Genomic DNA, 56,001 nt, shown 5'->3' with positions numbered 1-56,001 from the left:
CAACATGGTCTTGATCAAGTTCATCAATGCTTCGCACGTCCGTCCAGCTCTCGATCATCGGCTCTTCTATCGGTCGTCCCTTCAGAACCTGCCTTGCTTCGGCTAGAAGATACATCGCATCTTGCCAATCCCGAGCGGTGATACCGAAGCCACCGGGAACATCTCTTAGCTGCAGCCAGAGTACTCTCATCCGAGCGCCTTCAACTGGTCCGGCAGCGCATACGCCCATTGCGTGATGTTGCCGGCACCAAGACACACGACGAGATCGCCCGACTTCGCCAGGCCCTTGACGATACCTGCAAGCTCCGGCGCTGCCGGCAGCGGGATCACCTCGCGGTGGCCATGGGCGCGCAGGCCGGCTACGAAATGATCGCGGTCGATGCCGTCGATCGGCGCCTCGCCGGCGGCATAGACATCGGCGACAACAACCGCATCCGCATCGTTGAAGCAGGTGCAGAATTCCTCGAAAAGCGATTGCAGGCGGGTGTAGCGATGCGGCTGCACCACGGCGACGATCTTGCCGTTGGTGGATTCCCGCGCCGCCTTCAGCACTGCCGCGATCTCGACGGGGTGATGACCGTAATCGTCGATCACCGTGACACCGTTCCACTCGCCGGTCTTGGTGAAGCGGCGCTTGACGCCGCCGAAGCCTGCGATCGCCTTGCGAATCGCCTCGTCCGACACGCCGAGTTCGCGCGCGACCGCAATCGCGGCCGTCGCGTTCGAGGCGTTGTGGCGTCCCGGCATCGGCAACATGAGATCGGCGATCTCGTGCACGGCGCCGGTCTTGCGATCACGAAACGCGACCTTGAACTTGGAGCCACCGCCCATCGGGGTGAGATCGACGAGCCGCACATCGGCCTGCGGATTCTCGCCATAGGTGATGATGCGGCGATCCTCGATCTTGCCGACGAGGCTCTGCACGACGGGATGGTCGATGCACATCACCGCGAAGCCGTAGAACGGCAGGTTCTCGACGAAATGCCGGAACGCGTCCTGCACCGCCTCGAAGGTCTTGAAGTGATCGAGATGCTCAGGGTCGACATTGGTGACGATCGCGACATCGGTCGGCAGCTTCAGGAACGTGCCATCGCTCTCGTCCGCTTCGACCACCATCCAGTCGCCGGCACCGAGGCGCGCATTCGAGCCATAGGCATTGATGATGCCGCCATTGATCACGGTGGGATCGAGGCCGCCGGCATCGAGCAGCGTTGAGACCATCGTGGTCGTGGTGGTCTTGCCATGGGTGCCGGCGATGGCGACGCAGCTCTTCAGCCGCATCAGCTCGGCCAGCATCTCGGCGCGGCGCACCACGGGAATGCGGCGTTCGCGCGCCGCCATCAGTTCCGGATTGTCGCGCTTGATCGCGGTGGAGACGACGACGACCGCAGCGCCGTCGACATTCTCGGCCTTGTGGCCGACCGAGACCTTTGCACCTGCCTTGCGCAGACGGTCGAGATTGTAATTGTCGGAGGCGTCCGAGCCCTGCACGACATAGCCGAGATTGACCAGCACCTCGGCGATGCCGCTCATGCCGATCCCGCCGATCCCGACGAAGTGGATGGGTCCGATCTCGCGCGGCAGTCTCATGCTCTGTTCCCTGACCTTGCCGCCGGAAAGGCGGCATCTGGCGAAGGTCACGGCCAAATCAGCCGCGCCGTTGTTACTGGATGCCCCGCTTTGGAAGGCCAAGACAAGGGCTTTTTCGCGTCAGATTCCCGCGACTTTGACCACCAGATCGGCCAACCGTTCGGCCGCATCGAGCCGCCCCGCCCCCTTCGCGGCTGCGGCCATGGAGGCAAGACGCGCGGGCTCGGCGGCGAAGGCGGAGATCTCGGCGGCGAGCCGGTCGGAGGTGAACTCGGTCTGCGGGATACGGATCGCGCCGTCGACCTTGGCCAGCACGCCGGCATTGGCGAACTGGTCCTGGTCGATCGAGCCGGGCAGCGGCACCAGGATCGAGGGCCGTCCGATCGCGGCGAGTTCGGCGACCGTGCCGGCGCCGGAGCGCGACACCACCAGATGGTTGGAGGCGAGCCGCGCCGGCAGATCGGTGAAGAACGGCGCGAGCCCGGCATTGATCTTGAGCTTGTCGTAGACCGCGCGCACGCGCGCCATGTCCTCGTCGCGCACCTGCTGGGTGAGGACGAGCCGGCTCCACAGCGCAGGCTCAAGGCGCTCGATCGCACCCGGGACGATGTCGGCCATGATGCGCGCGCCCTGGCTGCCGCCGACGACGAGCAGGCGCAGCGGTCCGTTCGCTTCAGGCGCGACATAGGGCACGGCGGCTGCGGCGAGGATCGCCGGACGCATCGGCGTGCCCACGGTTGTGGTCTTGCCTGCCAGCGCCGGATCGCGGTCGAGCACGCCGGGCAAGGACGTCGCGATGGCGCGGACGCGGCTCGACAGGAACCGGTTGGCGCGGCCGAGCACCGCATTGGCGTCGTGGATGATGCTAGGCACGCCCGCAAATTTCGCGGCGACCAGCGGCGGCAGCGTCGGATAGCCGCCGAAGCCGACGACGGCGACGGGCTTCAATCGCCTGATCAGGCCGTAGGCGGACAGCGTGCCTGCGGCGAGCGTGAGGCCGGCATAGGCGAGCTGCAATGGATTGCGGCCACGCGCGGTCTCGCTCGAGACGACGTCGATCATGTCCTTGCTGAACAGCCCGCTATAGCGCAGGGCCCGCTCGTCTGTGACGAGGCGGACGCGAAAGCCGCGCCGGATCAGCTCGACACCGAGCGCCTCGGCCGGAAACAAATGGCCGCCAGTGCCGCCCGCGGCGAGAAGAATCAGGGGGGAAGTGTCCATGGTAGCGGTATTTACAGGGAAAAAGCGCCTATTGCGAGCCGTGCTCGTGCCCCGGGCGCAGCGCAGCGCGCCGCACTTCGCGGCGTGGTGCGCTGCTGAACCGGGGCCCATGGGTGCGGCATTCTGGGTCCCGGCTCTGCGCTCCGCTTCGCTACGCTTGTCCGGGACACGAGAGGGTCACGCGTAACTGCGCATCGCCTCGGCGTGGCCGCTCGCCTCAACTTCAGTCCGCGGGCGCAGCCGCGTCAGCGCCAGCATCATGCCGACACCATAGGCCAGCGACACGATCGAGGAGCCACCATAGGAGATGAAGGGCAGCGTCATGCCCTTGGCGGGGATGAGCTGGAGGTTGACCGACATGTTGATCGCGGCCTGCACGCCGAACAGGATCGCAAGGCCGGACGCCGCAAAGCGCGAGAACATGTCCTCATTGGCGTAGGCGCGCGACAGCGTGCGGATCACGACGAAAGCGAACAGCGCCAGCATCGCGAGGCACAGGATGATGCCGAATTCCTCGGCGGCAACCGCGAACACGAAGTCGGTATGACTGTCCGGCAGGCTGCGCTTGGCGATGCCCTCGCCCGGCCCGAGCCCGAACCATCCGCCGTTGTAGAAAGCTTCCATGGCGGTATCGACCTGGAAGGTGTCGCCGGAAGCCGGATTCATGAAACGCTTGATGCGGCCGGCGACGTGCGGGACGAACAGATAAGCGCTGAACAGACCGGCAGCGGCGGCGCCCGCCAGGCCGAACACCCAGATCATGCGCATGCCCGCGATGAAGAACAGCGAGCCCCACACCATCAGGATCAGCATGGTCTGACCGAAATCGGGCTCCATCACCAGCAGCGAGACCAGCATCAAGAGCAGCACCAGCGCCATCGAGGTCGCCGGCATCTCCGGCCGCCTGGTCGATTCCGCGAACAGCCAGGCGGCGATGACGACGAACGACGGCTTTGCAACTTCGGAGGCCTGGATGTTGACGCCGAGCAGCGTGATCCAGCGCCGCGATCCCTTCACTTCGGGGCCGATCGCGAGCGTCAGCACGATCAGGATGATGCTGGCCGCGAAGATGATCAGGGCCGAGCGGCGGATCGCGCGCGGCGTCAGGAAGGACACCCCGAGCAGCACCAGGCAGGACGGCGCCAGGAACATCACGTGCCGGCTGAAGAAGTGGAACGGATCGAGCCCGATGCGGGTCGCGACCGGCGGGCTCGCCGCCAGCGACAGGATCACGCCGGTGAGCATCAGCGCCAGGATGGCGCCCATCAGCGGCTTGTCGACGGTCCACCACCACTCGGAAAAGGGGGTGCGTTCTTCACGGGAGAGCATGGGCGGCCGCTTTCGGACAGAGGTCGGTCCATTGGTCGCCGAGGTTGGTTACCGGGGGGTTAAGGAAACGCGGATGTTTGGAGATAGGAGCGAGCGCCGACCTCACATGCTCGTCATGCCCCGGCTTGACCGGGGCATCCAGTACGCCGTGGCCTCCCGGCTCAAGCACCGCCTCTGGGATACTGGGTCGCCCGGTCAAGCCGGGCGACGACAGCGGAGCAAGGAGTAGCCGCGCCCTACACCACCGGCTTCACACCCGGCAGCGCCTGTACCAGCTCGCGGAACTTGGTGCCGCGGATCTCGAAATTGCGGTACTGGTCGAAGGACGCGCAGGCGGGTGACAGCAGCACCACTGCATCCGCGAGGCCCGAGGCTTCGGCATCGCGCGCGGCGTGCTCGACGGCGATGTCCAGCGTCTGGCTGATCTCGTGCGCCACCTGCGTGCCCAGCGTTCCCGAAAACTCCTGCGCGGCCTCGCCGATCAGATAGGCCTTGCGGATGCGTGGGAAGAAGCCGGTCAGGCCAGTGATGCCACCCGCCTTGGGCTTGCCGCCGGCGATCCAGAAGATTTCCGAAAAGGACGACAGCGCATGCGCCGTGGCATCCGCATTGGTGCCCTTGGAGTCGTTGACGAACAGCACGTTGCCGCGGCGGCCGACCTGCTCCATGCGATGCGCGAGGCCGGGAAAGCTGCGCAGGCCGTTCTGCAGCACATCGAGGCTGATGCCCATCGCGAGCGCGGCGGCGGCGGCGCAGGCCGCGTTCTGCGCGTTGTGCTGGCCGCGCAGCGAGCCGATGCCGCCGAGCTTTGCGACCTCGCTCCGCGCGCCGCCCGCGGTGCGCACGATGGTGCCGTGCTCGACATGGATGCCGGAGGCCAGCGGGTTCTTGACGGAGATCCGCACCACGTTCTTGCCGGCACGGTCGAGCCGGTCGGCGATGTCGCGGCAGAAGCCATCGTCGACGCCGACGATCGAGGTGCCACCCGCCTGCACGCCGGCGACGAGACGCTCCTTCACCGCAGCGTAATGCGCGAGGGTGCCGTGACGGTCGATGTGGTCCTCGCTGACATTGAGCAGGATGCCGACGGAGGGATCGAGCGAGGGCGTGAGGTCGATCTGGTAGGACGACATCTCGATGACATGGACGCGGCCCGTGCGCGGCGGCTCCAGCGACAGGATCGCGGTGCCGATATTGCCGCCCATCTGGGTGTCGTAGCCGGCGACCTTTGTGAGATGCGCAATCAGCGCCGTCGTGGTCGACTTGCCGTTGGTGCCGGTGATCGCGACGAATGGCGCGTTCGGCGCGTGCCGCCGCCGCTCGCGGCAGAACAGCTCGATATCGCCGATCACCTCGCAGCCGGCCTCGCGCGCCTTCAGCACGCTCCAGTGCGGCACCGGATGCGTCAGCGGCACGCCGGGCGCGAGCACGAGGGCTGCGAAATTCGCCCAGGAGACGTTGCGCAAATCGGCGGTGACGAAACCCGCTTGCGCGGCCTTGGCGACGTTCTCGGCACTGTCGTCGGCGGCAATCACCTCAGCGCCGCCCGCTTTCAACGCGTGACAGGACGCAAGCCCCGAGCCGCCGAGGCCGAACACCGCGACCGTCTTGCCGGCGAAGGATGTGACCGGGATCATCGATCGATCACCGCAGCTTCAGCGTCGACAAGCCGGCGAGCGCCAGCATCACCGAGATGATCCAGAACCGGATCACGATCTGCGGTTCGGTCCAGCCGAGCTGCTCGAAATGGTGATGGATCGGCGCCATCCGGAAGATGCGTTTGCCGGTGAGCTTGAACGACACCACCTGCACGATGACGGAAACCGCTTCCAGCACGAACAGGCCGCCGATCACCGCGAGCACGATCTCGTGCTTCACCGCGACCGCGATTGCGCCGAGCATGCCGCCGAGCGCGAGCGAGCCGGTGTCGCCCATGAAGATCGAGGCCGGCGGCGCGTTGAACCAGAGGAACCCGAGACCGGCGCCCAGCAGCGCGCCGCAGAGCACCGCGAGTTCGCCGGTTCCCGCGACATATTTGATCTGGAGATAGTCGGCGAACACCGCGTTGCCGGCGAGATAGGCGATCATCGCAAAGCTCGCGGTCGCGATCATCACGGGAACGATGGCAAGACCGTCGAGACCGTCGGTGAGGTTCACCGCGTTGCCGGCGCCGACGATGACGAAGGCGCCGAACACGACGAAGAACCAGCCGAAATGCAGCACGGTGTCCTTGAGGAAGGGAATCGTCAGCGCGGTCGACGCGGGATCGCGGTTCAACCGCACCAGCGCATAGCAGGCGACCAGCGCGATGGCTGCCTCGATCAGCAGGCGCAGCTTGCTGCCGAAGCCCGTCGTGGTCTGCTTGGTCACCTTGAGGTAATCGTCATAGAAACCGACGAAGCCGAAGCCGAGCGTCACCGCCAGCACGATCCAGACATAGGGGTTGAGCGGATTGGCCCACAGCACGGTGCCGACCGTGAGGCCGGACAGGATCATCAGCCCGCCCATGGTGGGCGTGCCTTTCTTGGCGAGATGCGATTGCGGGCCGTCGGTCCGGATCGGCTGGCCCTTGCCCTGACGGATGCGCAGATGGTCGATGATCCAGGGCCCGAACAGGAACACGAACAGCGCGCCGGTGACGACGGCGCCGCCGGTGCGGAAGGTGATGTAGCGGAAGACGTTCAGGAAGGTGCGAACGGCACCGAAGCCGGGAAATGTGTTGGAGAGCTCGATCAGCCAGTAAAACATTCAGACGGTCCTATGGCGCCTTTGCACGCGGCCTTGGTGTTGGCCTTGACTTGCCTCACGCGCATTCGCGGGTCTTCTTCATGGGTCGGGCGACCTCTGGGAAAACGGACGGCTTCGCGCCGCAAAGGGTGGGATTCGGGAACAGCGCCTTCCAAGCAGTTTACGCCTTTGCCTGCAAGGCGGCCACTAGGCCCGGCACAAACTTGTTGACCCAGAACATCTTCTTGCTGCCCTTGACAACCACGACATCGCCTGCCCTCAGCAGATTTGCGACCTCGCCCGGCTTCAGCGTGACGGGGTCGTCGTGCCAGCCCAGGCCCTTGCCCGCCGGCAACACCTCGTAGAGATGGCGCATCAAGGGACCTACGCAGTAAACGCCGTCGATGCCGTCGAGATGCTTGGCGAGGGCCGTATGGTAGCTTGGTGCGTCATCGCCCAGTTCCAGCATGTCGCCGAGCACCGCAATGCGACGGCCGCCGGTCACGTTGCGCGCCTGGAGGCTTTGCAGTGCAGCAGCCACGCTGGCCGGATTGCCGTTGAAACTGTCGTCGATCACGGTGACGCCGCCAATCGCCTGCTCGACGCCGCGGCCGGTCATGATGCCGACCCGGTCGAGCTTGATCGCGAGCGTCGCCGCATCGAGGTTCGCGGCGCGGATCGAAGCGAGCGCCGCAAGCGCATTCTGCACGCGGTGCGGTGCGCCCGGCGTCAGGCTGAAGGCGATCTCCTTCTTGCCGAGCGCGGCCACGACCTGCCAGCTCTCGCCATGCGGCGCGTGCGCGACCTCGTGCACCTCGGTTTTCTCGCCGAACCGTACGACCTTGCCCTTCCAGTCCGGCGCCTTGATCCCGGCAGGCAGCACCAGCACGCCATCCTCGGGCAGGCCGAGCGCGATCGACACCTTCTCGCGCCTGATGGCTTCGAGCGAGCCGAGCTTTTCCAGATGCACCGGCTGAACGTTGACGACGAGCGCGACGGTCGGCCGCGTCAGCTCGCTGAGCCGCGCGATCTCGCCGGTCTGGTTCATGCCCATCTCGACGACCCAGAGGCTGGCGTCAGGCCTCGCATTGCACAGCGTCAGCGGCACGCCCCAGAAATTGTTGAAGCTCGATGGGCTGGCATAGGCGCCGGGGTAGGCTGCAAGGAATTCCTTGGTGCTGGTCTTGCCCGCGCTGCCGGTGAGTCCGATCACCGGTCCGTTGAAACGGGCGCGTGCGGCGCGTGCGAGGCCCCAGAGACCATCGATCAGCGTGTCCTTGACGACGATCTGGGGAATGCGGATGCCGGCGATCTCATGCGGCACGATCATCGCGACCGCGCCCGATGCTTCCGCCTTGTCGGCGAACTCCCAGCCGTCGCGCGCGCTGGCGAAGGCCGAGATAAAGCCGCCGCTCGGCGTACCGCTGAGCGCGACGAACAGGCAGCCCGGCTTCACCAGGCGGCTGTCCTGGGTGACGAAGTCGATCGGCGTGTCCGGAAATGATCCCGCAGCGCCCAGCGCACGCGCCACTTCGGCAACCGTCCATATTGGCGCGCTCATGCATCCCTCGACGCTAATGCGGCGGCGACCGCCTCGTGATCACTGAAGGGCAGCACCTCGCCGCCGACGATCTGTCCGGTCTCGTGGCCCTTGCCGGCGACGAGCAGCGCATCGCCGTCTTCCAACTCCTCGATCGCGGTGCGGATCGCCGCGGCACGGTCGCCGATTTCGCGGGCACCTTTTGCAGTCGCGAGGATTTCGGCGCGAATGGCTTCCGGCTTCTCGCTGCGCGGATTGTCGTCGGTGATGATGACGCGGTCGGCGTTCTCGGCCGCGATCTCGCCCATGATCGGGCGCTTGCCGGCATCGCGATCGCCGCCCGCGCCGAACACGACGACCAGCCGGCGTTTTGCGTAAGGCCGCAAAGCCTGCAACGCCTTCTCCAACGCGTCGGGCTTGTGGGCGTAGTCGACGAAGATCGGCGCACCGTTGCGCTCGCCGACGCGCTCGAGCCGACCCTTGGCGCCTTCGAGATGTTCGAGGCTCGCAAACACGTTGGCCGGATCGCTGCCGGTGCCGATCGCCAGACCGGCCGACACCAGTGCGTTCTCGATCTGGAATTCGCCGGCCAGCGGCAGCCGGACCGCATAACGCTTGCCGCGATGTTCGACGGCAAGGACTTGCGAAAAACCTTCGACCTCGGCCGCGGCGAGACGAATGCCCGCGCCTGCCCCGTCGCCGTTGCGGCCGACCGCCATCACGCGCAGGCCGTGCGACCTGGCAGCATTGATTGCTTCCGCCGAGCAATCATGGTCGGCGGAGATCACCGCCGCGCCATCCGCCGGGACCAGTTCGCGGAACAGGCGGAGTTTTGCTGCGAGATAATGCGCGACGGTTGGATGGTAATCCATGTGGTCGCGCGAGAGATTGGTGAAGCCGCCGGCGGAGACACGCACGCCGTCGAGGCGGTACTGGTCGAGCCCGTGCGAGGACGCCTCGAAGGCGAGATGCGTCACGCCTTCGCGCGCGATCTCATCGAGCTGCCGGTGCAGCGCGATCGGATCCGGCGTCGTCAGCGAACCGTAGACGGTGCGCCTGGGCGAGACGAGACCGATGGTGCCGATGCTGGCGGAGGCATGCCCCAGCCGTTCCCAGATCTGGCGCGTGAACGCGGCGACCGAGGTCTTGCCGCTGGTGCCGGTCACCGCCGCGATGGTCGCCGGCTGTGCGGGGAAGAATTTGGCCGCGGCCAGCGCCAGCGCGCGGCGCGGATTGGCCACCGTGACGAACGGCACCTTGCTGCCATCAGGTGCATGGTCGCCGACGATCGCCACCGCGCCTGCTGCAATCGCGGCATCGACGAAGCGCGCGCCGTCGGTCTTGCTGCCCGCGAGCGCGAAGAAGAGATCACCTGACTTGACCATACGGCTGTCGAGCGCAACGCCGGTCACATCGAGCGCCGCGACAGCGGGCTCGATTGCGGCATCATTGCCTGGAACGTCCTGACCTAGGAGGTCGCGCAGCTTCATGGTCTTCCAGTCGACATGCCGTCCGGAAAGCCGGATCTTCGGAAAAGCCCCGACTCAGCAGCGGCGACGGCCCACCCCCGTTGATTACTGGGTTGTCCTGGATGCTGCAAGAATAAGGCGGTCGGACGGCGGTAGGTCAAACCGTGGCTCGATGCCCAGAAGCGGCGCGATCCGCTCGATCACCTTGCCGCCGGTCGGCACCGCGTTCCAGCCCGAGGTGATGAAACCATGCGTTTCGGGCAGCGCCTGCGGCTCGTCCAGCATGATCAGGATCTGATACTTTGGATTGTCGGAGGGCATGATCGCCGTGAAGGAGTTGAGCACCCGCTTCTTGGCGTAGCGGCCATTGATGACTTTCTCGGACGTACCGGTCTTGCCGCCGACATAATAGCCCTTGACGTCTGCCTGTCTCGCCGACCCGACCTCCGCATTGAGCCGCATCAGATACCGCATCTTGTCGCTGGTCTCTTGCTTGATCACGCGCTTGGCCATCGCCGCCGCTTCAGCTTCGCTTCGCTTCATGAAGGTCGGCGGAATCAAATAGCCACCGTTCATCAGCGCGTTGATGCCCATCACCGCCTGGAGCGGCGCCACCGACAGACCCTGGCCGAACGCGATGGTGACCGTGTTCAGCTCACTCCAGCGGCGCGGCACCAGCGGAGCCGCGCTCTCGGGCAGCTCGGTGCGCAGCCGCGTCAACTGGCCCATCTTGGCAAGGAACGCCTTGTGCGCCTCGACGCCCTGGCCGAGCGCGATCCGCGCAGCGCCGATGTTGGAGGAGTAATAGAACACTTCCTTGGTGTTGATGAAACGTCCGAGCGAATGACTGTCGTGGATGGTGAACTTGCCGTAGTGCAGGTTTCCGCGTGCATCCCACGACGAGTTCAAATTGATCTTTCCGGAATCGAGCGCCATTGCCAGCGTGAACGCCTTGAAGGTCGAGCCCATCTCGTAGACGCCCGTGGTCAGGCGGTTGATGCGGTCGGGGTCGTGCGCTTCCTTCGGATTGTTGGGATCGAAATCCGGAAGCGAGACCATCGCCACGATCTCGCCAGTCTTGACATTCGAGACGATGCCGGAGGCGGCCTTGGTGTGGTACTTCTCCTTGGCCTTCAAGAGCTCGTCGCGCAGCGCGTGCTCGACGCGCAGATCGACCGACAGCTCGATCGGCTTTTGCAGCCGGTCGGTAGCAAAGCCTGCGCGGTGGAGATCGGCGAGCCCTTGATTGTCGAGCCACTTCTCCATGCCGGCGATGCCCTGGTTGTCGATGTTGACGAGACCGATGAGGTGGGCGACCTCGTTGCCGGTCGGATAGACGCGCTTGTTCTCGCGCAGGAAGCCGATGCCGGGAATGCCGAGCTTGTGGATGTCCTGCTGCTGCTTCGGCGTGATCTCGCGCTTGAGCCAGACAAAACCCTTTCGCGCCGACAAGCGCTCGCGCACCTCGGCCTCGTCGAGGTCGGGCACGGTGGCGGTGAGAAGCTCGATCGCCTCGTCCTTGTCGATGATGCGGCGCGGCTCGCCGAACAGGCTCGCGGCCTTGACGTCGGTCGCGAGGATCGCGCCGTTGCGGTCGACGATGTCGGGCCGCGCGGTCGCGACCACCTCTTGCGCGGCAGCACGGCGCGCGCTGTGGGCGTCGGCACCGATCGCGAACATCACGAGCCGGCCGCCGATCAGGACGTAGACCGAGGTAAAGGCGATCATCGCGAGGCCAACGCGCGCGCGCGCCTTCGCGGCGCGGTCAACGTTGCGCCCGTAGAGCAGGCTGCGGATCAGCCGCTGCCGCCAGGGCTCGGGCGGCTTTTGAGTTGGCTTGGCCGGGGTCACAGCGCTCATTGCTTGTCCTCGGGTTGAGGCACGGAGCCCGTCACCGTATCCGGATCGCTCGCGGCTTCGATGGTGTTGAGCATGGCCCCGATCGGATCCGGCTCGCCCGGCCTGAACATCCGCGGCGGACGCTCCGGCAGGTTCTTCAGCGAGTCATATTGCGTACCGTTGACCGGCTTGAGCGGCAGATGCCGGTCGGACAGGCCCTGCAGGCGCAAGGGCGCATCGAGCTTGGCCCATTCGGAGCGCAGCGCCGCGATCGCATCGCGCTGCTCGCGGATCTCCGCATGCAGCCGCAGCACCTTTTCGGTGCGCGCCGTGGAGTCCATCTTGATCCGGTAGACGTAGGCCGCCGCGAAGATCAGCGCGCCGATGACGAGGAGGTGGATGAAGCGCATGCGCTAGCCGCCCCTCATCACGTCGGAGAGCTTTGGCCAGGACGAGGTCTCGCCGTCGTCGTGCGCGGGCGCATCGGTACGTTCAGCGGCGCGCAGCTTTGCGGAACGCGCGCGCGGATTATGCGCGACTTCCTCCTCACCCGCGATCACCGGCCGCCGGGTCAGCAGCTGGAAGCTCGGCGCGGTTTGCGCCACTTCCGGCAGATGCCGCGAACCGCCGCCTGTCTTGCTACGCTCGGAGAGGAAATTCTTGACGATGCGGTCTTCCAGCGAATGGAACGAGACCACCACGAGGCGGCCGTCCGGCCTGAGCACGCGCTCGGCCGCAGCGAGCGCGGTCTGGAGTTCCTCGAGCTCTTCGTTGACGAAGATGCGCAGGGCCTGGAACGTTCGCGTCGCCGGATGAATATCGCCGGGTTTCCAGCGCACGACCCTGCCGACGAGATCGGCGAGCGCGCGCGTTGTCGTGAACGGCGTCTCCTGCCGGTCGGCGACGATGGCGCGGGCGATGCGGCGCGACTGCCGCTCCTCACCAAAGAGATAGATGATGTCGGCGAGATCGCTTTCCGAGGCGCGCGCGACGATGTCGGCCGCCGTCGGCCCCGCCTGCCCCATCCGCATGTCGAGCGGACCGTCGAGACGGAAGGAGAAGCCGCGGCCGGCCTGGTCGAGCTGCATCGAGGAGACCCCGACATCCATCACGACGCCGTCGACGGCATCGACGCCCTGCGCCGCACAGACCTCGGCGAGATTGGAGAAGCGGTCCTCGACCAGCGTCAGCCGGCCCGCGGAGCGTTCGACCAACTCAGCCCCGCCGGCGATCGCCGTGCGGTCGCGATCGATCGCAATCAGCCGGGTTCCCGGCACGTCGAGGATGGCGCGGCTGTAGCCGCCGGCGCCGAAGGTGGCGTCGACATAGATCCCGCCCGCGCGCGGCGCGAGATGATCGACCGCCTCGCGGCCAAGAACGGGGATGTGCGGAACCGAACTCATGCGCCACACCCGCAGAGCGTCCTTGCGAGATCTGGGACGAGCGAGTCCATTACGCCTCGAATAATTCCGCGTCGCGGCGGTTCCACGACCCAACCCTCGTCCAGCATGGTTACCGAGCCCGGTCATCCCGGGCCGCAAACCCAGTGTTCCCAGTGGAATTTGTCGGGCAGCCATGGGATTTCGAGCCAAAATACGCTTTGGCCGCCTCCGGACGCGGGTCGGCTCTTCAATCCTCAGTAACGGCCCTTAGCGTTAAGAAAGCGTTGATCGGCTTGTTACAAGTCGAAAAGGTGACGCGTCGGTGATGCTCCATCCACACACATGCGCCAAAATGCATCCATTAACCGCGCCGCGCGATTGCGCGCGGCGGAGGGTAAAGGAATAGTAAAGAGAAGGGCTTGGCCCACTCTCTGTCCGACTTGAGCTGTCTATGTCGTCCGGTCCTTCCACGCCGTCTGGATCTGATTCGAAACGTCAACGCGTTCTCCCGGTTCCCAAGGCCGCGGCGAACACGCGGACGTTCGAGCCGGATTCCTCGATCGTCTCCGACATCATCCCTTCGCCGAACCATGGCGACCGCAACAAGGGACGGCAGCCGGATATGATCCTGCTGCACTACACCGGCATGCCCGACGTCGAGGGCGCGCTGGCGCGGCTGTGCACGGCGGGCACCGAAGTGTCGGCGCATTACGTCGTGCTGGAGGACGGCCGCATCGTGCAATGCGTGCCCGAGGCCAAGCGCGCCTGGCACGCGGGCGTCTCGTCCTGGGCCGGCGAGGACGACATCAACTCCTGCTCGATCGGCATCGAGATCATCAATCGCGGCCATGACTGGGGCTATCCGGAATATCCGTCGCGCCAGATCGCCGCCGTGATCACGTTGTGCCGCGGCATCATGCTTCGCCGCAACGTCGCCGCGCACCGGGTGCTCGGCCATTCCGACGTCGCGCCGGCGCGCAAGAAGGATCCCGGCGAGAAATTTCCGTGGCATTCGCTGGCCAATTCCGGCGTCGGACACTGGGTGACGCCCGCGCCGGTCGTGCGCGGCGAGAGCCTGATGCTCGGCACCATCAGCGACGAGGTGCTGAGCCTGCAGCAGGCGCTCGCCCGATACGGCTACGGCGTGCCGCTCACCGGCAAATACGACGCCGCGACGATGGAAGTCGTCACCGCCTTCCAGCGCCATTTCCGCCCGGCGCGGCTCGATGGTGTCGCGGATCACTCGACGCTGTCGACATTGCAGGCGTTGCTCGCAAGCCTGCCGACGGATGCGACGGCAGTCGCGGCGAAGTAACGGCGCAAGCCACACACTCCGGTCATTGCGAGCGCAGCGAAGCAATCCAGACTGCCTCCGCGGAAAGAGTCTGGATTGCTTCGTCGCTTCGCTCCTCGCAATGACGGAATGCGTGGCGACTACTCCATCTCCCGCATCCGTCGCGCATAGAGCCGCCGCAACGGCTCCAGCTGCGTCGCCGCCGTCGCGGCGACATACGCCTCGCGCGCTTCGTCCTTGCGCCCAAGCCGTCGCAACAGATCCGCGCGCACCGCAGGCAACAGCTCGTAGCCGCCAAGCCCGCCGCGCGCGGTGATCGCGTCGACGAGATCGAGCGCGCGCGCCGGGCCGTCGACCATCGAGACTGCGGCGGCGTGGTTAAGCTCGATCACCGGCGACGGATTGATGCGCAAGAGCACTTCGTAGAGGCCAGCGATCTGCGGCCAGTCGGTCTGCTCGTAGCTCGGCGCACGGGCATGCAGCGCGGCGATCGCGGCCTGCACAGCATAGGGCTGCGGGCGGCCAGGCACGCGGAGCGCGTCGTCCACGAGACGCAGACCTTCCTCGATCTGCACACAATTCCAGAGCGAACGATCCTGCTCTTCCAGCAGAACGACGTCGCCGGCTGTGGTCTCGCGCCCGGCACGGCGCGCATCGTGCAGTAACATCAAGGCGAGCAGGCCTTTGATCCCGGCGCGATCCGGCATCAGCCGGTCGAGCAACCGGCCGAGCCTGATCGCTTCGACCGCGAGATCGGGCCGCATCAAATCCGCGCCCGAGGTCGCAACATAGCCTTCGGTGAAGACGAGATAGATCACGGCGAGCACGCCGTTGAGCCGCGGCGCAAGCGCGGCGTGCTCGGGCACTTCATAAGGAATGCCGGCGAGCCTGATCTTCTGCTTGGCGCGGACGAGGCGCTGCGCCATCGCATCCTCGCCGACGAGAAAGGCGCGCGCGACCTGCGCCATGGACAGCCCGCAGACGGTGCGCAGCGTCAGCGCGACCTGGACCTCGATGGCGAAGGCTGGATGGCAGCACGTGAAGATCAGCCGCAGCATATCGTCATCGAGCGTTGCTGGCGGCTCGTCGCGCGCCTGCGCGTTGAACTCGAGCTCATGCACGAGCGCCCGCTGCTTGCCGCGGAACACGGCCTGCCGCCGGATGCGATCGATCGCCTTGTTGCGACCGACATTGACCAGCCAGGCGCGCGGATTATCGGGCACCTCGCCCGCCGACCAGCGCTCCAGCGCGACCGCGAAGGCATCCTGGAGCGCGTCCTCGGCGAGATCGAAATCGCCGACGAGGCGGATCAGCGTGGCAAGCACCCGCCCCGCCTCGTCGCGAAAAATCCGAGCGATGTCGGCAGGACAGATCACTTGTAGATCATGACCGGCCTGACTTCGATGGATCCCTCTTTGGCCTCGGGAATCCGAGCAGCCAGTCCGACGGCGGTGTCCAGATCCTTGGCCTCGACCAGATAGTAGCCGGCGAGTTGCTCGCGAGTCTCCGCGAAGGGACCGTCGGTCGTCAGGGTCTTGCCCTCGCGCACGCGCACGGTGGTCGCCGTCGTGGTCGGCTGAAGCCCGTCGCCGGCCTTGAAATGGCCGCTCTGGACGATGGACTGCGTGTAAGTGCCGTACTCCGCCGACAGCGCCTGACGGTCCGCGGGGGACATGTTGATCATTTTCGCTTCGTTCCGGTAGATCAGCAGTAGGTACTGCATGGCTTACTCCTGTTGTTCGGCCTGATTGCCGACATCCAGTCGAACGGGGCCAACATCAAACGACATCCTCGGGATAATTATTCGATATCAGGGGACGAGATCATTTGTAGATCATCACGGGCCTGACTTCGATCGAGCCGTCCCTGGCTCCGGGAATCCGCGCGGCCATCGCGATCGCTGCGTCGAGGTCTCTCGCCTCGACGAGATAATAGCCGCCGAGTTGCTCGCGGGTCTCGGCGAACGGACCATCGGTCGCGAGTACCTTGCCGTCGCGAACGCGAACGGTGGTCGCAGTCGAGGTCGGCTGGAGCCCGTCGCCGGCCTTGAAGTTGCCGCTCTGGACGATGGACTGGGTGTAGGCGGAATACTCCGCCAACAGCTTCTGGTAATCTGCGGGGTCCATCTTGCTCTGTTGAGCTTCGTTCCGGTAGATCAGCAGCAAATACTGCATCGCTTAACTCCTGTTGCTCGGCTGGATTGCCGGCATCCAGTCGAACCGGGCCCACGCCCAACGACATGTTCAGGATAAATTATTCGCAGCCGGCGTGCGCGGCGATCTCTGCTTGACGGAACCGTCACAAATGCCCCATGCGTAGCCGGTCAGTCGGCCGGACGGCCGCTCCGGCAGGTGCCGAAAGGCCGCCGGGGAGGAAAGTCCGGGCTCCCTTGACATACGGTGCCGGATAACGTCCGGCGGGGGCAACCCCAGGGAAAGTGCCACAGAGAACGAACCGCCCGCCGACGCCCCTTCGGGGCTCTGGCGCGGCAAGCCCTCGGGCCTGCCGTGCCGTAGCAGCGCAAGCTGCGTAGGCAGGTAAGGGTGAAAAGGTGCGGTAAGAGCGCACCGCGGCTCCGGCAACGGAGCCGGCATGGTAAACCCCACCGGGAGCAAAACCGAATAGGGACGGCGTAGCGGGCTGTTCGCGCAAGCGATAACGCCGCGGGGCGATGTCAGGCCCGCCGTCCGGGTAGGTTGCTCGAGGCCATGTGCAAACATGGTCCCAGAGGAATGGCCGTCACGTATCGTTCGCGCAAGCGGACGGTGCCTTACAGAACCCGGCTTACAGGCCGGCTGATATCTTGCAACGAGGGGTTCGATGCTGACCGCATCGAGCCCCTCACCATTTTGACCCGGCTGTCATTCCGGGGCGTGCGCAGCACGAGCCCGGAATCCATTCATCCACCGACTCTGCCGCCTGATGGATTCCGGGCTCTCGCTTCGCGAGCCCCGGAATGACGGCTGCGAACTAAGCGACAATCTCGTTCAACACGCCCATCAAAGCCTCGGGCGCCGTCACGTTCGGCGCATGACTCGCATCGAGCTCGAAATAGCGCCAGCCCTCCTCGTTCTTCGTGCGCTTCGCGAACTGCCCGAACACATCGCCCGGCGGAATGCGCCTGCAATAGATGTAGCTGCGCGGCATCGCCGGCTCGCCATGCTCGAGCTTGAGCCTCGTCTCGAAACATTTGATCGGCATGTTGATGCGGCGCGCATTGAGCCAGTCGAGATCGGCCTGCGGCGTATCCGGCGGCGGTGGATTCGGCGGGATGCGGTAGCCGTCGCCCGCGGCAGTCGCCTTGCGCATCGGCTCGCGGCCGCCCTCGTTGAGATCGAACAGCGACTGGCCGTCACGCGGCACGAAGGCGTCGAGATAGATCAGTTGCGTGACGCGCTCGCGCGCGCGGTCGGCAACACCGGTCGCGACCATGCCGCCATAGCTGTGGCCGAGCAGCACGATGTCGTCGAGGTCCTCGAACTTGATGACGTTGAGGATGTCCTGGATGTGCGTATCCAGATCGATCGCGGGACTGGCCAGATGCGCGCGCTCGCCAAGCCCGGTGAAGGTCGGCGCCACCAGGCGGTGGCCGGCCTGCGCCATCAGCGGATGCATCTTCTTCCAGGCCCATCCGCCGGACCATGCGCCATGACAGAGCAGAAAAGTCTTCGCGCGTGCGGCCATCGGCATTTCCATCGTTCTTGTTTCTACGATGGAGTGTAGCCGCCGCGCGCGCGATGTAAACGCTGCGGCCCCTCAGGCCGCGCGGGTGTTCACCTTCACGAGGACGGGCGCGACGGCCTCGCGGCGCAGCTTGCCCGCCTCAAAACCATGCATGCCGATCTGCCATTGCAGGCCGACGATGGCGCCCTTGGTCGGTTGCAGCAGCGCGAGCGAAGCGAACAGCGTTACCGGCAACCACACGGCCAGTTGCAGCCAGACCGCCGGCGCGTAGGCCGTCTCGACCGCGAGGATCGCCGGCACCACGAGATGGCCGACTACGACCATCACCAGATAAGCCGGGAAGTCATCGGCGCGCTGGTGAAACAGCTCCTCGCCGCAATGGTCGCAGCTGTCGGCCACTTTCAGGAAGCGCCCGAACATATGTCCTTCGCCGCAGTTCGGGCACTTGCCCAAGAAGCCGCGCCACATCGCCTTCGTGAGAGAGACTGAACCGGTTGCCATGACAGCACCTCTTCCTTTTCGCTGATCCATACAATAATATCTTGTATCCATACATTCAAAGGATATGGGCCTAAATTGCATGGATTGGACCCCTACAATCTCGGAGCTGAGCGGGCCGCGCTACCAGCGCATCGTCGAGGCCATGGAGGCCGACATCGCCGCGGGCCGGCTGGTGCGCGGCCAGCAGCTGCCGACGCAGCGCGCGCTGGCGAAGGCCCTCGGCATCGACCTCACCACGGTGACGCGTGCCTACACCGAGGCGCGGCGCCGCGGCATCATGGAAGCCCGGGTCGGACAAGGCTCATTCGTATCCGAGACCAGCGCGCGCCGCGCGGTCGACATGCCGCACCCGGTCGCGATCGACCTCTCGATGAACGTGCCGCCGCATCCGCTCGAAGCGCAACTCGATGAGCGGATCATTGCCGGGATGGAAGCCATCCGCGCGCAATCGGGCCTGACGGCGCATCTCAACTATCAGCCGCCCGGCGGCAGCGCGCATGAGCGCGAGGTCGCGGCCCGCTGGATGCGTGCACGCGTTTCGCACGCACACGCCGACAGGCTCGTGATCTTTCCCGGTACGCAGACGATCCTGTTCAACCTGCTCGCTCAGCTCGCGCGGCCCGGCGACGTCGTGCTGACGGAAGCCCTCACCTTCCCCGGCATCAAGGCCGCCGCGGCGCGGCTCGGCGTCAAGCTCGTCGGTGTCGCCATGGATGATGGCGGCATCCTGCCCGATGCGCTGGCGAAGACCTGTCGCGCGCACAGGCCGAAGGCCGTCTATCTCATTCCGACGCTGCACAATCCGACCACCGCGACGCTTTCCGCCGAGCGGCGCAACGCCATCGCAAAGATCATCAGCGATGCCGATACGGCGCTGATCGAGGACGATGCCTATGGGCTGCTCGACCGTTCGGCATCGCCGATCGCAAACCTCATTCCGGAGCGGACCTATCTCGCGACCACGCTGTCGAAATGCATCGCGCCGGCGCTGCGCGTCGCCTATCTCTTGACGCCCGACGACGCCGCGCAGCGCGACATGCGTGCCGGCCTGCAGGCCACCGTGCAGATGCCGGCGCCGCTGATGGTCGCGCTGGTGACGCATTGGATCGAGAACGGCATCGCCGATCGCATCATCACCGCCATCCGCAACGAGGCGATCGGCCGCCAGCAGCTTGCGCAGCGCGCGCTGAAAGGCATTCAATTCCTGGCCAAGCCCGCCGCCCATCATCTCTGGCTGCGGCTGCCGGAGGGCCGCCCCGACGTCGCCGCGCATCTGTTGCGGAATGGACTTGCAGTCGTCGCCGGCGACGCTTTCACCGTGGACGGAACACCGCCGCATGCCGCGCGCGTCTCGCTCGGCGCCGCGCGCAATCGATCGGAGCTGACGGAAGCGCTGCGCATCCTGGTCGGCGCGCTGCACAGGCCGGCCGACACGAGGCAGATCGTCTAGGCTCTTCTTATCGGTGGTGACGGCGGTGGCGCGGGCGAACGACCGGCGTCACGCCTGACGAATAAGCCGCATAGGCCTCGCTCGGTGCCACTGTCTCGCCACGAGCCGCGCGCGCCGCAGGCGTGAGCTGGCCGCCGTTCAGCACATCGCGGTCGGGATGGGCGGCCTGATAGGCCGCGGGTTCGGAGAACTGCGCCTGCGCCATCGTCGGCATCAGGGCCGCCGCAGACAGCAGCGCGGCTGCAACGGCAATCTTCGTGCGGGTCATGGTCGTTCTCCATCATCTCGTTCGGGGAAAGGCCAATGAGAGCGCATCATGGCGTCGGGCAGGCCCCCGGATTGAAGTATGGTCATCATGTAGGCCTGCCTTTGGCGAAAGCCCGCGGTTGGGGATCACGCTTGCGTGCGGTTTTGGAATTGACCTGCACGGCCGCAGCCGTGCTATGCGGGCGTTGGCGATCAACAGTTCGGGATCGCCCATTGCGACAAGGACAATCTGTTGGAAACGCTCACTTATGCGCTGCTGCTGTTCGGCGCGCTGGCCGGCGGCTTCGTCTCGGGACTGGCCGGCTTCGGGACCGCGCTGATGGCGCTCGGCATCTGGCTCTACGTCCTGCCGCCCTCGCTCGCGGTGCCCCTGGTGCTGATCTGCTCGGTGATCGCGCAGACCTCGACGCTGCCGTCGATGTGGAAGAGTTTCGACCTGTCGCTGGTCTGGCCGTTCCTGATCGGGGGCCTGATCGGCGTGCCGCTCGGCACCATGCTGATCGCCTCCGCCGATCCAAAAGTATTCAAGCTGAGCGTCGGCGTGCTGATCCTGATCTTTTCGACCGCTCTCTATCTCAACAAGAGGCCCCTCGCCGTGACGTTCGGTGGCCGCATTGCCGACGGCGCGATCGGCTTTGCCGGCGGCATTCTCGGCGGCCTCGCCGGATTGTCCGGGCCGCTGCCGATCCTCTGGGCCAATATCCGCGGCTGGAACAAGCACGAGCGGCGCGGCATCTTCCAGCTCTTCAATTTCACCGTGCTCGCGACCGCGCTGGTGTTGCAGACGGCGTCGGGTCTCGTCGAATTCAAGGTGGTCTGGCTCGCGCTGGTCGCCTTCCCGGGCACGCTGATCGGCGCCTGGGCCGGCGCCCGCGTCTATCACGCACTGAACGACAAGCATTTTGGCGACGTCGTGCTCGGCCTGTTGTTCCTGTCGGGCCTCACCCTCGTCTGGAACAGTATTGCCGCGCTTTAGGTGCGCGTCCTCTTCGCCGCGAGCGCCATGCCGCCGGCGACGCCGACACCGAGCACGTAGATCCAGCCCGAGGTGAAATCGAACAGATGCGTGTTGAGCAGTGAGGACAGCATGTTCTGCACCACGACCAGCATACCGATCCAGCAGGCTAGCCCCTCGCCGCGAAACATCAAGAGGTGCGCGATCCACAGCGCGTAGAGGACCAGCACGCCGACCATCCCCCACTGCACGGCATTGCTCAGGGGCTGATTGTGCGGGTTGCTGACGATCTCGCCGCGCAGCGGGTCGTCGTGCGGATTGGCGGCCACGCCGGCGAACAGACCGCGGATCGAGCCGGTGCCGTGGCCGATCAGCGGCGCGTCGGCGATGAACCCAAGGGACTTCCGCCAGTATTCGAGACGCGAGCCCATGCCGCTAATCGAATTGTTGTCGGCCTCCAGGCTCCTTTCATAATCGCTCTGGAACTTGCCGACGGTCGCGCGCAGATGCGGCGAGACGGCCCAGAGCGCTACGGCGATCAACGCCGTCGCAGCGCCGGCAACGAGCGCCACCCGCCAGCGCAGATGCAGCAGTGCAAACACCACGAGCAGGACCGGCAGCGTCACCAGCGCCGTGCGCGAGACCACGACGAACATCATGTTGGCGAGGAAGCCGAGCGCCAATACGGCGAACAACGCCGCGATCCGAACGCGGCCCTGCTGGACCAGCGTCACGATCGGGTACACCAGCGCGATCGCACAGAGCGCGAATTCCTGGCTCTGGTCGATATAATTGCGCACGGCGATCCCGCTCTCGACCTGGTAGGGCCCGCGCGACAGATAGAGCTTCAGCGAGAGCCTGGGATCGATCGCGACAGTGAAGGAGTACAGCATGAGCAGCGTGCAGGAGACCAGGAACGCCGCAAAAACCCATTTGCCGTAGGGCCAGCGCTCGAACTGGTAGATCAGCAGCGGGATCACCAGCAGTTTTGCCGGCGGCCCGAGCGCGTGCAGCCGCTCGGCCCAGGGCGCAACCGACCAGAGCGTGCCGACGAGTGCCAGCACGAACAGCGCGATCGGCAGCAGGCAGATCGGGCGCAGCAGCGAGCGCGGGAGTTCGCGAAGGTCGATGAAAGCAAAGGCGATCAGCCAGGGCACGAGCGCAAAAGTCACGCCGGTGGTGCTCCAGGGCAGCAGCAACGCGACCAGCGCGACGAAGCGGGCCGGTGTGCGGTAGCGCGCCGCCCAGATCGCGGAGAGCCAGGACGCTCGTCCTTGCTCGTTCAACACCTCGGTCATTGCTGTCCCTTGCAGATTCGCGGCCCACCCACGGCGCGGCAAACTAGCCGGAGCCGTGGGTGGGCGACAAGCGCGCGTCCGTTCAATCTGCTACGCGGGCTCGCGCATTGGAGGCACAACCGGCTCGGGATTTGCCGGCTTCGCGACCTTCTCCTGTGCCGGCAGCGCAAGGCGCTTTCTGAACTCCCGGAGCAACAGCCACACGCTCAGGGCGGCCTGTAGCGTGGTCGTCGCGATCGACAAATACCAGACATGCTCCATCCGGAAGCCCGGCCACGTCGAGAGCCAGATCGACGGCAGGGAATAGGTGAGAACCCGCGTCGCCGAGGTCCACAACACCGGCTTGGTGTTGCCAAGCCCCTGAAACATGCTGGAGCAAGTAAAGATCAGCCCCTGCGCCACCATGTTGAGCGAGACGAGGCGCAGAAACAGCGACGCAACCGCCATCGTCTCCTGATCCCTGGAGAAGCCGGCAAGCAACAGACCGGGCGCGAACTGCGCGAGTATCATGAAGACAATCATCACGGCGGTCGCGATAAGCGACGCCTTGACAAAGGTCTCCCGCACACGTGCTCCATTGCCGGCGCCGAAATTCTGGCCGGCGATGGGCCCTGCAGCGAGGGCGATGGCGAGCGCCGGCATCTGGATCAGCCCGAGGAGACGCGTCCCGATGCCAAACCCCGCCTGCGCCGCCGGGCCAAAAATGCTCAGCACGTAATAGCCCACGGCCATGATGATGAAGATCATCGCAAATTCCCCGCCTGCGGGCAGGCCGACATTGAGGATTCTCTTCCACTGCCGCAGCTGCGGCCGCCACTGCTCGGGGTGAAACGCGACGTAGCGCTCCAGCTTGAGGAAATAGCCGAACAGCATCAGCACGCCGACGAAGACGGCGATCGAGCTGGCAAGGCCGGCACCGGCGACACCGAGCGCATGTCCGGTGCCCCAGCCCGTGATCAGGACCGGCGCCAGCGCGATGTTGATGACCACGGCCAGCGCCTGCACCAGCATGCTCGGCCGCACGATGCCGGTCGCCCGCAATGCGGAAGCCATCACTTGCGTGGCGAATTGCAGCGCCAGCGCCGGCATAAACCAGAGCAGATAAACGGTACCGGCTTCGACCGTAGCTTCGTCGGCTGCAACCGCGCGCATGTAGGGGCGCGACAGAGCGAGGCCCGCGACCAATGTCAGGATCCCGAACAGCACCGACAGGACGACCGACTGGTTGAAGACCAGATTGGCGTCGTCGCGGTCCTTCCGCCCCACGGCGTGCGCCATCAGCGCAACCGTGCCGACGCCGAGCACCTGCATCAGCGCGTTGACCAGAAAGCCCGCATTACCGGCCGCCGCGACGCCGGCGATCGCCGCCTCGCCCAGACCCGAGACGAAATACAGATCGACGAGCTGACAGATCATGATCGTGATCATGCCGACCACGATCGGAGGCGCCATGCTCAGGATGTGGCTCACGATGGAGCCGCGCGTCAGGTCCTTCATCTCATTCCATCCTTAACGGCGTGACCGCGGGACTTTCGTCCCGCTGCCGCGCGCCTCTCATTCCGCCGCCGCGATGCGCCCGAGCTCCACCACCTGGCGCTCGAACAGACCGCGATAGATGCCGCCGGGCTTGCTCGCGAGCATGGCATGGGTGCCTTGCTCGACGATCTCGCCGCGGTCGAACACCAGGATCCGATCGAGGCTGCGCACCGTCGACAGCCGGTGCGCGATCACGATCGAGGTCCGGCCCTTCATCAGCCGCTCCATCGCCTGCTGGATCAGCGCCTCCGATTCCGAATCGAGGCTCGAGGTCGCCTCGTCCAGGATCAGCACCGGCGCATCCGCCAGGAAGGCGCGCGCCAGCGCCACGCGCTGCCGCTCGCCGCCCGACAGCTTCACGCCACGCTCGCCAACCAACGTGCCGTAGCCCTTCGGCAGGCGCAGGATGAAGTCGTGCGCGTTCGCCAGCCGCGCCGCGTGCTCGATCGCCTCCAGGCTGGCACCGGGCCGGCCATAGGCGATGTTCTCCGCAAGCGTGCGGTGGAACAGGATCGGCTCCTGCTGCACGATCGCGATCTGGCTGCGCAGCGATTGCTGCGTAGCGAGCGCGATGTCCTGCCCGTCGATCAGCACGCGACCACCGGAGACGTCGTACAGCCGCTGCACCAGCTTGACGAAGGTCGTCTTGCCGGAGCCGGAGCGGCCGACCAGGCCGACGCGCTCGCCGGCGCGGATCGTGACCGACAGTCCGTCATACAGTGGCGCGCGATGGCCGCCATAGTGGAACGTGACGTCGTCGAATACGATCTCGCCGGCCTCGATCGCGATCGGTCGCGCACTGGCCGCATCGGCAATCCCGATCGGCTCGCCATGGATCGCCACCAATTCGTCCATGTCGTTGACCGAGCGCTGGAGGTTGTTGATGTGCATGCCGACGTCGCGCAGATAGGCGTGGATGACGTAGTAGCTCGTCAGCACATAGGTGACGTCACCGGGCGACGCGTGCCCGGACATCCACAGCAGCACCGCGCCGCCGATCACGGACGCACGCAGGCATAGCAGCAGCGAGAGCTGCGCCATGGCCGTGTAGTTGTAGCGAAACCAGGTCCGCCGCACGCGCACGCGCCAGCGGTTGATGACGCGGGCGAGCCGCGTATCCTCGCGCGCTTCGGCGCCGAAGGATTTCACTACGGCGTTGCAGGTCAGCGCGTCCGCCAGCGTACCGCCGACCTTGGTGTCCCAGGCGTTGGAGACGCGCGCGGCCGGCGCGATGTAGCGCGTCGAGAACAGCACGGTGATGGCGACGTAGAAAAGCGCGCCCACCGCGATCACCGCGCCGAGCGACGTCCAGTGCAGGCCGATCAGGACCATGGAGCCGATCAACACCAGCAGAGACGGCGCCAATGCCATCAGGATGGTGTCGTTGAGCAGGTCGAGCGCCCACATGCCGCGGGTGACCTTGCGCACCGTGGAGCCGGCAAAGGAGTTGGCGTGCCAGTCGGTCGAGAAGCGCTGCACGCGCGTGAAGGCCTCCTGGGCGACATCCGACATGATCTTGAGCGTGAACGGGACGATCGCCTGGAGACCGATCAACCTCAGCACCACGGACGCCGCTCCGAGCGCCACGATGGCGCCGAACGCAACCAGCGCCGCGCGGCGCGCGTCGGGATCGGACGAGCCGCGCGTCAGCGCATCGACCAGATGTCCGGAGAATACCGGCATGAACAGGTCGGCGATGGTTGCGCCCAGCAGGCCGCCGGCCACGATCAGGCCGCGTCCGGGCTGCTTCAGCCAGTGCCGGAATACGAAGGGCAGCACCACGCGTATGGCCGCGGGCCTTTTTGACAGAGAGGTCATGACATTATCCGGCCGCTTTCGGCGCAGGCCGGCTCCATCGACGGACGCAAGTCCGCCACGGAGGGCTGACCGGCGTCACTCACAACTGATTTTGACTTGGGAAGTGGAGAGATCGGGACTCGTGACCCGATCGAATCTGGCGGAAGAGGCCTCTAACAGGCCGCCGACATACCGAACCAGAACATCGAACGCGGGCGTACGATCTGCGAGTGCGACGAAATCATGCAAATCTCTCCCTGGCTCGATTGAATGAGGTGCGCTTTATAGATGTATCGTTTCCGGTTTGCAACGGGGCCCCCGCGAATTCACGGACGAGTGTTGCAATTTGGTGCGTGGCGCCTTGGTCCGGCATCGCCGCCGCCTCAATCTCCGCTGTCATGCCCCGGCTTGACCGGGGCATCCAGTACTCCGCGGCGATAGTTAGCTCACACAACTTCCGCTGCGGAGTACTGGATCGCCCGCCTCCGCGGGCGATGACACCTCGTAAGCCGCTTGCCTAATGCGCGTCGCCGCCACCGGTCATCGAGGCCGGTTTGCTCAGCAGCGTGACCAGCAGGCTGAGGCCGAGATAGAACAGCGTCAGCGCGAAGAAGGCGTCGCCAAAGCTCATCACCACGGCCTGGCGGTGCACGATCTGGCTGAGCTGCTTCATCGCCATCAGCGTGGAATCGCCGAGCCCCTGGAATTTCTGCATGAACATGGTCAGGGTTTCGGTCGCGGTCGCATTGCCCCAGGTCACCCGCTCCTGAAGGCGGGTGATGTGCAAATCGGTGCGGTTGTTGAGCACGGTGTTGATGACGGCAAGGCCGACCGCGCCGCCGAGATTGCGCATCAGGTTGAACAGGCCGGAGGCGTTCTTCACCCTGTCGGGCGCCAGCGTTCCGAGCGCGATGTTGTTGGTCGGCACCATCGCGAACATCATGCCGATGCCGCGCAGGATCTGCGGCACCAGCAGCTCGTAGAAATCGTAGTCGCGCGTGATCCAGGTCATCTGGTAGGAGCCGATCGCGAACACGATGAGGCCGAACGCGATCATGTAGCGCATGTCGACCTTCACCATGAGACGGCCAACCAGCGGCGCGACCAGGAACATGGTGATGCCCGAGACGAACATGGTCTCGCCGATCATCAGCGCGCTGTAGCCGCGCACTTCGGCGAGGTAGCGCGGATAGATGTAGGTCAGGCCGTAGAGCCCGATACCGATGCAGAACTGCAGGACGCAGCCGACCGCGAAATTGCGGTTGGAGAAGGTGCGCAAATTGACGATCGGCTCGGCCGCGGTGAACACGCGCCAGAAGAAGGCGATCGCCGAGACCGCGCAGATCCAGGCGCAGATCGCGACGGACGTGTCCTGCATCCACTCATGTTGCGGACCTTCCTCCAGCACATATTCCAGCGTGCCGAGGAAGCCGGCCATGAAGAGCAGGCCCCACCAGTCGAAGCGGTCGAGCAGCTCGAAATGCGGCTCGTCGAAATCGACCAGCGCCAGCACGCCCAGCGTAATGCCGATGCCGGGCACGACGTTGATGAAGAACAGCCAGTTCCACGACATCAGATCGGTGATGTAGCCGCCGACCGTCGGGCCGATCGTGGGAGCCAGGGTCGCAACAAGCCCGATGATGGGACCGACGATGTGGAATTTGGAGCGCGGGAATACAGTATAGGCCGAGGCGAACACGGTCGGGATCATGCCGGCGCCCAAAAAGCCCTGAAGGGCACGCCAGAGGATCATCTCCTCGATCGTGGTGGCGAAGCCGCAGAGCAGGCTCGAGGCGGTGAAGCCCGCGGCCGAGATCGCGAACAGCAGCCGCGTGCCGAAAGCGCGCGACAAAAAGCCCGACAGCGGGATCGCGATCACCTCGGCGATCAGATAGGCGGTCTGGACCCAGGCGACCTCGCTGGAGCTTGCCGACAGGCCTGCCTGGATTTCACTGAGGGACGCCGAGACGATCTGGATGTCCAGGATCGACATGAACATCCCGAACACCATGATGATGAAGGCGAACAGCCGCTTCGGCGCGATGCGCTCCGAGTCGGGGTTCGCCATCATGGCGGGTGAGGCGGTGGTGGCGTTGGCCATGGTCTGACCTCGCAGCGCTCGATTTGTGGCTACTGCGGGTGGATCGCGGTGGGATCGTCGAGATCGATCTCGCTGTCGGCGTCGGCGGCGCCCTTGTTGGTATCGACGGTCGCATAGACCGACATGCCGGCGCGGAGCAGGTTCTGCTTCGCCACCGACTTCGGCACGCGGATGCGGACCGGCACGCGCTGCACGATCTTGGTGAAGTTGCCGGTGGCGTTGTCGGGCGGCAGCAGCGTGAACACCGAGCCGGAGCCCGCTGCGATGCTGTCGACGATTCCGGAGAACTTGCGCATGCCGTAGGCATCGACCTTGATCGTCACCGGCTGGCCGGGACGGATGCGCTTGAGCTGGGTTTCCTTGAAATTGGCGTCGATATAGACGTCGTCGAGCGGCACGATGTTGCCGAGACGCTGGCCGACCGCGACGAAGTCGCCGGCGCTGACCAGGCGGTTCGAGAACGTGCCGTCGACCGGCGCGCGCACCGCGGTGAAGGCGAGATCGCGCTCGGCCTTGGCGAGCGAGGTCTTGAGCTCGGCGAGCTGCGCCTGCGCTTCGGCCTGCTGCGCCTTGGTGACGTGGACATTGCTGACCGCGACGTCGTAGGCGGCCTGGGCGGCCTTGACCGCGGCGGCGCCCTGGTCGCGTCCGGCTTCCGAGCTTTCGAACGTGGCGCGCGAAGCAAAGCCCTTGCTGCTCAGCGCCTGCTGGCGCTCATAATCGAGATCGGCGCGCTTGAGGCCCGCCTCGGCCGAGACGAGCTGCGCCTTGGCCTGTGCAACCTGGCTGTCGAGCGCTGCAATCTGGCGGCCGATGCGATCGATGGTGGCCTGCTGGGTCGCGATCCTGGTCGCGGCGGCATCGACCGCGATCTTGTAGTCGCCGTCATCGATGCGGAAGACGACGTCGCCGGCGCGCACGGTCGTGTTGTCGCCGGCGAGGATCGAAGAGATGTGGCCGGCAACGCGCGCGCCCAGCATGGTGTTGTTGGCGCGGACATAGGCGTCGTCGGTGGAGACGTAGAAGCGGCCGACCAGCGTGTAGTAGCCGGCATAGCTCGCGGCCGCGAGCGCCAGCACGAGGCCAACACCCATCAGGACGAATTTGCGCTTGCCGGGCTTCGGCGCGTCGGCGGCAGCGGGTGCAGCCGGCTTGTCGGTCACGGGCGTCTCCGGCGCCTCATTGGTGCGGCGCTTGGTTTCCTCGGCCACATGAGAGCGCAACTGCTCGGCAAGGGCGACGGATTTCTCGGTCGCAGCTTCACTGCCGGCATGCCCCGGCGTCGTCTCCACCGCTTCCTGGCGAAGGACGCGCGCAGCCTGGTCTCTCGATACGGCCATAAAGGCCTCCCCAACAAAAAAAGCGGCGACCAGGGACGGCCCTCCTGCGGCCGGTTCCCTTTCGCCCATTCCAAATATCATTGACCGAACGGTTCGGTCAACATAGATAATATTCCCGGGCAGGACCCTACTGGCCCGAATCCTTTATTTGGGTTTCATGGGTCGGGCCCGATCCAGAAACCTTCCGAGACGCTGAACCAATGGTTGTAGCCGGCCGCGAACATCTCCACGTCGTCCAAGAGGAGGACAGCTCCAAGCGCCGCCAGATCCTGGACGGAGCCCGCAAGGTGTTCATGGATCTCGGTTTCGACGGCGCCAGCATGGGCGAGATCGCGCGCGCGGCGCAGGTCTCCAAGGGCACGCTCTACGTCTACTTCGCCGACAAATGCGCGCTGTTCGAAGCCATCCTCGAGCAGGAGGCGCTCCAGCACGGCCAGGTCGTTTTCAATTTCGATCCCGCGCGCGACGCCGAGACCACGCTGAAGGATTTTGGCCAGGCCTATATCCATCTGCTGTGCCGGCCCGGCGGCGGTTCGGCGATCCGCACCGTGATGGCGATCGCCGAGCGCATGCCTGACGTGGGCCGCCGCTATTATCTGCGCGTGCTGGACAAGACCATCAACCGGCTCTCCGAATATCTCAAAATCCATGTCGCCTCCGGCGACCTCAAGATCGACGATTGCGATCTGGCAGCGTCACAGTTCATGGAGCTGTGCAAGGCCTCGCTCTTCCTGCCGTTCGTTTTCCAGGCCGCGCCTGCGCCGTCGGAAGAGCGCATGACCGAGGTCGTCGACAGCGCGACGCGGATGTTTCTGGCGGCGTACCGCGCGAAGTAGCAGCGGCGTGCCACTCGTTGCGCAGCCCGCTGCCGCGGCATTATATTAAGCGCCATGTCCCGTGATCTTCGCCCGCCTGTCGATATCCTCCATTACGAGATCGTCCAGGAACAGGCCTCAGCGCTTGGACGGATGGGCAGTGCACTCGAACAGAGTCTTGCGCGCCTGCGCGAATTCGACGCCGCTCACGCGCGCTCGGAAGTGCCGGCCTCAATGCAAGCGGCGCGGCGCAAGCTGGTGATGGAAGCCGGCCAGGCGCTCTGGATGCTCGTGGTGCAACGGGAGGCGACCGGCTTGCGCGACAGCCGCCATATCATGCGGACCTACAACGTTCCGGGCGAGGTGCAGCGGTGCATGGGGCTGGTCCCCGCACCGTCGAAGCCGGCCTCGAAGTGACTGTCCGGCACCCAGGGACTAGGCCCCGATCTCTTCCATCTTGCGCCACCCATGCAGGACGCGGCGCCCCTCCCGGGTGAATGCGAAGCAATTGCCGCCGCCGGCCGCCTGATCGTGAACGCGATCGATGGCATGACCGGCTTGGTGACAGAACAGCAGCGTGCCGACGGCACCGTGGCCAACGAAGAGAACGTCGCCCGGGCGATTGCGGGATAGCACCGCCTCGGTCTCGCGCACGATGCGCGCCTGCGCATCGACGGCGCGCTCCCAGCCGCGGACGTTGAGATGTGGCTGCGCGAAAAACTGGTCGGCGACCTCCTCGAACTCGGCCGGTTTCAGGAAGCCGGTCGCTGAACGGTCGTTCTCATGCATGGCCTCGCGGATCTCGATCATGAGTCCGAGGCGGCCCGCGATGATCTCCGCGGTCTCGATCGCCTTGCGCTCGGCGCTCGAGACGATCTGCGTGGTGCTCGCGAGCCAGCCCGCATTCGCCGCGGTCTCAGTGCGCGCGCGACCGACCGAACTCAGGCCCCATTGCGGCACGGGCACCGTGGGATCTATTTGCACCTGCGGATGGGTGAGATAGCGGACGATATCGGCGGGCATCTTACTCGTCGGCGTACTCGTCCTCTTCCTGCTTGCGCGTCGCGCTCTTGCGCGTTCCGAGCGAGCCCGTGACATAGGGATCACGCCGACCGGCGTAAGGGTTGCGCTGCTGGGCGCGGCCGGCGACCTCGTCGCCCGAGACGGCGGCGGGCTGGCAGATCAGGCGGCGGCTGGCGCGGCGCATCAGATCCACGTGGATATGATCGTAGTGATAGACGTTCGAGCCCGGCGCCAGCACCGTGGTGAAATGCGCGCACGCGCCCGACTGCACGTCGCGCAAAAACCCCTGCTCTTCCGGCATGCCGCGCCAGCCGTCCTTCACGGTGACGCGGCGGCCGTCGGCGAGCACGAAGGCGGCGATGTCGAGCGCGTTGCCGAAGGCGTGCTCGGAAATGTGGGCGTGCGAGTTGCCGTTCATGCCGCGGCAGGAATAGGCGGAGATCTGCTTGATCTCGACGACGCGGGCGCCGAACCAGCGCATCGCCGATGGCTGCACGGTGTCGGCGAGCCAGCGATCGAGCTCGGACACGATCGGACAGGCGAGCGTCGCGGTCGGCTTGATCGCGACGGGGCCGACGGCGATGACGGGATTGCCCTGCGCCGGACCAAGACGCGGCAAAGGTTGCTGCGCGGGCGCCTGCGAGTACGGCGCCGGCCGCGCCGGATAGCTCGGCGCATTCATGTAGCGTGCGGCGCCCGCGGCGTCGGTGCCTTCGGGCGGCAGGTCGATTTCGTCCTCTTGCTGGGCCACGCCGGGCGCGTTCAGCGACATCGGGCCGGGCGCGTTGCCGTAGCCGGAGGGCTGGCGCACCGCGCTCTCGGGATAGTTCGACCGCTGCGGATAGGAGGATGACGGATAGTTCTGGCTCTGCGGAGGGTTCGATCGCGGCTGCGTCACCGGCCATCGCGGCTGGCCGCCGACACTCCCCGGCGGACGCAGTTCCTCGTCGGCAAAGCCATAGCTGCCCGAGGCTTCGCCGATGGCGGCGACCTTCAACGGGAACTCGGCGCCGCACATGCCGGGGCCCGAGATCGGCTCGATGCGGACGAGATCCGGCCCCTCTTTCACCGCGCCCGATTTCAGGCATGCGGCTTCGGCCTCGGCCCGCCACGGTTCGCGTTCGGCCTGGAAAAAGCCGCGTCCGCAACCCGCAAGCGAAACAAGGACGATGGAGCCGACGAGATACAAACGAACTCCGCGCGTCATGCACGCACGTTCGGTGAATTTACTTAAAGACTCTTCAACGTGTTGATTTCAGTGTTCTTTAACCATACCGGCACGCACGCGCGTACGCCGCCAGGCAGCAGCGGAAGCAAGGCTGACTTTTTCGGAGAGAGACTCTCTGTTAACCATGATGCGCTCGCACGGGGGACAGCAGCGGGAGCGACCTTATGACGTTCGCCGGGAGACTGAGCGTTATCACCGCGTGCCTCGCCATGGCCTTTGTCGGCGCCATCGTGCTCGGCATGATCTAGAGACATCACCGACCGCATCACGGGCTTGCCCGGCGGCGCCGGATCATCCGGCCGCCGGGCCTATTGCCGTGCTCAGAAATTCGAACAGGACGATCCCGTGACGCCGCCAATCTTGAAGTCGTGGCAGACGAGACCGGGATTATCAGGATCGGGATAGCCGTCGTCCTTCTCGCGAACCGTATGACTGAAGCGCCAGCCCCGCGTCCGCATGCAGCGCTTGTATTGCGCCGAAGTCGCCGTGCCGTTCTGCGGCGCGCCGAGTTGCGCGTCGCAGAACGCGCTGTCGACATGCAGCGCATCGTCGCCGCGCTGCTGCTTCAGCCTGTTGTTCCAGATGTCGGTGTCGGCGTGGGCCGGGACCGCGCTGCCGATCAGCAGCGCGGCGATGAGGCCGAGACGTTTCATGGTGGCTCTCCTTGCATGCGTCGTCAGCCATCGGTCGCGTGCAAGCGAGATGCAGGTTCGGTGCGGGACGATTACAAATTGGACAGGGGATCTTTCTTTTCCTTCTCCCCTTGCGGGAGAGGGTAAGCAGCACGCCTGCCCGCGAAAGACTACGACCTTGCCCCCCACTGCTGTGATGTCGTGATCACCTTCTGCTGCCGCTCCTCGACGCGCGTCCAGTCGTTGCCGGAGCACCAGAAGCGGCCGAGCGCGCAGGCTTCGACGCGAAGCCTGCCGGAAGCCGTCAGCGTCATCGTCCCATAATAGGTGCTGCCGCTGGAACGGCTGTAGATGCTGCCGGTCCAGGAATCGTGCGTTTTCGGCTTCATGTTGACGAGCACGCTTTCGCCCCGGCTCGAGGCTTCGGTCAGCGCATAGCCGCACAGCGCGGCGCCGCAGCGTTCGACGCGAACCGTGCCCTTCGCGCCTGGGCTCTCCCATTCGCCGAGCGGCGAATAAGCCGGCTCGTCATCGCTGCGCTGGGCGATCGATGAAGTCTCGTCGGGCCTCGGAGCGACGGCCGTCACCTCCATGCGCGGCGGATCGAGCATGACCGTCTTCGGCGGATCCATGCGCGGCAGCTCAACTCTCGGCGGATTGGGGCTCGGCGCCTCGAGTCTTGGCGGCGGCAAGACAACGGGCTGCGATGTGGCCGCGGCCATGACGGGGGCGGGCGGCGCGGGTGGTGCCACGACGACGGCCGCTGGCGCCGGCCTGACCGGAGCTGCCGGACAAGCCGGTTGCGACGGCGCGACTACGGGCAGCGGAGCAGGTGTCGTATCGGCATCGATCGTCCGCCGGAGGCTGCGATTGGATGAAACCGACACACAGGAAGCAGACCGGCAATTCCGCGGCGCCTCGACATGAAACCGGTGGCCGCCGATCGAGAAGGTGTAGGCACCGGCATGCGCTGAAGACGCCATCGCCACCAAAGCGATCAATGTGCCAAGCGATGTCGCAAGCCGCTTCATCGGTGCCTCCCTCTGTGTCGCCACGAGGTTACGCAGGACGACCCGCCGCTGAATGTGCGCTGCCTCACCCAGCCGGCACGGATCGTTGTGACGTCCATCACAGAAGTCGGGACAGGCCCGGCGTAGGGTCGAACCACGCTTCATCCACCAGCGACACCAGTTCAGACCGGCACAATTTTCAGAGGTTGCCATGAACAAGCTCACCATCGCCGCCACCGCGCTCTTCCTCGCTTCGACCGCCGCCGCGCATGCCGGCAACTCGATTGCGTTCCAGATCGAAGGCCAGCACATCCGCATCGAGACGCCGCGCAACTGCGCCTCGCTCGACTGCGTGACGATCGTTGCGCCGGGCCTGTCGGACAAGCCGATCAAGCTGAACAACATCAATCTCAAGGGCCTCGGCGGCTCCAAGGACGACGACGACGACACCACGCCAGCTCCGTCCACGACGACCGCACAGCCGGCGCCGGCTCCGGTGCAGCAGCAGCCCGTGCAACAGGTGCCGGTGCAGGCGGCCGCGCCTGCTGTCGCCACCCCCGCGGCTCCGACTGTTGCCGCCGCTCCGGCCGCCGGCTACGACAACACCGCGCAGACCGCGCCCGCCGCGGCTCCCGTTGCCGCGCCTGCACCGGTCGCGATTGCGCCCGCTCCGGCTCCGGTGGCCGCCGCGCCGGCGTCGGCCGCCAATACGCCGATCGGCGTCTGGGCGACCGAAGAGAACAAGGGCAATGTCCGCGTCGAACATTGCGGCGCCAATCTCTGCGGTTACGCCATGAAGTCCAACGAGCGCATCCTGATCAACATGAAGCCCGACGGCGCGAAGTGGAGCGGCCGCATCCACGATCCCGACTCCGGCCGCAACTACGACTCCACGATCGCGATGAAGGGCCCGAATGCGATGCGCGTGCAGGGCTGCGCCTTCGGCGGCATGTTCTGCGGCGGCCAGACCTGGAAGCGCGTCAGCTGACATCAACGATGTCATCCTCGACAGGTGCACAATGATCGTCATGCCCGGGCTTGTCCCGCCTGCGCGGCCGAAGCCGCTTCGGCGAGGCGAAGGCCCGGGCATCCACGTTCCCGGTAACGCGCGTTAAGACGTGGATGGCCAGGACAAGCCCGGCCATGACGCAGTAGAGAGGGCCGAGCTCATTCGCTCGTATCGCAGGTCGTTTGAACGTTCGCCCCGTCCATGCGACACATGTTCATCCACCATTCAGCTAACCCCAGCTGATATCGGCCGATCTCGCCTCGCGTTCTCACCGGGACTTCCTCGTGACATCAATGGTGGCTTGGCGCCGCTTCGTCTTTGCGCTTCCGTTGCTGGCGTTGCCGCTGGCCGGCGCGAGCGTGGCGCTCGCATCCGATGCAATCGAGCTTGCGCAGGCCCAGCCCCAGGCGCAGCCAACGCCCGCCCCCTCCCCGACGCCGTCGGCTTCACCTGCGCCCGCCACGGACGCGCAACCCGCCGCCGTCGAGCCCATCGGCAACGTCGCGACCGTGACGGGGATCGCGACCGTGGTCCGCGACAGGAACTCGTATCCGCTGCGCGTGCGCGACGACATCTATCTCAACGACGTCGTGCAGACCTCGTCGAACTCCTCGCTCGGCATCACCTTCAACGACGCCACCACGTTCAACCTCTCCGCCAGCGCGAAGATCACCATCGACAATTACGTCTATGAGGACGGCGGCAAGCAAAATTCGGCGATCTTCGACATCGGCAAGGGCACCGTTGCCTTCGTTGCAGCAGCCGTGGCGAAGACCGGCGACATGAAGATCGCGACGCCGACCGCAACGCTCGGCATCCGCGGCACCACCGGCGTCGTCGACGTTCCCGAAGGCGCGGCGGCCAGTGCTGCGAATAACGTCAACATCAAGCTCTATCCCGACGCCGACGGCCGGGTCGGCCACATCGAGGTCAACGATCGCACCAGCGGCACGCGACTCGGCGCCTTGACGCAGGCCGCAAGCGGTTTTGCGATCCGCCCGGGCGCCGGAGGCACAGGCGGCATGCGCTTTGCCGCCGTGCCGATCACGATCGCTCCGCAGCAGATCACGCGCGACCGCGGCTTCGTCAGCCAGGTGCATCTGGCGCAGACCACGGGCCGGCAGATCGTCACCGAGCAGCGCGACTTCCGCCGTGCCAATCCGACCGCAATCAGCCGCATTCCGCGGCCGACCCAGCCACCGCAGCAGCAGCAATTGCGGCCGGCGACAGCACCCGGTCAGCAGCCGCAGCGGCCGAACGGCCAGCCCGGCCAGAACAACCGTCCGGGCCAGCAGCAGCCGGGCACGCCGGGCCGCCAGGGCGCGCAGTCGCCGCAGCGGCAAGGACAAGGCGGCGCCGTGCAACCGGGTACGCCGCGCGCGGGCCAGGGTCAGCAGCAGCGAGGCCAGCAGCAGCAGGGCCAGCAGCAACCAGGTCAGCAGCAAGGTGCGGGACAGCCGGCAGGTGCGCCGCGTACTGGACAAGGCACGCAGCCCGGCGGCGCGTTGCAGACGCAGCCACAGCGAAACGGACAGACCCCGGCGCAGCCCGGCGGAGTCGTGCCGTCACAGCCGGGCACGGCGCCGCAGCCGCAAACGCCGCGCACCGGATTGCAGCCGGGCCAGCCGCCTGCGGCTCAGCAGCCAGGCGGCATCCAGCGCCAGGGCGGATTCCAGCAGCGCCTCCCCGCCGCGCAACGTCCCGCAGCACCGCGCAGACCGGCGCCCGCTCCGAAGGAGAAGAAAGAGCGGCGGTGAACGGTGCCTCCCCTCACCCTGAGGAGCTTGCGAAGCAAGCATCTCGAAGGGCGAGGCCACAGTCGGGCCGCATGGTTCGAGACGCGCGACGCGCGCTCCTCACCATGAGGGTCGACGTCGAGTGCGCGGCCCTCTCCTCCGTCATTGCGAGCGAAGCGAAGCAATCCAGAATCTTTCCGCGGAGAGACTCTGGATTGCTTCGCTGCGCTCGCAATGACGACTTGGAGGGAACTAAGGCTCCCACAAACTTGCTAGCTCGCGGATGTTTCCAAACTCGCGAGCAAAGCAGCGTAAAGACAACTCACGCTTCGCCGCGCAACCAGGCCTTCACCTTCTGCAACAGGCCATGACGCAGCTCGTCGACTGAGGCGACTTCAGCGGGTGTCAGGGTTTGCAAAGCTGCATCGATGTCGTCGGTTGCTGGCGCCGGCTCGGGCACCGGCGTAGACGCCAGCCCGGCCGCCGCGAGCGCGATCGGACCGACCTGCACCAGGAACGCGCGCTCATATTCGCGCGACAGGCGCGCGAGCGCATCCTCCAGCGTCAGCCAGTCGACCGCCTTGATGTCGTTCATCAGCTTGCGAACGGGACCGCCCTCGGCCTCCATGCGCCAGAAATGCACGACCTTGGAGCGCCCTCCCGACTGGTAGACGAGCGTGCCGAGGAATTCGTGGATGGCCACATCGTGGCCGGTCTCTTCCAGCACCTCGCGGTGCGCGGCTTCCTTCGGCGTCTCGCCGTCGTCGAGCTTGCCCTTGGGCAAAACCCATTCGTTGCGCTTGCGCTGGCGCACGACCGCAACCAGCGGCGGCGCGCCACGCCGCAGCACAATACCACCCGCCGCCATCACCGGCGCCCGCGCCATCACAAGATTCCGTGTCGATCCAATCGGCCCGCCGACGATATAGGCTGCCGACGCGGCGGATTGAAGGCTAGTTCTTCTTCAACAGCGCTTGACCTGCGCGAATGCGGGTGCCCTCGCCGATGCCGTCGCAGAAGTTGAAATCACCGGGCGCCAGGATGATGATGGTGGAGCCGTGCTCGAACCAGCCGAGCTCCTCGCCCTTGGTCACGTTGACGTCGCAGGGGAAATTGACCGGGCCGCGAGTCTGCGCGTTCAGCACCATGTCGAGGAAGTGCAGGCGGATGCTCGCGACCAGGATCGCGGCGACCGGCACCAGCGTCACGGCTTCGCCGGTCGACAAATGCGTGCGGATCACCGCGCGCTCGTTCTTGCAGAACAGGCGCTCGACCCGCTTCAGCGCGATCGGATTGACGTTCCAGACGTCGCCATGGATCAGCGTGACGCGTTCGATATGCGCATCATAGGGCGCATGGAAGCGGTGATACATGCTCGAGGTCAACCGCAGCGTGACGAAGCTTCCGTTGCGGTGCTGATCCACGAGCGCTGAGTCACCGAGCAGGTCGAGCAGCGAATAGGGCGCACCCTTGACCTGGAACAGCTCGGTGTCGGCGATCCGGCCATGGGCGCCAACGATGCCGTCCGAGGGGCTGGCGACAATGGAAGGGTCTGGATCGAAGGGCCGCAGCCCCGGCTTGAGCTCCCGGGTGAAGCAGTCGTGCAGGCTCTTGAAGTGGGTCTTGCGCGCCTCCGACAGATCGAGGTCGGAAAACAGCTTCCACAGCGCGATCGAGAAGTCCCGGACCAGGGGATTCTCGATCTTGGAGAACCGGCCCATGAAGCGGGTCAGGGCCGCGCGGGGGATGCGGTTGGTCAACAGGAAGTTGAGGTCTTCCTGCTGGGTGAAAGAGGCGATGAGGGCTTTGACTGTCATGAATCTGTCAGCTCGCAGTATTAGCGCTTGTTGTCATGGAAACGACACTCCCGATTCTCTCATTTTCCGTGGCCGCCGCAGCGTCCGCTGCCGCCGCCTTCCCGAAGCTCAAGGCGCGCATCGCACTCTCCCGCGCCAAGCACCGGTCGCTCGCCGGGCACTCCAAGATGTCGCGCCGGGTGGCCAAGCTGCTCCCGTTCTACGAGTTCGAGGGCGATCAGTATTTCGGCTGCGACGGCGCGCCTGATAACGTGGTGAAGCAGCGCAAGGACGCCTTCTTCCGCCTCGCCGGCCTCTACGCCGAGCGCTACCCCAGGGGCCGCGCGATGACGAAGGAAGCGGCGGAAAAGATCTCCGACCTGCACTTCACCGAAACCTACCGCGTGCCGTTCCAGTTCTCGCGCCTCGTCCGCGAGCATCTGGGCACCTCGACCTTCATGGAATCGTCCAGCGGCGTCACCGTCACGGATGTCGACGGCAACACCTCTTACGACCTCACCGGGTCCTACGGCGTCAACATCTTCGGCAACGACTTCTACAAGGAGTGCATCGAGGGCTCGGAGAAGCGCGCGCATGCACTCGGCCCCGTGCTCGGCCCCTACCATCCCGTCATCCTCGAGAATGTGCAGCGGCTCTGCCAGATCTCGGGCCTCGACGAAGTCTCGTTCCACATGTCCGGCACCGAGGCCGTCATGCAGGCGGTGCGGCTTGCGCGCTACCACACCAAGCGCACGCATCTCGTTCGTTTCGCCGGCGCCTATCACGGCTGGTGGGGCGACGTACAGCCCGGCGTCGGCAATCCGATTCCCGCGCACGAGACCTACACCCTCGCCGAGATGTCCGAGAAGACATTGCACGTGCTGCGCACGCGCAAGGACATCGCCTGCGTGCTGGTCAATCCGTTGCAGGGCCTGCATCCGAACGGCAACGCGCCCGGCGATTCCTCGCTGGTCGATTCCTCCCGCGGCGGAAACTTTGACTGCGCGGCGTATACCGAGTGGCTGAAGAAGCTGCGCGAAGTCTGCACCGAGCGCGGCATCGCGCTGATCTTCGACGAGGTCTTCGTCGGCTTCCGTCTCGCCGCCGGCGGCGCCCAGGAGTACTTTGGCGTCAAGGCCGACATGGTGACCTACGGCAAGAGCCTTGCCGGCGGCCTGCCGGTCGGCGTCGTCTGCGGCAAGAAGGAATTGATGCGCCGCTTCCGCGACGATCGTCCCGCCGACATCTGCTTCGCCCGCGGCACCTTCAACTCGCATCCCTACGTCATGACGGCGATGGACGAGTTCTTGAGCCGGCTTGCCAGCCCGAACTTCCGTGCCATCTACGACGGCCTGGACACGACCTGGAACGGCCGTGCGCAAAAGCTCAACCAGATGATGACCGATGCCAACCTGCCGGTGCGGTTCGCCAACTTCTCGTCGATCTGGACGGTGAAGTACACCACCCCGTCCCGCTACAACTGGATGCTGCAATATTACCTGCGCGCCGAAGGCCTGTCGCTGAGCTGGGTCGGCACCGGACGGCTGATCTTCAGCCTGAACTACACCGACGCCGATTTCACCGAGGTCGCCGAGCGCTTCGTCCGCGCGGCCGAGAAGATGAAGGCCGACGGCTTCTGGTGGCACGACGGCGTGCTCACCAACAAGAATATCAAGCGGCAGATTTTGAAAGAGATGCTGGCCAAGCGTTTTGGGCGCTGAGGCTTTCCCACTCTTAACCCCGAGCACCGCCCTCCCTTCTCCCTCGCCCCGCCCTTGTCCGCCGAAGCCTTGGCGAAGGCGGATGCGGGGCCGCGACGAGCTACGCTCGCGCTGAGAGGGTCGGGGTGAGGGGGAGTCTCCGCGCATGCGGTGAGAGTTGATCAACGATCCACTAGCAGTCCCCCCGCGGAGAGCCCCCCTCACCCGGCTTTGCGCTACGCGCAAATCCGACCTCTCCCCGCAAGCGGGGTGAGGTGAAGAGAGCGCTGGGCTCCGCTGAGTCACTTTAAAGGTATCCCCAAGACGTGGATGCCCGGCACGAGGCCGGGCATGACGCAACCATCAGACATCGGAGTGTTGTGTGAGAACAGCGCGCTCAGGCGTGCTGCTCTTCGAGCGTGGGCTCGGAGATGAGGCCCAGCGTGTGCTCGGGGTTGAGGTGCAGGCCGGGATCCATCAGCTCGCCGCGCATCAAAGCGAGCGGCGCGCTACGATAGAGCATCAGGTCGTGGAAGGGATCGGTCAGGATCTTGGTCATCCAGACCAAGCCGGTCTCGATGTCGCGGATGAAGAACAGGTGGACGGTGCGGAACAACAGACCACCGCCGCCGATCACGAGCCAGATCTTGGCGACCTGCCGCATGAAATCGGTCGCGCTCGCCCAGGGCGTGAACAGGCCGAACAGCGTCGGATCGACAACCAGCACCAGCGGCGACAGCGCCCAGATCGCCATCAGCACCACCTTGCGCTGAAGGTTGTAGCCGACCTTGATGTCCTCCTTGTACTCGTGCGTCGCCTGGTTGATGTGGTCGTAATCGTGCGGCTCGAAGAAGAAGTGACCGGCCTGGCGCGAGGTCATCGACACCAGCCAGCCGACCAGCGCCGAGATCATGGGATCGACGAACAGCCAGACATAGGCGAAGAGAAAGCTCAGCGCGCTGACGAAGTGCAGGCTCTGATTGATGCGGCTGTGGTGATAGTAGCGATGGTCGTCCCAGCGCTGGATCCGCAGCTGCTCGAGATAATTCTTGATCATGCTCTCCCCCAAAATGCTTTCGGGTTCAGGATTTACAGGGATTCGATGTAGGCCGTGTGACATCATCATTTTGTCATGTGACGATGTGCAGCGGCGCGATGACGCACGCGAACGCGTGAGCGGCGGCTTGAGCCGCCGCTCACACAGCCCAACTTAGGCTGCTTTGGCGACGTCGACCTTGCGGAAGCGCACCAGCGAGAAATGGCCGAGCGGCGGAATCAGGCGGCGCTCGGCGAGCTCGATGCCCTTGGCACCGGAGAGCCACTTCGCATAACGCGACCAGGCGAACTCGGCGGTGCGGAAGCCGAGCGGACGCACCACCGGCTGGAGCTTCTGCTCGATGAAGCGGCGCATGCCGGTATCGGCGCTGACGCGGGTGAGGATGATCAGCTCGCCGCCCGGGCGCAGCACGCGGGCGAATTCGTCGAGCGCCACTTCCGGGTTCGGCACGGCGGTGACGACATATTGCGCCATCACGACGTCGAAGGAATTGTCGGGGAATTCGAGCTTCTCGGCGTCCATCACCGCGAGGCCCTCGACATTCTTCAGATTGCCCTCGGTGACGCGCTGGCGCGCCTTGTCGAGCATCGCTTCCGAAATGTCGGTGCCGAAGATGCGCAGATGCGGCGCGTAGAGCGGCAGCGAGATGCCGGTGCCGACGCCGACCTCGAGCACACGGCCCCCGATCTTGTTGGTGGCCGCGATCGCGGCCTGCCGGCCCTTGGCGAACACGCCGCCGAACACGAGATCGTAGACGGGCGCCCAGCGGTCATAGGCCTGCTCAACCGTGCCACGGGTGAGGTCGAGCTGCTGGGTACCGTCAAGGTTCATGATCTTAGCCATCGATGAGGTTCTCGCTGTGGGTCAAACGTTGCAGATCAGCCGCGCACCGGCCGCCGCGCCATGACCGGCGAGGCGCGCAGGATGCGGCTGGGCTGAAGTGAGGTGAGGTTTCCGACGAACTGCCGCGCGCTGTTTTCCCAGGAACGCTCCAGCGCGAAGTTACGGCAGGTCTCGCGCGACATGGTGAGCGCGCGGAGGCACGCGGTACGCAGATCATGGTCGATCGCGCCGATCGGATGATCGGCGATGACGTCCTTGGGGCCCGTCACCGGAAACGCCGCCACCGGCGTGCCGCAGGCGAGCGCCTCGAGTTGCACCACACCGAACGTGTCGGTCAGGCTCGGGAAGACGAAGACATCGGCGGCGGCGAGATGCGCGGTCAGATCCGCGCCCTTCTTCTCGCCGAGGAAGACGGCATCCGGATATTTCTTTTCGAGCGCCGCCTTCTGCGGGCCGTCGCCGACGACGACCTTGGTGCCGGGCAGGTCGAGCGAGAGGAACGCTTCGAGATTCTTCTCCACGGCGACGCGGCCCATGGTCATGAAGATCGGACCCGGCAGGTCGAGCTTGGCCGGACTGTCTGGATGGAACAGCTCGGTGTTGACGCCGCGTGTCCAGAAGCCGAGTCGCTTGAAGCCGCGTTCGGAGAGCTCCTGCCGCAGCGAAGGCGTCGCCACCATGGTCATGGCGGCAGCGTCGTGGAAGTGGCGCAGCACGGCATAGCCGACGGCATCAGGGATACCGGTCCGCACCGAGACGTATTCGGGAAAGCGCGTCGTGTAGGAGGTGGTGAAGGCAAGGCGGTTGCGGCGGCAATAGGCGCGCGCGGCCCAGCCGATCGGCCCCTCGGTCGCGATGTGCAAGGCTTCCGGCGCCGCCTTCTCGATCCGCCGCGCGATCTCCTTGCCGCTCGGCAGCGCGATGCGCAGGCCCGGATAGGTCGGCAGCGGCCAGGACCGAAAGCCGTCCGGGGTGAGGAAGTCGATCTCGACGTCGAGCGCCTTGGCCGCGTTCGCCAGCGAGGTCAGCGTCCGGACCACACCGTTAACCTGCGGATGCCAGGCGTCAGTCGCGATTAATACCCGCATGGGGAAATCCCGAGAGTTTGATGATTCTCGGCTTAGGACCATCAACCACGGATATTTCAGGCGTGTGACGTCACAGAAGTGTCGGCCCGCTGTTTTGTTGGTTAACGGGTCCGCGCCGCCACGAAACCGTCATGAAACAAATCCTTTCCGCCATGAAACCGTTTTCGGTTTTCCGCGCAAAGCTCCCGAAACGTTTTGTCGTTAGTGATTTGGGCAACGGAGCACCGAAACGGTGCCGCGGTGGTCAAGAAACACCGATCAAACAGGGGCGATCAATGATCAATCTGGACACGTTCAAGACGTATTCGCGCGCCGTTGCGCTCAGCGCCATCGCGATCTCCGCAATCGCATTTGCCGGTCCGGCCAAGGCTGCGCCCGTGCAGCTCTTCCCGTTCTTCCAGCCGCTGCCGCCGATGGCCGCGCCGCAGCCTTACCAGCCCTATCAGGCCACGCCTTACCAGGCCGCGCCGTCCGAGGATCAGGACGCGGTCGAGATGCCGGCCCGCTTCCGCCGCCAGACGGTTTCCTACGCGACGCGCGAGGCGCCGGGCACCATCATCATCGATACGCCCAACACCTATCTCTATTACGTGCTCGGCAATGGCCAGGCCGTTCGCTACGGCATCGGCGTCGGCCGCGACGGCTTCACCTGGTCCGGCGTGCAGTCGGTGACCAAGAAGGCCGAGTGGCCGGATTGGACCCCGCCGCCGGAAATGATCGCCCGCCAGCCCTATCTGCCGCGCCACATGGCCGGCGGCCCCGGCAATCCGCTCGGCGCCCGCGCCATGTATCTCGGCGGCACCATCTACCGCATCCACGGCACTAACGCCCCCGACACGATCGGCAAGCACGTCTCGTCCGGTTGCATCCGCCTGACCAACGACGACGTCACCGACCTCTACTCCCGCGTCAACGTCGGCACCAAGGTGATCGTGCTGCCGATGACCGAACGCCGCGCGGACCTCGGCGCCGCGACGCGCTAACGCGACAGGACATTGTGACGCAAACGGCCCCGGAACCCACCGGGGCCGTTTTCGTTTGCATCATGCTCTCCGGGCGGCCTCGCCTGGAGAAGCACTGTTCGGAGGCGCGGATGCGATCACACCTGCAAATGTCGCCAGGTCCATGGCTGCGCTCGATCGCAGGTGCCGGCGCATTGACGCTGCTCCTGTCTGCGCCCTCGTCGCTCGCCCAGCAGCCGGCGAACGACGAGGCGGCCCAGCAGGCCTTCAACAATTCCTGTCGCACCTGCCACTCGGTGAAGGATGGCGACAATCGCCTCGGTCCCAATCTCAACAAGGTCGTGGGACGCAAGGCGGGCTCGCTGCCGAACTACAACTACTCCCCGTCGATGAAGGACGCCGGCTTCGTCTGGGATCCGGACAAGCTGACCCGCTTCATGGTCAAGCCGGACGAGGTCGTGTCCGGCAACAAGATGCAGCCCTATGGCGGCGTCTCCGCGGAGGACGCGGCCAAGGTGGTCGCGTATCTGCAGGCGGTGGGCGGGCAATAAGATTGCGGAGGCGCTACGTGCCGGTCGGCTCATACCGTCGCTCCACATGGAACGATTTCGCGGTAATGAGCCAAGTGCCCTCGATGCAGTGATACGCCAGATAATCAACGTACTGGCGCACATCGATCCGAACGCGAACCTTCACCAGTGCCTGCGCTGACGACGCCAGATCGATCAGCAATATCTCCTGAAGGCGCGGGGCATTCTTGGATTTGGGCGACGGGGTCGAAGCCAGCATCGCTCTCTAGTCGCCAACGGGCAGGATCCGCAATTCAGCGTCGCGAAATCCGTGGAGTTGCGCAGTCGGCGCAAAGACGCGGTCGAACTGCGAAGCATCGCTGTCGTACATCAGCGTGAAGTAACGTTCGACGGCCTCCAGCAGAGGCGCAAGGTTCGGGCTCTCGGTCATGGCTCACTCCATCAGCAGCAAAGTCGGAGCAATCCATCTCACGGAAAGCCAAGGCATGTCCTTGCGAACTGGGCTAGTCTCGGCGGCTCGGGCGCAATATTGCGCCCTTCTCGATCCCACAGGATGCGGTTCATGCCAAAATGCGAACTAGATGCGATCGACCGGCGCATCGTCACCGAACTCCAGGCCAACGCACGACTGAGCAACATCGAACTGGCGGACAAGATCGGATTGTCGCCATCACCCTGCCTGCGACGAGTGCGGCGGCTGGAGCGGGACGGCTATATCGACGGCTACCGGGCCTCCTTGCGGCGTGGCCGCCTCGGGCTCGGCTTCTCGGCCCTCCTCGGCGTCAAGATCAACGGCCATGCCAACGACCAGGCGCTGGGCTTCGAACGGACCGTTGTGGCGATGCCCGAGGTCGTTGCCTGCCACCTCGTCTCCGGCGAAGCCGACTATCTCCTCGAAATCGTCGTGCCCGAGCTCGAGGACTACCAGCGCTTCCTCGTCGACAAGCTGCTCAACCTGCCCATCGTGCGGGAGGTTCGCAGCAGCATTGCGATCCAGACGCTGAAGGCCGGCGCGCCGCTACCGCTGGCACATCTCTTATAGCCATGATCAGACTGCTCACGCCCGCCGACGCGGCTCTCTACCGTGCGATCAGGCTGGAAGCGCTCGTAACGCATCCCGAAGCTTTTGGCAGCACGTTCGCACGCGAGCAGGAAAAGCCCCTCACCTGGTTCGAGGCGCGCCTTGCAGCGTCGGACGTTTTCGGCGCCTTCGTCGCGCACGAGCTCGTCGGCGTTGCCGGCTTCCATCGGCAGGACGGCGCGAAGACCGAGCACAAGGCTCTTCTCTGGGGCATGTATGTGCGGCCCCATGCGCGAAAATCCGGCGCGGCGCGGCGCCTTGTCGACGCGGTCGTGGCACATGCCACAGGGCAAGTTGAACAGCTTCAGCTGGCCGTCGTCAGCGAGAACGCCGCCGCCATCCGCCTCTACACCGCTGCCGGCTTTGTCGAATACGGCCGTGAGGTGAAAGCACTGAAGCACGCCGACCGATACTACGACGAAATCCTGATGGCATTGTTCCTCAACGACAGCGGTCAATGACTGACGCCATCCGTATCTCGCCGGATGGCGCCCCGCCGCTCCGAAACCAGCCTCAGCCAGGCCGCCGAATGAAACGCGCTCATCAGCAGATACATCGGCACCATCCCACTCAGCACGGAGCCGTACCCGGCGGCACACAGCATGTCCGCCGGGCCGCCGAGCACGGCCGTCAACACGGCCATGATCGCGAAGGTCGGCGTTGCCGCCAGAGCCAGCCATCTGGCGAGGTGGCGTGCGGCCACCACGCCATCGCGGCTCGCGCCGGTGGCCACGTTGGCGGGACTAGTCACGGCCTTCCGCGGCCTCCTCGCGAAAAGCCTTCTCGCCGGCCGTCGAGATCTCCACCCATTTCTTGTCGGGCGCAGCGCCTTCCGCGTAGCTGTCGTGCCAGTTCCACCATTTGTAGGTTGGCGTCTGCGGATAGCCCTTTGGCGAGTCCTCCCAGACCTCCTGCCGGCCGAGCGGCGTGATGTCGAGATAGTTCCAGGTGCCGCCCATCTGCTCGTCGCCGCGGCTCTTGACGAAATAGGTGCGGAAGATGCGGTCGCCGTCGCGGTAGAACACGTTGGTGCCGTGCCATTCGTCCACGCCGAAATCGGCGTCGAAACTGTCGGTGACGGTGACCCAGGGCATGGTCCAGCCCATCCGCTGCTTCAGCCTGATGATGTCGGCCTGGGGCGCGCGCGAGGCGAACACGAGCGTGGTGTCGCGGGCGTTCAGATGCGAGACATGGGCGACCTGGTCGGCCACCATGGAGCAGCCCCGGCAGGCTTGATCGGGCCAGCCGAGCACGCCCGGCTCGAAGAAGGCCCGGTAGACGATCAGCTGCCGCCGGCCCTGGAACAGATCCACCAGACTGATCTTGCCGCCGGGCCCCTCGAACGCATAGGTTTTGGTGATTTCCATCCACGGCATGCGCCGGCGCTCGGCGGCGAGGGCGTCGCGGGCACGGGTATGCGTCTTTTCCTTCACGAGCAGTTGCTGACGGGCGGCCTCCCAGTCCTGCGGCGACACCACCGGCGGTGTTTGCATGGCGGCCTGTCCGTTAGTTCCTGCGTTGTCTACTGATGTCATCATGGCTCTCCATTCCTCTTGTCCGGGCGGTCCTTCCGCGTCGCGCTATGACGGACGCGGAACCGCTCGACCCTCGCCGCACATTGTCGGTCGTCAACGATTTCTGGCACCAAGCGGTTGCGCGGTGGGAGTAACAAGTGTGGCGGGATTTGAATGGACTCGCTGATCACGGCCGCCGCGCGCGCGTTAGAGGCCGGCGATCCGCTCGGCGCGCTGAACCGCGTTGCGCTGCGCAACGATGCACCGTCGCTGGCGCTACGCGGCATCGCGATGGCGCAGCTCGGCGATCTCGCGAAAGCGAAGACGCTGCTGCGGAGTGCCGCGCGCGCGTTCGGTCCAAGAGAGGCGGTGGCGCGCGCGAGATGCGTGGTGGCCGAAGCCGAGATCGCGCTCGTCTCGCGCGACCTGAGCTGGCCGGTGAAAACGCTCGCGGCGGCCCGCGCGACGCTCGAACAGCACGGCGATCTCGCCAATGCAGCCCATGCGGGCCACATCGAGGCGCGCCGCCTCCTCCTCGTCGGGCAGCTCGACGAAGCCGAGCGCACGCTGGCCGAGCTCAGCCCCTCCCCGCTCCCGCCTGCATCGCAAGTCGTCCGCGAGCTCGTGGTCGCCGGCATCGCCATCAGACGATTGAGAGCGAAAGATGCGCGCGCCGCGCTCAACCGCGCGGCTCTCGCAGCGCGGCAGGCGAAGATCCCGGCGCTCGTGGCCGAGGTCGACAGCGCGAACCTGATCCTCGACACGCCGGCGGCGCGCCTGATCGCGCGCGGCAGCGAACACCCGTTGTTGCTCGGCGAGGTCGAGAGACTGGCGACCTCGACGGCGCTCGTCGTGGACACCTTTCATCATGCCCTGCGCAGGCAAGGCCGCGTCGTATCGCTCGGAACGCGGCCGGTGCTGTTCGCGCTCGCCCGCCTCCTGGCGCAGGCATGGCCTGCCGACGTCTCGCGAGAGGCGCTGATATCAGGCGCGTTCCGGGCGAAGCACGCCGATGAATCGCATCGCGCGCGGTTGCGCGTCGAGATCGGGCGCCTCCGCACCCAGCTCAAGCCGCTGGCCGACATCAGCGCGACGAAGCAAGGCTTCGTGCTGGCGCCGCGCAAGACGCGCGACGTGCTCGTGCTGGCACGTCCCGTCGAGGAGAAGCACGCCGCGGTGCTCGCCTTCCTCTCCGACGGCGAGCCCTGGTCGAGCTCGGCGCTCGCGCTGGCGCTGGGGACGAGCGCGCGCACGGTGCAGCGGGCCCTCGAAGAGCTGGCGCGATCGAACAAGGTGCAATCGTTCGGACTCGGCCGGGCACGGCGCTGGATGACCCCGCCCGTCCCGGGTTTCCCGACAGGCTTGTTACTCCCCGGACCGCTCCTGAAGGCGTAAATTGGATCACATCACAGGGATCAAGCACATGAAGCGTTCAGCCGCCGAGATCGTCAGGGAGTACGGACCTTTTGCGGGTGTCGAGGCCGTGCATGGCGTCACCTATGACGGCACCCATGTCTGGTTCGCATCCGGCGACAAGCTGAATGCGGTCGATCCGGCCAACGGCAGGATCGCACGCTCCATCGACGTCGCCGCGCATGCGGGGACGGCGTTTGATGGCCGGCACCTGTTCCAGATCGCCGAGGATCGCATCCAGAAGATCGACGCTGCCACCGGCAAGGTGATCAGCACGATTCCGGCCCCGGGCGGCGGCGGCGATTCCGGATTGGCCTGGGCGGAGGGCTCGCTGTGGGTCGGTCAGTATCGCGAGCGCAAGATCCATCAGGTCGATCCGGAGACGGGAAAGATCCTCCGCACCATCGAAAGCAAGCGCTTCGTGACCGGCGTCACCTGGGTTGACGGCGAGCTCTGGCATGGCACCTGGGAGGGCGAGGAAAGCGATTTGCGGCGGATCGATCCCGAGACCGGCAAGGTGCTGGAGCAGCTCGACCTGCCCGCCGGGACGATGGTGTCAGGATTGGAGTCCGACGGCGGCGACCGCTTCTTTTGCGGCGGTGGCGATCGCGGCAATGTGAGGGCGGTTCGCCGCCCGAGGCGCAGCTAGGTGCGCGATGACGGATGCGCGGCACCGATGCTGCCGCAACCGTTAATCTGTTCGCCCCAATTCCACCCCACCGGTGCGCTCTAGCGCCCCCCTCGCCTGCCCTGTAGACTTCCGGCCCTGGGCGGCTTGGGGGATTGATGCGACTGACGCTGAACTTGAAGACTATCCTGATCGCCGTGGCGGTGCTCGCGGCGTCGTTTTTCGTCAGCCTGAAGGCGATGGACTGGCTGTCGCCGCGCGCGGCGACGACTGCGCCGCCGGTCGCACAATTGCCACCGCTGCCGCCGGTCGCGAAGAGCTCGATCGTGGTGGCGCCGGTGGCGATCGCGATATCGGCGATCCGCGAACAGGCCGAGAAAGCCGCGCCGCGCAATTTCGCCGGCAAGGCCGATAATCCAATCTCGCAGATCCTGGAGAATGCCGACATCGGCTGGTCCGCCGTGCGCGGGCCGATGGCGGCTGCCGGCGACAAGGACGTGCTGACGATCTCGACGCCGCTCAACGGCAAGCTCAACGTGACGGGCTCGCTGTCGTCGAAAGCCACCGGCGCGCTTGGCGACGCGCTGGGCAGCGTGCTCGGCGGCGACGCAGCGAAACGGATCGGCGCGGTCAACATCAAGAATTTGAACGCCAGCGCCGAGATCAAGGGCAACGTGGTCGTCACCTCGCGCCCGAAGCTCGCGGCCAACTGGCATCTCGAGCCAAATCTCGGCGCCCAGGTCAATCTCGGCGACACCAACCTCAACGTCTCCGGCGCCAAGGTCAACGTGCCGGCGCAGGTGAAGCCGCTGATCGACAAGAATGTCGGCGAGCAGATCAACATCGTCTCCGAGCGCATCCGCAACGATCCCTCGCTGCGCGACAATGCGAAGCTGCAATGGGCCAAGGCCTGCCGCTCGATCCCGCTGCAGGGCTCGGGCTCCTCGGCCGCGCTGCCGCCGCTCTGGCTCGAGATGAAACCGACCCGTGCCATCGCGGCGCAGCCGCGCGTCGACGCGCAGAACGTGACGCTGCTGCTCGGTCTCGAGCTCGAGACGCGCGTGACCTCGACGTCGACCAAACCGGACTGTCCCTTCCCCGACAAGATCTCGATCGTGCCGCCGACCGGCACCGGCGTGAACATCGGCGTGCCGATCGACGTGCCCTTCACCGAGATCAACAAGCTGATCGCGGCGCAGATGGTCGGCCACACCTATCCCGAGGACGGCTCCGGCCCGGTCGACGTCACCGTGAAAGGCGTCAACGTGGTCCCGTCGGGCGATCGTCTCCTGATCTCGCTGCTGGTGCGTGCTAAGGAGAAGAAGAGCTGGCTCGGTCTCGGCGCCGAAGCGACCGTACACATCTGGGGCCGGCCGATGCTCGACCAGGCGCAGCAGACGCTGCGGCTCGCCGACATCCAGCTCGCGGTGGAGTCCGAGGCCGCCTTCGGCCTGCTCGGCGCGGCCGCGCGCGCGGTGGTGCCGCAGATGCAGCAGGCCTTGGTGCAGAAAGCGACGCTCGATCTGAAGCCGATCGCCGCCAATGCGCGCGAGAAGATCGCGGCCGCGATCGCCGACTACCAGAAGAGCGAGGATGGCCTCAAGGTCGACGCCAAGATCGACAGCCTGACCCTCGCCGACATCGCCTTCGATTCCAAGACGCTGCGCATCGTCGCGGAAGCCGGCGGCTCGCTGAACGTCTACGTGACGAAGCTGTCGGGGATGTAGTGCGTCTTCACGCGCCGGACCCGCGCGCGTCGCTTGCGCCGCTGGCATTCTCGTCGGAGGATGCTAAGCTGTTTCCCGCAACCTCGAACGAGGTGCTGACAGCACTGCAGGGGACAACGCGAGGACAACATGGAAGCCGGCATGGTCACGCCTGCGCCGGCGCTGGTGCGCTTTTCCGGCATTCAGAAGACCTACGATGGCGAGCACCTCGTGGTGAAGAACCTCGATCTCGAAATCAGGAAGGGTGAGTTCGTCACCCTGCTCGGCCCGTCGGGCTCGGGCAAGACGACAACGCTGATGATGCTGGCCGGCTTCGAGGTTCCAACCCATGGCGAAATCTACCTCGCGGAACGGCCGATCAAGAACGTGCCGCCGCATAAGCGCGACATCGGCATGGTGTTCCAGAACTATGCCTTGTTCCCGCACCTGACGATCGCGGAGAATATTGCCTTCCCGCTATCCGTTCGCAACACGGCCAAGGCCGAGGCGCAGGAGCGCGTCAACGCGGCGTTGCGCATGATCAAGATGGAAACCCTGGCGCACCGGCGGCCCGGGCAGCTGTCCGGCGGTCAGCAGCAGCGCGTGGCGCTGGCCCGCGCGCTGGTTTTCAATCCGCAGCTCGTACTGATGGATGAACCCCTTGGCGCCCTCGACAAGCGCCTGCGGGAGCAGATGCAACTGGAAATCAAGCAGCTGCACGAGACGATGGGCATCACCGTCGTCTACGTCACCCACGATCAGAGCGAAGCGCTCACCATGTCGGATCGCATCGCCGTGTTCAACGACGGCATCGTGCAGCAGATCGACCGGCCCGACGCGCTGTATGAGCATCCGGTGAACAGCTTCGTCGCTCACTTCATCGGTGAGAACAACGTGCTGTCCGGCACCGTCGAGACGGTCGAGAAGGAATATTGCCGCGTCACGCTGGCTGGTGGCGGCGCCGTGACCGCACGGGCGGTCAATGTATCGGGCGCGGGCGCGTCGACCTCCCTGTCAGTGCGGCCGGAGCGGATCGCCATCATCCCGGACGGCACCTCCAGCGAGGGACCGAACCGACTGCCGGCCAAGGTGCAGAACACCATCTATCTCGGCGACCACGCGCTTGCCGTGCTCGATGTCGCCGGCAACGGGGAGTTCATGGTCAAGCTTCAGCCGGGGACGCATGACGGATTGAGACATGGCAATCTAAGATCTGGTGAAAGCGTATTCATCACCTTCCGTCCCGAGGACTGCCTGGCCCTCGATCCCGTCTGATCCGGACCGGCATCGATCAAGCTCAACGCAACGCAGATGAAGAAGGAACAAGGACCATGCTGAAGCGCAAGACTGGCAAGATTGCTCTGGGGTTCGCCGTGGCGTTCAGCGCCAGCGCCGCGCTGGCCACGGTCGCGCAGGCGCGTGACCTCACCGTCGTGTCGTGGGGCGGCGCCTATCAGGATGCCCAGAAGAAGGTCTATTTCGAGCCGTTCAAGAAAGCAGCCGGCGTCGCGATGAACGACGAGTCCTGGGACGGCGGCGTCGGCGTGTTGCGCGCCAAGGTGCAGGGTGGTGCCGCCACCTGGGACCTCGTCCAGGTCGAGAGCGACGAACTCGCGGTCGGCTGCGAGGAAGGCCTGTTCGAGAAGATGGATTATTCCAAAATCGGCGGCGAGGCCGCCTATATCCCGCCGTCGGTCAATCCCTGCGGCGTCGGCGCCATCCTCTACGATTTCGTTCTCGGCTACGACAAGGACAAGCTGAAGGACGCCCCCAACGGCTGGGCCGACTTCTTCGACACCAAAAAGATTCCGGGCAAGCGCGCCTTGCGTCAGGGCCCGAAGACCACGCTGGAGATCGCCCTCATGGCCGACGGCGTCGCACCGAAGGACGTCTACAAGGTGCTGGCGACCGACGAGGGCGTCGAGCGCGCGTTCAAGAAGCTGGACACCATCAAGGGCGACATCGTCTGGTGGAAGGCCGGCGCCCAGCCGCCGCAATTGCTCGCCTCCGGCGAGGTGGCGATGACCTCGGTCTACAATGGCCGCATCGACACCGCGAACAAGAACGACAAGAAGAATTTTGGCATCGTATGGGACGGAGCGCTCTTCACCCTCGACAGCTGGGTCATCCTGAAGGGTAGCCCGAACAAGGACGCGGCCTACAAGTTCCTGGACTTCGCAGGCAAGGCGGAGAACCAGTCAAAACTGTCGCAGAACATCGCCTATGGCACCTCGAACAAGGACGCAGCCGCCCTGCTCGCGCCCGCCGTTCTCAAGGACCTGCCGACAGCGCCTGACAACATCAAGAACGCGGTCGAGATCAACGTTGGCTTCTGGCTCGAGAACATCGACCGCCTGACCGAGCGCTTCAACAAATGGGCCGCGAAATAACGCGCCCCGCAAGATTCGATCCAAGGCTCGATCCAAGGCTCGACCAATGACGGATGCGCGCTTGACCGGCGCCAATGCGTTGACCGAGGTGCCGCTCAAGCGCCGATTGAGGCGTGCGGAGCGGACACGTCAGGTCAAGGCATTGGCGCTGGTGCTGCCGCTTCTCGTCTTCCTGCTCTTCACCTTCGCAGGCCCGATCGCCGGCATGCTGTGGCGCGCGGTCGATGACCGCGAGGTGCGTCAGGTTCTGCCGCAAACCATCGCTGCTCTCGCCGACTGGGACGGCAAGGACCTGCCGGATGAAAAGGCCTTTGCAGCGCTGGCAAGCGACATCCTGGCGGCGCGCGCTTCCGGCATCATCGCCATCGCGGCCAAGCGGCTCAATTACGCCCTGAACGGTTTTCGTACGATCCTGACCAGCACGGCACGTAATCTGAAGGCGCAGCCGGAGCCCGGCACCGCCAGGGAGACACTGGGCAAGATCAACCCGGCCTGGCGCGAACGGGCCACCTGGACGACGATCAAGGATGCCGGTGGCCCGGTGACCGGATTCTATCTGCTGGCGGCGCTCGACCTGACGCGGAACGTCGATGGTGCGATCGTCGCGGCCGCATCAGACCAGGCGATCTACCGCAACGTCTTCGCCCGCACCTTCCTCATCAGCTTCAGCGTCACGGTACTCTGCCTGATCCTCGGCTTCCCGGTCGCTTACCTACTGGCAACGCTGCCGCCGGGCCGGTCGAACCTGCTGATGATCTTCGTCCTGCTGCCGTTCTGGACGTCGCTTCTGGTCCGCACCTGCGCCTGGATCGTCTTGTTGCAGAGCAAGGGCGTCGTGAACGACAGCCTGCACTGGCTTGGCATCATCGACGAGCCGTTGCGGCTGATCTACAACCGCTTCGGTGTCTGCGTGGCCATGACCCACGTTCTCCTGCCGTTCATGATCCTGCCGCTGTACAGCAGCATGAAAGCGATCTCGCCTGCGTACATGCGTGCCGCCGCCTCGCTCGGCGCGCCACCGACCACTGCCTTCCTGCGGATCTACCTGCCTCAGACCCTGCCCGGCATCGGCGCGGGAAGCCTGCTCGTCTTCATCCTGGCGCTCGGCTACTACATCACGCCGGCCCTCGTCGGCGGCGCCGCCGATCAGATGATCAGCTACTTCATCGCGCTCTACACGACCGAGACGGCCAATTGGGGCCTTGCTTCGGCGTTGGGTGCGGTGCTGCTGCTGGCCACTCTTCTGCTCGCTCTCGTCTACGGCAAGCTGGTGCAGGGACAGCAAGTCACGGGAGGGATGAAGAATTGAGCGATCATTCTTCCCTCCGCACGCCCAGCCAGCGCATCGCGTGGACCGCGACCATCATCATCTCCACGCTGGTGTTCATCTTCCTGATCGCGCCGATCCTTGCGATCATGCCGCTGTCCTTCAGCTCGGGCTCGTACCTCACCTATCCGCTGCCGGGCCTCTCCTTGCGCTGGTACGACGACTTCATCAATTCGCCGCGCTGGATGAATTCGCTGAAGAACAGCATGATCATCGGCGTCGCCTCAACCCTGCTGTCGATGGTGCTTGGCACGCTGGCCGCGCTGGGGCTCGCGCAGTGGAAGAGCCGGTTCAAACCGCTCGTGCTGGCTTTCGTGCTGTCGCCGGTCGTCGTGCCCGGCGTCATCACCGCGGTCGGCCTGTATTTCTTCTTCGCGCCGATCGGACTGACCGGCAGTTATCTCGGCCTGATCCTGGCCCACACCGCGCTGGCGACGCCCTTTGTGGTGATCACGGTCGGCGCGACGCTGCAAAGCTTCGACACCAATCTGGCACGCGCCGCCGCCTCGCTCGGCGCCTCGCCGCTTTATGCGTTCCGCCGCGTGATCCTGCCGCTGATCCTGCCCGGCCTGGCGTCAGGTGCGCTGTTCGCCTTCGCGACCAGCTTCGACGAGGTGGTGATCGTGCTGTTCATGGCAGGTCCGGAGCAGCGCACCCTGCCGCGCGAGATGTTCAGCGGCATCCGCGAGAACATCAGTCCGACCATCACGGCAGCGGCGGTGGTTTTGACCACAGTGTCGGTCATCCTCCTCGCCACCCTGGAAGGCCTGCGCCGTCGCAACGAACGGCTCAAGGGCAGCGGCGCGTGACAGGCGTGCCAGTCCTTCAGACTTGGGACCCGGGCAACCTGCCGTTGACGGGCAGGATGGGAATTATCATGTCGAGTATCGCGACATTACCGATTTGTTCGCAACATTTACGCCATGAGCAAGCGAGACCTTGGTGACGTTCCCTGCCAACGACTTCGGACCAACAGCAGCGAATGAAGTCTGTTCATCGGCCCAACGCGGAAGTCCTGCGACGTCCGCGTTCGCGCCGCGATTAGAGGCATAGCGGACTTCACTGCGTCCCCGATTTATGAGTACACGCCCTAGCACTACTTTGGCAGATTTTTGATTTTGTCGCGTTTTATAGGATTCCCGAATCAATTTTTCAATGATTCATGGGTGGTCGGCTCTTGGAGGGCTGACCAT

Annotated in this window: 52 protein-coding genes, 1 other RNA gene and 1 pseudogene (1 of these 54 only partly in view); 20 read left to right on the top strand and 34 right to left on the bottom strand. The window is 65.5% G+C overall.

Annotation, left to right across the window (positions count from 1 at the left end; translation table 11 throughout):
* The 11 genes from CT676_RS05980 to rsmH form a co-directional block, all read right to left on the bottom strand.
* Positions 1-190 carry the 5' portion of a hypothetical protein gene (locus tag CT676_RS05980; RefSeq protein WP_135214113.1) on the bottom strand. It extends 65 nt beyond the left edge of the window, so 190 of the gene's 255 nt are visible here — the first part of the coding sequence; its start codon is at positions 188-190; the stop codon falls past the left edge of the window.
* A complete protein-coding gene (murC, locus tag CT676_RS05975; protein WP_135214112.1) occupies positions 187-1,590 on the bottom strand; it encodes a UDP-N-acetylmuramate--L-alanine ligase in 1,404 nt (467 codons plus the stop codon). The genes CT676_RS05980 and murC overlap by 4 nt, the downstream gene beginning before the upstream one ends.
* Positions 1,591-1,710: 120 nt before the next feature.
* Entirely contained in the window at positions 1,711-2,811 is a 1,101-nt protein-coding gene (murG, locus tag CT676_RS05970; RefSeq protein WP_085399277.1) for an undecaprenyldiphospho-muramoylpentapeptide beta-N-acetylglucosaminyltransferase, read from the bottom strand.
* Positions 2,812-2,988: 177 nt separating this feature from the next.
* Complete coding sequence (gene ftsW / locus CT676_RS05965; protein WP_063981538.1) at positions 2,989-4,140, bottom strand: putative lipid II flippase FtsW; 1,152 nt, start codon at positions 4,138-4,140, stop codon at positions 2,989-2,991.
* 236 nt (positions 4,141-4,376) lie between these two features.
* The gene (gene murD / locus CT676_RS05960) at positions 4,377-5,777 is read right to left on the bottom strand and encodes a UDP-N-acetylmuramoyl-L-alanine--D-glutamate ligase (RefSeq protein WP_085399275.1); all 1,401 of its coding nucleotides are present in this window, start codon (positions 5,775-5,777) and stop codon (positions 4,377-4,379) included.
* Positions 5,778-5,784: 7 nt separating this feature from the next.
* A complete protein-coding gene (gene mraY, locus CT676_RS05955) occupies positions 5,785-6,888 on the bottom strand; it encodes a phospho-N-acetylmuramoyl-pentapeptide-transferase (protein ID WP_014492955.1) in 1,104 nt (367 codons plus the stop codon).
* 160 nt (positions 6,889-7,048) lie between these two features.
* A complete protein-coding gene (gene murF, locus CT676_RS05950; protein ID WP_085399274.1) occupies positions 7,049-8,428 on the bottom strand; it encodes a UDP-N-acetylmuramoyl-tripeptide--D-alanyl-D-alanine ligase in 1,380 nt (459 codons plus the stop codon).
* The gene (locus CT676_RS05945) at positions 8,425-9,897 is read right to left on the bottom strand and encodes a UDP-N-acetylmuramoyl-L-alanyl-D-glutamate--2,6-diaminopimelate ligase (RefSeq protein ID WP_085399273.1); all 1,473 of its coding nucleotides are present in this window, start codon (positions 9,895-9,897) and stop codon (positions 8,425-8,427) included. The genes murF and CT676_RS05945 overlap by 4 nt, the downstream gene beginning before the upstream one ends.
* Before the next feature lie 84 nt (positions 9,898-9,981).
* Complete coding sequence (locus CT676_RS05940) at positions 9,982-11,736, bottom strand: penicillin-binding protein 2 (protein ID WP_071910386.1); 1,755 nt, start codon at positions 11,734-11,736, stop codon at positions 9,982-9,984.
* Complete coding sequence (locus tag CT676_RS05935; protein WP_014492951.1) at positions 11,733-12,125, bottom strand: hypothetical protein; 393 nt, start codon at positions 12,123-12,125, stop codon at positions 11,733-11,735. The genes CT676_RS05940 and CT676_RS05935 overlap by 4 nt, the downstream gene beginning before the upstream one ends.
* 3 nt (positions 12,126-12,128) lie before the next feature.
* A complete protein-coding gene (rsmH, locus tag CT676_RS05930) occupies positions 12,129-13,118 on the bottom strand; it encodes a 16S rRNA (cytosine(1402)-N(4))-methyltransferase RsmH (protein ID WP_167767959.1) in 990 nt (329 codons plus the stop codon).
* A gap of 430 nt (positions 13,119-13,548) precedes the next feature.
* Here rsmH and CT676_RS05925 point away from each other — a divergent pair, with 430 nt between their 5' ends.
* The gene (locus CT676_RS05925) at positions 13,549-14,412 is read left to right on the top strand and encodes an N-acetylmuramoyl-L-alanine amidase (protein ID WP_193560871.1); all 864 of its coding nucleotides are present in this window, start codon (positions 13,549-13,551) and stop codon (positions 14,410-14,412) included.
* A gap of 119 nt (positions 14,413-14,531) precedes the next feature.
* Here CT676_RS05925 and CT676_RS05920 read toward each other — a convergent pair whose 3' ends face one another.
* From CT676_RS05920 to CT676_RS05910, 3 genes are all read right to left on the bottom strand, one after another.
* On the bottom strand, positions 14,532-15,764 hold the full coding sequence (locus CT676_RS05920) for an RNA polymerase sigma factor (protein WP_167767976.1): 1,233 nt from the start codon (positions 15,762-15,764) through the stop codon (positions 14,532-14,534).
* The gene (locus tag CT676_RS05915; protein WP_063981533.1) at positions 15,764-16,114 is read right to left on the bottom strand and encodes a YciI family protein; all 351 of its coding nucleotides are present in this window, start codon (positions 16,112-16,114) and stop codon (positions 15,764-15,766) included. The genes CT676_RS05920 and CT676_RS05915 overlap by 1 nt, the downstream gene beginning before the upstream one ends.
* Positions 16,115-16,214: 100 nt before the next feature.
* Positions 16,215-16,565 carry a YciI family protein gene (locus tag CT676_RS05910; protein WP_063981532.1) on the bottom strand — a complete coding sequence of 117 codons (351 nt, stop codon included), beginning with the start codon at positions 16,563-16,565 and terminating at the stop codon, positions 16,215-16,217.
* A gap of 149 nt (positions 16,566-16,714) precedes the next feature.
* Here CT676_RS05910 and rnpB point away from each other — a divergent pair.
* Positions 16,715-17,194, top strand: an RNA gene (rnpB, locus tag CT676_RS05905) — RNase P RNA component class A.
* 167 nt (positions 17,195-17,361) lie between these two features.
* Here rnpB and CT676_RS05900 read toward each other — a convergent pair.
* Both CT676_RS05900 and CT676_RS05895 read right to left on the bottom strand, forming a co-directional pair.
* Positions 17,362-18,075, bottom strand: a complete 714-nt coding sequence (locus CT676_RS05900; RefSeq protein WP_085399286.1) for an alpha/beta hydrolase — start codon at positions 18,073-18,075, stop codon at positions 17,362-17,364.
* Between the two features lie 72 nt (positions 18,076-18,147).
* A complete protein-coding gene (locus CT676_RS05895) occupies positions 18,148-18,606 on the bottom strand; it encodes a DUF983 domain-containing protein (RefSeq protein ID WP_071910384.1) in 459 nt (152 codons plus the stop codon).
* Between the two features lie 49 nt (positions 18,607-18,655).
* Between CT676_RS05895 and CT676_RS05890 the strand changes: the two genes are divergently transcribed.
* Entirely contained in the window at positions 18,656-20,026 is a 1,371-nt protein-coding gene (locus tag CT676_RS05890) for a PLP-dependent aminotransferase family protein (RefSeq protein ID WP_167767958.1), read from the top strand.
* A gap of 7 nt (positions 20,027-20,033) precedes the next feature.
* Here the strand turns inward: CT676_RS05890 and CT676_RS05885 are convergent, their stop codons facing one another.
* Complete coding sequence (locus tag CT676_RS05885; RefSeq protein WP_085399270.1) at positions 20,034-20,294, bottom strand: hypothetical protein; 261 nt, start codon at positions 20,292-20,294, stop codon at positions 20,034-20,036.
* A gap of 231 nt (positions 20,295-20,525) precedes the next feature.
* Between CT676_RS05885 and CT676_RS05880 the strand changes: the two genes are divergently transcribed.
* Positions 20,526-21,269: a sulfite exporter TauE/SafE family protein gene (locus CT676_RS05880; RefSeq protein ID WP_071910378.1), complete on the top strand. Its 744-nt coding sequence runs from the start codon at positions 20,526-20,528 to the stop codon at positions 21,267-21,269.
* Here the strand turns inward: CT676_RS05880 and CT676_RS05875 are convergent.
* The 5 genes from CT676_RS05875 to CT676_RS05855 form a co-directional block, all read right to left on the bottom strand.
* Positions 21,266-22,546, bottom strand: a complete 1,281-nt coding sequence (locus CT676_RS05875; protein WP_085399269.1) for an O-antigen ligase family protein — start codon at positions 22,544-22,546, stop codon at positions 21,266-21,268. The genes CT676_RS05880 and CT676_RS05875 overlap by 4 nt on opposite strands.
* A 90-nt stretch (positions 22,547-22,636) precedes the next feature.
* The gene (locus CT676_RS05870) at positions 22,637-24,043 is read right to left on the bottom strand and encodes an MATE family efflux transporter (RefSeq protein WP_085399268.1); all 1,407 of its coding nucleotides are present in this window, start codon (positions 24,041-24,043) and stop codon (positions 22,637-22,639) included.
* A 57-nt stretch (positions 24,044-24,100) separates the two neighbouring features.
* Positions 24,101-25,900, bottom strand: a complete 1,800-nt coding sequence (locus CT676_RS05865; protein WP_085399267.1) for an ABC transporter ATP-binding protein — start codon at positions 25,898-25,900, stop codon at positions 24,101-24,103.
* A gap of 496 nt (positions 25,901-26,396) precedes the next feature.
* Positions 26,397-27,980, bottom strand: coding sequence for a DHA2 family efflux MFS transporter permease subunit (locus CT676_RS05860; protein WP_085399266.1), 1,584 nt, complete (start codon positions 27,978-27,980; stop codon positions 26,397-26,399).
* A 29-nt stretch (positions 27,981-28,009) separates the two neighbouring features.
* Complete coding sequence (locus tag CT676_RS05855; RefSeq protein ID WP_085399265.1) at positions 28,010-29,320, bottom strand: HlyD family secretion protein; 1,311 nt, start codon at positions 29,318-29,320, stop codon at positions 28,010-28,012.
* Positions 29,321-29,520: 200 nt separating this feature from the next.
* Here CT676_RS05855 and CT676_RS05850 point away from each other — a divergent pair, with 200 nt between their 5' ends.
* Positions 29,521-30,156 carry a TetR/AcrR family transcriptional regulator gene (locus CT676_RS05850; RefSeq protein WP_085399264.1) on the top strand — a complete coding sequence of 212 codons (636 nt, stop codon included), beginning with the start codon at positions 29,521-29,523 and terminating at the stop codon, positions 30,154-30,156.
* Positions 30,157-30,210: 54 nt separating this feature from the next.
* Positions 30,211-30,552 carry a DUF6665 family protein gene (locus CT676_RS05845; protein WP_085399263.1) on the top strand — a complete coding sequence of 114 codons (342 nt, stop codon included), beginning with the start codon at positions 30,211-30,213 and terminating at the stop codon, positions 30,550-30,552.
* 18 nt (positions 30,553-30,570) lie between these two features.
* Here CT676_RS05845 and CT676_RS05840 read toward each other — a convergent pair whose 3' ends face one another.
* From CT676_RS05840 to CT676_RS45125, 4 genes are all read right to left on the bottom strand, one after another.
* The gene (locus CT676_RS05840; RefSeq protein WP_085399262.1) at positions 30,571-31,158 is read right to left on the bottom strand and encodes a histidine phosphatase family protein; all 588 of its coding nucleotides are present in this window, start codon (positions 31,156-31,158) and stop codon (positions 30,571-30,573) included.
* Position 31,159: 1 nt separating this feature from the next.
* Positions 31,160-32,365 carry an extensin family protein gene (locus CT676_RS05835; protein ID WP_135214108.1) on the bottom strand — a complete coding sequence of 402 codons (1,206 nt, stop codon included), beginning with the start codon at positions 32,363-32,365 and terminating at the stop codon, positions 31,160-31,162.
* A 341-nt stretch (positions 32,366-32,706) separates the two neighbouring features.
* Entirely contained in the window at positions 32,707-33,039 is a 333-nt protein-coding gene (locus tag CT676_RS05825; RefSeq protein WP_085399260.1) for a hypothetical protein, read from the bottom strand.
* Positions 33,040-33,188: 149 nt separating this feature from the next.
* Positions 33,189-33,650, bottom strand: a complete 462-nt coding sequence (locus tag CT676_RS45125; RefSeq protein ID WP_244623073.1) for a DUF2147 domain-containing protein — start codon at positions 33,648-33,650, stop codon at positions 33,189-33,191.
* 589 nt (positions 33,651-34,239) lie between these two features.
* Here CT676_RS45125 and CT676_RS05815 point away from each other — a divergent pair.
* Both CT676_RS05815 and CT676_RS05810 read left to right on the top strand, forming a co-directional pair.
* On the top strand, positions 34,240-35,016 hold the full coding sequence (locus tag CT676_RS05815; RefSeq protein WP_085399258.1) for a DUF2147 domain-containing protein: 777 nt from the start codon (positions 34,240-34,242) through the stop codon (positions 35,014-35,016).
* A 314-nt stretch (positions 35,017-35,330) separates the two neighbouring features.
* Positions 35,331-36,794: a FecR domain-containing protein gene (locus CT676_RS05810; protein ID WP_167767975.1), complete on the top strand. Its 1,464-nt coding sequence runs from the start codon at positions 35,331-35,333 to the stop codon at positions 36,792-36,794.
* Between the two features lie 301 nt (positions 36,795-37,095).
* Here the strand turns inward: CT676_RS05810 and CT676_RS05805 are convergent, their stop codons facing one another.
* Together CT676_RS05805 and asd are read right to left on the bottom strand one after the other, a co-directional pair.
* Positions 37,096-37,659, bottom strand: a complete 564-nt coding sequence (locus CT676_RS05805; protein ID WP_085405121.1) for an NUDIX hydrolase — start codon at positions 37,657-37,659, stop codon at positions 37,096-37,098.
* Between the two features lie 67 nt (positions 37,660-37,726).
* Positions 37,727-38,590, bottom strand: coding sequence for an archaetidylserine decarboxylase (asd, locus tag CT676_RS05800; protein ID WP_028153179.1), 864 nt, complete (start codon positions 38,588-38,590; stop codon positions 37,727-37,729).
* Between the two features lie 35 nt (positions 38,591-38,625).
* Between asd and CT676_RS05795 the strand changes: the two genes are divergently transcribed.
* Positions 38,626-40,290: an aminotransferase class III-fold pyridoxal phosphate-dependent enzyme gene (locus tag CT676_RS05795; protein ID WP_135214106.1), complete on the top strand. Its 1,665-nt coding sequence runs from the start codon at positions 38,626-38,628 to the stop codon at positions 40,288-40,290.
* Positions 40,291-40,666: 376 nt separating this feature from the next.
* Here CT676_RS05795 and CT676_RS05785 read toward each other — a convergent pair whose 3' ends face one another.
* The 3 genes from CT676_RS05785 to CT676_RS05775 all read right to left on the bottom strand — a co-directional run bounded on the left by CT676_RS05785 (position 40,667) and on the right by CT676_RS05775 (position 43,257).
* Complete coding sequence (locus CT676_RS05785; protein ID WP_085405123.1) at positions 40,667-41,326, bottom strand: hypothetical protein; 660 nt, start codon at positions 41,324-41,326, stop codon at positions 40,667-40,669.
* A gap of 153 nt (positions 41,327-41,479) precedes the next feature.
* Complete coding sequence (locus tag CT676_RS05780; protein ID WP_063981512.1) at positions 41,480-42,169, bottom strand: methyltransferase domain-containing protein; 690 nt, start codon at positions 42,167-42,169, stop codon at positions 41,480-41,482.
* A gap of 35 nt (positions 42,170-42,204) precedes the next feature.
* On the bottom strand, positions 42,205-43,257 hold the full coding sequence (locus CT676_RS05775) for a glycosyltransferase family 1 protein (RefSeq protein WP_085405124.1): 1,053 nt from the start codon (positions 43,255-43,257) through the stop codon (positions 42,205-42,207).
* A 275-nt stretch (positions 43,258-43,532) separates the two neighbouring features.
* On the opposite strand from CT676_RS05775, the gene CT676_RS05770 reads away from it, so the two are divergent.
* A complete protein-coding gene (locus CT676_RS05770; protein ID WP_085405125.1) occupies positions 43,533-44,240 on the top strand; it encodes a L,D-transpeptidase in 708 nt (235 codons plus the stop codon).
* A 110-nt stretch (positions 44,241-44,350) separates the two neighbouring features.
* A complete protein-coding gene (locus tag CT676_RS05765; RefSeq protein ID WP_085405126.1) occupies positions 44,351-44,770 on the top strand; it encodes a c-type cytochrome in 420 nt (139 codons plus the stop codon).
* A 13-nt stretch (positions 44,771-44,783) separates the two neighbouring features.
* On the opposite strand, the pseudogene CT676_RS05760 reads toward CT676_RS05765, so the two are convergent.
* Positions 44,784-45,179, bottom strand: a pseudogene (locus CT676_RS05760) (nuclear transport factor 2 family protein).
* Positions 45,180-45,311: 132 nt separating this feature from the next.
* Here CT676_RS05760 and CT676_RS05755 point away from each other — a divergent pair.
* Positions 45,312-45,791 (top strand): Lrp/AsnC family transcriptional regulator, encoded by a 480-nt coding sequence (locus CT676_RS05755; protein ID WP_135214105.1) that lies wholly within the window; start codon positions 45,312-45,314, stop codon positions 45,789-45,791.
* A 2-nt stretch (positions 45,792-45,793) separates the two neighbouring features.
* Complete coding sequence (locus tag CT676_RS05750) at positions 45,794-46,291, top strand: GNAT family protein (RefSeq protein WP_085405127.1); 498 nt, start codon at positions 45,794-45,796, stop codon at positions 46,289-46,291.
* Here the strand turns inward: CT676_RS05750 and CT676_RS05745 are convergent.
* Together CT676_RS05745 and CT676_RS05740 are read right to left on the bottom strand one after the other, a co-directional pair.
* On the bottom strand, positions 46,285-46,581 hold the full coding sequence (locus CT676_RS05745) for a hypothetical protein (RefSeq protein WP_085405128.1): 297 nt from the start codon (positions 46,579-46,581) through the stop codon (positions 46,285-46,287). The two genes, CT676_RS05750 and CT676_RS05745, sit on opposite strands and share 7 nt — an antisense overlap.
* Entirely contained in the window at positions 46,574-47,368 is a 795-nt protein-coding gene (locus CT676_RS05740) for a DUF899 domain-containing protein (protein WP_085405129.1), read from the bottom strand. Before CT676_RS05740 ends, CT676_RS05745 begins: the two co-directional genes overlap by 8 nt.
* Before the next feature lie 150 nt (positions 47,369-47,518).
* On the opposite strand from CT676_RS05740, the gene CT676_RS05735 reads away from it, so the two are divergent.
* From CT676_RS05735 to CT676_RS05705, 7 genes are all read left to right on the top strand, one after another.
* Complete coding sequence (locus CT676_RS05735; protein WP_085405130.1) at positions 47,519-48,739, top strand: helix-turn-helix domain-containing protein; 1,221 nt, start codon at positions 47,519-47,521, stop codon at positions 48,737-48,739.
* 28 nt (positions 48,740-48,767) lie between these two features.
* Complete coding sequence (locus CT676_RS05730) at positions 48,768-49,406, top strand: PQQ-binding-like beta-propeller repeat protein (protein ID WP_085405315.1); 639 nt, start codon at positions 48,768-48,770, stop codon at positions 49,404-49,406.
* Positions 49,407-49,543: 137 nt separating this feature from the next.
* Positions 49,544-51,112 (top strand): DUF4403 family protein, encoded by a 1,569-nt coding sequence (locus CT676_RS05725; RefSeq protein WP_085405131.1) that lies wholly within the window; start codon positions 49,544-49,546, stop codon positions 51,110-51,112.
* 129 nt (positions 51,113-51,241) lie between these two features.
* Positions 51,242-52,366, top strand: coding sequence for an ABC transporter ATP-binding protein (locus CT676_RS05720; protein ID WP_085405132.1), 1,125 nt, complete (start codon positions 51,242-51,244; stop codon positions 52,364-52,366).
* 56 nt (positions 52,367-52,422) lie between these two features.
* Positions 52,423-53,481 carry an ABC transporter substrate-binding protein gene (locus tag CT676_RS05715; RefSeq protein WP_071910318.1) on the top strand — a complete coding sequence of 353 codons (1,059 nt, stop codon included), beginning with the start codon at positions 52,423-52,425 and terminating at the stop codon, positions 53,479-53,481.
* Between the two features lie 46 nt (positions 53,482-53,527).
* On the top strand, positions 53,528-54,790 hold the full coding sequence (locus CT676_RS05710; RefSeq protein WP_085405133.1) for an ABC transporter permease: 1,263 nt from the start codon (positions 53,528-53,530) through the stop codon (positions 54,788-54,790).
* A complete protein-coding gene (locus CT676_RS05705) occupies positions 54,787-55,617 on the top strand; it encodes an ABC transporter permease (RefSeq protein WP_085405134.1) in 831 nt (276 codons plus the stop codon). Before CT676_RS05710 ends, CT676_RS05705 begins: the two co-directional genes overlap by 4 nt.
* Positions 55,618-56,001 lie beyond the last annotated feature (384 nt).

Origin of the sequence: Bradyrhizobium sp. MOS001 (genome assembly GCF_004634465.1) — a bacterium.
GTDB lineage: Bacteria > Pseudomonadota > Alphaproteobacteria > Rhizobiales > Xanthobacteraceae > Bradyrhizobium > Bradyrhizobium barranii.
This window is presented reverse-complemented; position numbering and strand designations above follow the sequence as displayed.

What these genes read in the sequence shown, in the direction of transcription:
- CT676_RS05855 (WP_085399265.1), bottom strand. Translation starts at nt 29,320, where the DNA reads ATGGCCGTATCGAGAGACCAGGCTGCGCGCGTCCTTCGCCAGGAAGCG.
- CT676_RS05895 (WP_071910384.1), bottom strand. Translation starts at nt 18,606, where the DNA reads ATGGATCAGCGAAAAGGAAGAGGTGCTGTCATGGCAACCGGTTCAGTC.
- CT676_RS05915 (WP_063981533.1), bottom strand. Translation starts at nt 16,114, where the DNA reads ATGCAGTACCTACTGCTGATCTACCGGAACGAAGCGAAAATGATCAAC.
- CT676_RS05710 (WP_085405133.1), top strand. Translation starts at nt 53,528, where the DNA reads ATGACGGATGCGCGCTTGACCGGCGCCAATGCGTTGACCGAGGTGCCG.
- murF (WP_085399274.1), bottom strand. Translation starts at nt 8,428, where the DNA reads ATGAGCGCGCCAATATGGACGGTTGCCGAAGTGGCGCGTGCGCTGGGC.
- CT676_RS05725 (WP_085405131.1), top strand. Translation starts at nt 49,544, where the DNA reads ATGCGACTGACGCTGAACTTGAAGACTATCCTGATCGCCGTGGCGGTG.
- asd (WP_028153179.1), bottom strand. Translation starts at nt 38,590, where the DNA reads ATGACAGTCAAAGCCCTCATCGCCTCTTTCACCCAGCAGGAAGACCTC.
- CT676_RS05770 (WP_085405125.1), top strand. Translation starts at nt 43,533, where the DNA reads ATGATCAATCTGGACACGTTCAAGACGTATTCGCGCGCCGTTGCGCTC.
- CT676_RS05810 (WP_167767975.1), top strand. Translation starts at nt 35,331, where the DNA reads ATGGTGGCTTGGCGCCGCTTCGTCTTTGCGCTTCCGTTGCTGGCGTTG.
- CT676_RS05885 (WP_085399270.1), bottom strand. Translation starts at nt 20,294, where the DNA reads ATGACCCGCACGAAGATTGCCGTTGCAGCCGCGCTGCTGTCTGCGGCG.
- CT676_RS05720 (WP_085405132.1), top strand. Translation starts at nt 51,242, where the DNA reads ATGGAAGCCGGCATGGTCACGCCTGCGCCGGCGCTGGTGCGCTTTTCC.
- rsmH (WP_167767959.1), bottom strand. Translation starts at nt 13,118, where the DNA reads ATGAGTTCGGTTCCGCACATCCCCGTTCTTGGCCGCGAGGCGGTCGAT.
- CT676_RS05875 (WP_085399269.1), bottom strand. Translation starts at nt 22,546, where the DNA reads ATGACCGAGGTGTTGAACGAGCAAGGACGAGCGTCCTGGCTCTCCGCG.
- CT676_RS05735 (WP_085405130.1), top strand. Translation starts at nt 47,519, where the DNA reads ATGGACTCGCTGATCACGGCCGCCGCGCGCGCGTTAGAGGCCGGCGAT.
- CT676_RS05825 (WP_085399260.1), bottom strand. Translation starts at nt 33,039, where the DNA reads ATGAAACGTCTCGGCCTCATCGCCGCGCTGCTGATCGGCAGCGCGGTC.
- CT676_RS05815 (WP_085399258.1), top strand. Translation starts at nt 34,240, where the DNA reads ATGAACAAGCTCACCATCGCCGCCACCGCGCTCTTCCTCGCTTCGACC.
- CT676_RS05945 (WP_085399273.1), bottom strand. Translation starts at nt 9,897, where the DNA reads ATGAAGCTGCGCGACCTCCTAGGTCAGGACGTTCCAGGCAATGATGCC.
- CT676_RS05910 (WP_063981532.1), bottom strand. Translation starts at nt 16,565, where the DNA reads ATGCAGTATTTGCTGCTGATCTACCGGAACGAAGCTCAACAGAGCAAG.
- murC (WP_135214112.1), bottom strand. Translation starts at nt 1,590, where the DNA reads ATGAGACTGCCGCGCGAGATCGGACCCATCCACTTCGTCGGGATCGGC.
- CT676_RS45125 (WP_244623073.1), bottom strand. Translation starts at nt 33,650, where the DNA reads ATGGATCCGCCGAAGACGGTCATGCTCGATCCGCCGCGCATGGAGGTG.
- CT676_RS05940 (WP_071910386.1), bottom strand. Translation starts at nt 11,736, where the DNA reads ATGAGCGCTGTGACCCCGGCCAAGCCAACTCAAAAGCCGCCCGAGCCC.
- CT676_RS05785 (WP_085405123.1), bottom strand. Translation starts at nt 41,326, where the DNA reads ATGATCAAGAATTATCTCGAGCAGCTGCGGATCCAGCGCTGGGACGAC.
- CT676_RS05865 (WP_085399267.1), bottom strand. Translation starts at nt 25,900, where the DNA reads ATGACCTCTCTGTCAAAAAGGCCCGCGGCCATACGCGTGGTGCTGCCC.
- CT676_RS05835 (WP_135214108.1), bottom strand. Translation starts at nt 32,365, where the DNA reads ATGACGCGCGGAGTTCGTTTGTATCTCGTCGGCTCCATCGTCCTTGTT.
- CT676_RS05840 (WP_085399262.1), bottom strand. Translation starts at nt 31,158, where the DNA reads ATGCCCGCCGATATCGTCCGCTATCTCACCCATCCGCAGGTGCAAATA.
- CT676_RS05900 (WP_085399286.1), bottom strand. Translation starts at nt 18,075, where the DNA reads ATGGCCGCACGCGCGAAGACTTTTCTGCTCTGTCATGGCGCATGGTCC.
- CT676_RS05775 (WP_085405124.1), bottom strand. Translation starts at nt 43,257, where the DNA reads ATGCGGGTATTAATCGCGACTGACGCCTGGCATCCGCAGGTTAACGGT.
- CT676_RS05730 (WP_085405315.1), top strand. Translation starts at nt 48,768, where the DNA reads ATGAAGCGTTCAGCCGCCGAGATCGTCAGGGAGTACGGACCTTTTGCG.
- CT676_RS05715 (WP_071910318.1), top strand. Translation starts at nt 52,423, where the DNA reads ATGCTGAAGCGCAAGACTGGCAAGATTGCTCTGGGGTTCGCCGTGGCG.
- CT676_RS05890 (WP_167767958.1), top strand. Translation starts at nt 18,656, where the DNA reads ATGGATTGGACCCCTACAATCTCGGAGCTGAGCGGGCCGCGCTACCAG.
- mraY (WP_014492955.1), bottom strand. Translation starts at nt 6,888, where the DNA reads ATGTTTTACTGGCTGATCGAGCTCTCCAACACATTTCCCGGCTTCGGT.
- CT676_RS05845 (WP_085399263.1), top strand. Translation starts at nt 30,211, where the DNA reads ATGTCCCGTGATCTTCGCCCGCCTGTCGATATCCTCCATTACGAGATC.
- CT676_RS05765 (WP_085405126.1), top strand. Translation starts at nt 44,351, where the DNA reads ATGCGATCACACCTGCAAATGTCGCCAGGTCCATGGCTGCGCTCGATC.
- CT676_RS05755 (WP_135214105.1), top strand. Translation starts at nt 45,312, where the DNA reads ATGCCAAAATGCGAACTAGATGCGATCGACCGGCGCATCGTCACCGAA.
- CT676_RS05850 (WP_085399264.1), top strand. Translation starts at nt 29,521, where the DNA reads ATGGTTGTAGCCGGCCGCGAACATCTCCACGTCGTCCAAGAGGAGGAC.
- murD (WP_085399275.1), bottom strand. Translation starts at nt 5,777, where the DNA reads ATGATCCCGGTCACATCCTTCGCCGGCAAGACGGTCGCGGTGTTCGGC.
- CT676_RS05935 (WP_014492951.1), bottom strand. Translation starts at nt 12,125, where the DNA reads ATGCGCTTCATCCACCTCCTCGTCATCGGCGCGCTGATCTTCGCGGCG.
- CT676_RS05780 (WP_063981512.1), bottom strand. Translation starts at nt 42,169, where the DNA reads ATGGCTAAGATCATGAACCTTGACGGTACCCAGCAGCTCGACCTCACC.
- murG (WP_085399277.1), bottom strand. Translation starts at nt 2,811, where the DNA reads ATGGACACTTCCCCCCTGATTCTTCTCGCCGCGGGCGGCACTGGCGGC.
- CT676_RS05805 (WP_085405121.1), bottom strand. Translation starts at nt 37,659, where the DNA reads ATGGCGCGGGCGCCGGTGATGGCGGCGGGTGGTATTGTGCTGCGGCGT.
- CT676_RS05740 (WP_085405129.1), bottom strand. Translation starts at nt 47,368, where the DNA reads ATGATGACATCAGTAGACAACGCAGGAACTAACGGACAGGCCGCCATG.
- CT676_RS05860 (WP_085399266.1), bottom strand. Translation starts at nt 27,980, where the DNA reads ATGGCCAACGCCACCACCGCCTCACCCGCCATGATGGCGAACCCCGAC.
- CT676_RS05870 (WP_085399268.1), bottom strand. Translation starts at nt 24,043, where the DNA reads ATGAAGGACCTGACGCGCGGCTCCATCGTGAGCCACATCCTGAGCATG.
- CT676_RS05795 (WP_135214106.1), top strand. Translation starts at nt 38,626, where the DNA reads ATGGAAACGACACTCCCGATTCTCTCATTTTCCGTGGCCGCCGCAGCG.
- CT676_RS05750 (WP_085405127.1), top strand. Translation starts at nt 45,794, where the DNA reads ATGATCAGACTGCTCACGCCCGCCGACGCGGCTCTCTACCGTGCGATC.
- CT676_RS05925 (WP_193560871.1), top strand. Translation starts at nt 13,549, where the DNA reads ATGTCGTCCGGTCCTTCCACGCCGTCTGGATCTGATTCGAAACGTCAA.
- ftsW (WP_063981538.1), bottom strand. Translation starts at nt 4,140, where the DNA reads ATGCTCTCCCGTGAAGAACGCACCCCCTTTTCCGAGTGGTGGTGGACC.